This is a genomic window from Mesorhizobium sp. BR1-1-2 (assembly GCF_020165435.1).
Taxonomy (GTDB): Bacteria; Pseudomonadota; Alphaproteobacteria; order Rhizobiales; family Rhizobiaceae; genus Mesorhizobium.
Genome location: NZ_JAIUID010000001.1, coordinates 1 through 55728, shown reverse-complemented (window position 1 = coordinate 55728; position 55728 = coordinate 1). Strand labels below are relative to the sequence as shown.

Genomic DNA, 55728 nt, shown 5'->3' with positions numbered 1-55728 from the left:
CTGAGCTTGAACTCGCCCTTCAGCACCGTCACCACGAATTCACGCGGCGTGAAATCGTCATTGAGCAGGATGACCTTGTAGAGCTTCGGCCGCTCGGTCTTGGGTAGGGTCTGCGTACGGGGCTTTGTCGTGATTTCAGGCATGGGAACCGGCAATTGCGCGAGCCTCGGCTACGCCCCTATTTTCGCACGGGCGAAAGCGAGCGTCCAATCACAGAGCTATGTGGGAACTGTGGCCCGCGGTTCAACGGTCCTGGCGGCCGAAGCCGCGCCGGGAGGGCAAATTTCCGGCCGCATCCGACCGGCGTTCCATCCAGGACGCGACCGGCCAGGCGGCGACGCAGATCAGCGTCACGCTGGCAAGTGCGATGAGCAGCCAGGCCTGCGCGGGCGTGATGTAATCCCAGTCGGTGGAAATCACAGGCGCGAACAGTGACGGCTCGGTGCGGCCGCTGGCCGGATCCGGCACGGGACTGGCGGTAAACAGGATCAGCAGCCGGGCGGCGCCGGTGGCGATCAGGCCACCGAACACGATCGAGCGCAGAATGGACGAAAGCCGCCTCTTCATGCGGATTGTCCTACGGCGCCGGCTTTGCAATCGGGTTACGGGCCGATCGAGGCGGAAGCCGCCGGCACCGGCTTAGGCCACATCTTTCGGACCTGTCCGTTCGCTTCATTGCCGGTACACGGCCTTCGGCTTTTCCGGGCAGGAAGAAGGCCGCTCCAGTAAAACGCGACTGGAGCGGCCTTGTCATAAGGCAGGCAGTTGTGCCCGACCTGGATCAAGCCTTCGGAGCGACCTTCTTGTCGGTCTTCTTGACGATCTTCTTCGCCTTCTTGTGCTTCTTGGCAACGACCTTCTTCACCGGAGGCTTGGCGGTCGTGGTCGCCGGAGCGGTGGTCGTCGAGGAAGCAGCCGGAGCCGTCGTGGTGGCAGCGGCGTTGCCGAGAGCCGGCATGGCGAAGGCGAGAGCAACGGCGAGACCGGTGGCGGAGAGGATGGACTTTTTCATGACTTCATTTCCCTTTTCATGCGGGTCGGGTTTCGAGTGTCACTGAACCGGGTCGTTCGGTGTCACCCCCAGCAGCTTCAAAGCGTTGGCGAGCATCCGGATGCCCTGTGCCTGTTTCTTGGCGGCGCAGTACCGGTTGCCCTTTCTCTGAAGTGCCTTTGCCGCGGTGACCTGCGTTGCCGTGGCATGGGTTTCGAGGGCTTCGTCGAATTGGTGGCTGAGATTGGCACACCGCTCGGTCCGGGTGGTGAGCGTCACTTTTGCATCCGATTGTCCAGCAGCGGCTGTGACGAGCGAAATGCCCATCAACGCACCCAACAAACTGATCGACAACCTCGGCATCGGTTAATCCGTGAACCCGGAGACTTGCGTCGCGGCCAAATGACCTGACCGCCACGGTACCGTTATGCCGGCCTAGTTTTTCAGGAGTTTTTCCCGATTATAGAATTTTGTTTCTGGATTGTGTCTGGCCACCCCGGCGCAAGGCCGCCAGCGCATTCGGTGTTGAGAATGCTGGATTTGCCTTGCCTTGAAATCCAAGGCACTGGCCAACATATGGCCCGAATTCTATCGTGTGGGTGGCCGCCTGCCGGCTTGGCAAGTCAACAAAGACAGGATTCCCGTGAAATCCGACGCACACATACTGATCGTCGACGACGACAAGGGCATTCGCGACCTGCTGCAGGAGTTCTTCCAGAAGCGCGGCCTGCACACCTCCGTTGCCGCGGACGGCACCGAGATGGAGACGATCCTGCGCCGCGCGCAGGTCGATCTCATCGTGCTCGACGTCATGCTGCCCGGCAGGAGCGGGCTGGAACTGTGCCGTGACATCCGGGCCCAGTATTCGACGCCTATCATCATGCTGACCGCCGTCACCGAGACGACGGACCGCGTGGTTGGCCTCGAGATGGGCGCCGACGATTATGTGCCCAAACCTTTCGATCCGCGCGAATTGCTGGCCCGCATACGCGCCGTGCTGCGGCGCAACGGCGCCCCCGAGCCCAAGCGCGCCACATCGAAGCAGATCTACCGCTTCGCCGGCTGGACGATGGATTGTTCGCGGCGCCGGCTGACCGCGCCCGACGATGTCAGGGTCGAACTGACCATGGCGGAGTTCAACCTGTTGCAGACCTTCGTCAAGAGCGCCCAGCGCGTGCTGACCCGCGATCAGCTCATCGAACTCTCCGGCGGCGACAGCGATTATTCCTTCGACCGCAGCATCGACATCCTGGTCAGCCGGCTGCGGCGCAAGATGGAAGACGACCCCAAGACGCCCAAGCTGATCCTGACGGTGCGCAGCGGCGGCTATCAATTCCTTCCCGAAACGACCTCCGAATGAGACGTTTCCTGCCGCAGACCCTGCCTGTGTGGGTACTGCTGATCGTCATTGCCGGCCTGCTGATCAGCCAGGTCGCGACGCTCTACATCGTGTCGCGCGACCGCGCCGCCGCCAATGACGTGGTCGATCTCTACCGCCTCAACGACCGGGCCTATTCGCTAGTGCAGTTGATGCATGCCGCCACGCCCGAGGAACGCAAGGCGACCGCATCCGGCCTGTTCAACGCCACCTATGCTCTCACCGTTTCAGATACCCCCGCGGTCACCTCGTCGATCGCCGGCGACGATGAACTCGCCGAATTGGAAGACATTCTCGTTGGACGGCTGTCGAAGTTCGGCGTCACCGACGCGCGCGTCCGGCGCGATCCGGCGACGCAGGAATCCGACACCCCCGGCGGCGAGGTCATGAACAGGGACGTCGGCCAGGTGGAGCGCGACCTTCTGGTACTGGCGGCGAACTTCGCCCAGAGCGACAAACTGACGGCCTCGCTGCGCTTCGCCGACGGCCAGTGGCTGAACTTCACCGAGCCGATCACGCCTGTCGGCCCGATCCTGAGCTTCGACAGCCTGCCGCTTTATTCGCTGATCGCGGGGCTGGTGGTGATCATGTCGATCTGGTCGCTGCGCCGGCTGACCGCGCCCTACCGGATGATGGAAACCGCCGTGAACCGGATCGGCAATGACCTCAAGAGCCCGCCGATCGCCGAAAGCGGCAGCCGCGAGGTGCGCGCCGCCGCCAAGGCGATCAACGCCATGCAGGCAAGGCTGCGCGAATATGTCGAGGACCGTGAGCACCTGGCCGCGGCGCTGGCGCACGACCTGCGCACGCCGATGACCAGGATGCGGCTGCGTCTGGAGCTGTTGCGCAAATCCGCGGTTCGCGAGGCGCTGGCGCACGATCTCGCCGATGTCGAGAGCATCGCCAGCTCGGTGATCGACTTCGCCACCTTCGAGGTGACCGAGGAAAAGAGCGAACGCATCGATTTCTGGTCGCTGGTGGAATCGATCGCCGACGCCTATCCGGACGTGTCGTTCGACAATGACGACACACGCTCGCGGGGATTGATTTGCATGGCACGACCGGTGGCGCTCAAGCGCTGCGTCACCAATCTGGTGCAGAACGCCGTCACTTACGGCAAGAAGGCGCATCTCAGCCTGTACCGGTCGGGCGACACGATCACGCTGGCCATACGTGACGAGGGGCCGGGCATTCCGCAAGCCCAGATCGATGCCGTGTTCGGATCTTTCGTGCGCCTGGAACAGTCCCGCAACCGCCAGACCGGCGGCCTTGGCCTCGGCCTCACCATCGCCCGCAACATCGCGCGTGCCGCCGGCGGCGAGATCCGCCTGTCCAACCATCCGGACGGCGGCCTGCTGACGGAGCTGCGCCTGCCGCTGGCCGCTTGAGACGCGACTGCGGGATTACCGTCGCAGCACCGCGCTCAGCACGTCCCTGATGCCGATCGCGCCGACGAAGCGCGACTGGTCGTCGAACAGCGCCACGGGCGCGGTCTGCGACCGGTGCATGGCGAGCATCACCGTCTTCAGCGACGTTCCGGGATTGGCCCAGAACACCTGTGCCGCTTCCTCGGACTGGCCTTCGACATCGGCGCACGACACCCATACCGCCGGCTTGCCGTCACGCTCGGCCGCCGCCACGAGGCCATGATCGTCGATCTTGAAGCGCGTCGTCTTGCGCCGGTCGAGCCACACCCAGCCGTCCTTGCCTTGTTCGAGGTCGCGGCGGTCGCGCATCACGTTCCAGGCGGTGAGCACCGACAGCGGATTCACATTGGCGATAAAGTCGCGGACATAGTCGTTGGCGGGCTTGAGCACGATGTCCTCCGCCGCGCCAGTCTGCACGATGCGTCCGCCCTCCATGATTGTGATGTGGCTGCCGATCTTCAGCGCTTCCTCGAGGTCGTGGCTGACGAAGATGATGGTCTTCTTCAGTTCGGCCTGCAGCTGAAGCAATTCGTCTTGCAGCTTGGTGCGGATCAGCGGATCGAGCGCGGAGAACGGCTCGTCCATCAAAAGGATCGGCGCCTCGGTAGCGAAGGCGCGCGCCAGCCCGACGCGCTGCTGCATGCCACCCGAAAGCTCATGCGCGTATTTCTTCGACCACTGCTCGAGATTGACCAGCTTGAGTTGCCTGTGCACGCGCTCCTTGCGCTCGGCGTCCGGGACGCCGGCAAGTTCGAGGCCAAGGCCGACATTTTCTTCCACCGTCCGCCACGGCAGCAGTCCGAACTGCTGGAACACCATGGCAACCTGCTTCTGCCGCAGGCGCCGCAAGGTCGACTCGTCGCAGGTCACGACATCGACGGTGCGGTCGCCATCCTTGACCAGAACCTGGCCACGCGAGACGACGTTCAGGCGATTGACCGCTCTCAGCAGTGTCGACTTGCCCGAGCCGGACAGACCCATGAGGACGGAAATCTCCCCCTCATGCACGGTGAGGCTGGCGCCGGCACAGCCGAGCACATTGCCGGTCTGCTCGAGGATCTCGGCACGCGTCGCACCCTTGTCGATGAGCGCCAGCGAACCCGCCTGGTCGGCGCCGAAGACGATATCGACATTCCTGAAATCGACGGCGACGGTCATTTCTTGCCTCCAACGCCAATGCGGGTCATGCGGTCGAGCACGATGGCGAGCACGACGATGGCGAGCCCGGCCTCGAGGCCGAGATCGATGCGGCGCGAACCGAGCGCGCGGTTGATCTCGGTGCCGAGCCCGCCGGCGCCGATCAGCGCCGCAAACACCACCATCGACAGCGACAGCATGATCGACTGGGTCAGGCCCGCCATGATGGTGGGCAGCGCCGAGGGGAGTTCGACCTTCCACAACAGCTGGCTCTTGGTGGCGCCGAAGGCCTCGCCGGCCTCGATGATCGACTTGGGCACCGAGACGACGCCGAGATGCGTGAGCCGGACCGCGGTCGGAATGACGAAGATGATGGTGACGATGAGGCCGGGCGCATTGCCGAGGCCGAACAGGGTCAGCACCGGGATCAGGTAGACGAACGTCGGCAGCGTCTGCATCAGGTCGAGTACTGGCAGCATGAAGCGGTAGATCTTCGGCTTGTGCGCCGCCCAGATGCCGAGCGGCACCCCGATGGCCATCGCCATGGCGGCGGCGGCCACGACCAGCACCAGCGTCTGCACCGTCTGCTTCCACAGGTTCTGGTTGATGATGAAGATGAGGCCGAGGAAGACGCCGATGGCGAGCGGGCGCGAACGCTGCAGCAGCCAGGCGATGATGGCGATGATGAGCGCCAGCAGCACCGGCGGCACCACCAGCAGGAGGTCGACTAGGCCGTCGAGGATGAAGTTCAGGCCGTTGGAAAAGGCCCTGAAGACGGTGTCGAAATTGTCGGTGAGGAACCCGAAGAACGCCTTGCCCCATGGGCCGATGGGAATCTTGTAGCTGACTAGGAATTTGGAAATCGGATCCATCTTGCCCCCTCTCCTACCGGCATCGCCCTGCCACGGTGTCCGCTGTCGTCAAATCATCTTCTCACAGCATATGAAAAAGGGCAGCCTTTTCCAGTGGCTGCCCTTTGTTCTCACGCGCGCATGCCGAAGTCGGTCGGCTCAGCTTCCCAGTGCGGTCTTGATGGCCGCTGCCGCATCGCCGCCGTCGAAGGTTGTCACGCCGGCGATCCAGGGTGTCACGGCATCCGGATTTTTCTTCAGCCAGTCGGTGGCGACGGTCTGGGCGTCGCCGCCCTTGAGGATGGCGTCCATCAACTGGCCTTCCATGTCCAGGTTGAACTTGAGGTTGGCAATGAGCTTGCCAGCGTTCGGGCACTCGGTGGTGTAGCCCTTGCGCACATTAGTGTGGACGGTGGCGGCACCGAAGCCGCTGTCGCCCATGCCGTCGAGATAGGTGATCTTCATGGCGCCCATCACCGGGTGCGGCGTCCAGCCGAGGAAGGCGATCCACTCATTGTTCTTCATCGACTGCTCGGCCTGCGTCAGCATGCCGGCCTCCGAGGATTCGACCAGTTCGAAGCCTTCGAGATTGTCCTTCGGGTTCTTGATCATGTCGAGGATGATGCGGTTGCCGTCATTGCCGGCCTCGATGCCGTAGATCTTGCCGTCGAACTTGTCCTTGAACTTGCCGAGGTCGGTGAGTGTCTTGACGCCGGCATCCGCCACATAGGTCGGCACGACGATGCCGTAGCCGGCGCCGGTCAGGTTCGTGCTGATGGTCTCCACCGAACCGTCGGCCGTGTAGTCCTTGATGTCGTTGGTCATCGACGGCATCCAGTTGCCCAGGAAGACATCGAGATCCTTGTTCTTCAGCGACGCCATCGTCACCGGCACCGACAGCTGGATTACCTGCGGCTCGTAGCCGAGCGCCGTGAGCAGCACCGAGGCTATGCCGGTCGTCGCCTGGATATCGGTCCAGCCGACATCGGAAAGGCGTACCGTCTTGCAGCTTGCCGGATCCCCGGCGAAGGCGGCACCCGTCGACAAGAAAGCCGCAAGGCCGAGGCCTGCGACGAAGGAATTCATACGCGACATGAACTTTCTCCCATTTCGATTCTGTGGCGAAGCGAAGTTACGGCTTTTGTGCCCGCCTTGTTTCGTCAGCCAAACACCATTCTCGTGCGGTTTCAAGCACTAAGGCAATCACGATCAACGGCGCCGGCTGGCCGATCAGCGACACGTCTGCCGCTTTTTCCATGCAAGCCGGCTTTTTTGGTGGAAGGCCTGCCGTGGCCCCTCCCCGCGCCCGGCCAAGTGGGCTTAAAAGGGCGCCATGGCCAAACTGTATTTCCACTACGCGACGATGAATGCGGGCAAGACGACGATGCTCCTGCAGGCGTCGTACAATTACCGCGAGCGCGGCATGACGACGATGCTGTTCGTCGCCGGCCACTACCGCAAGGGCGACACCGGCCTGATTTCGTCACGCATCGGGCTGGAAACGGAAGCCGAGATGTTTCGTGACGGCGACGACCTGTTCGCCCGCGTCGCCGAACATCATCAGCACGGTGCCGTGCATTGCGTCTTCGTCGACGAGGCGCAGTTTCTCGAGGAGGAGCAGGTCTGGCAGCTCGCCCGGATCGCCGACCGGCTCGACATCCCGGTCATGTGCTATGGCCTGCGCACGGATTTCCAGGGCAAGCTGTTTTCCGGCTCGCGCGCGTTGCTGGCCATAGCCGATGAGCTGCGCGAAGTGCGCACCATCTGCCGCTGTGGCCGCAAGGCGACAATGGTGGTGCGCCTCGGCCCCGACGGCAAGGTCGCTCGGCAGGGCGAACAGGTGGCGATCGGCAAGGACGTCTATGTCTCGCTCTGCCGTCGCCATTGGGAAGAAGAAATGGGTCGCGCCGCCCCCGACGATTTCATCGGCTTTGTCGCGCCTTGACCGGGCTGTGGCATCACGGCCGCCGCTCTTGCCGCCATGGGCGGTGCAGTCTTCCGCGATCCGCCACGATGCAGCGTTTGTTAAGGCCTCGGCCCTATTTTGCGTCCTCTCGGTCCAGCCAGAACTCGTCGGGGTCAGCCATGTTTCGAGCCGCTTCCTCTGCCGCAGCCTTTCTGCTTGCCGGCGTCCTTGCCGCCCATGCCGGCGGCGATCCGGCACTGGGCAAGAGGGTCTTCAACCGATGCATGGCCTGCCATGAAGCAGCGAGCGACCGCGACAAGGTCGGCCCGCATCTGATGGGTGTCGTCGGCCGCGCCGCCGGCAGTGCCGAGAGCTTCCTCGGCCATTACTCCGAAGCGATGAAGAATGCAGGCGCCGCCGGTCTCGTCTGGGACGAGGCCAACCTCGCCGAGTATCTGAAGGCGCCGCGGCAAAAAGTGCCCGGTAACAAGATGGCCTTTGCCGGCCTGAGCAACGACGACGATATCGCCAATGTCATCGCTTATCTGAAGGCCGATCCCAAGCCCTGAGCCAGGATTATTCCGTCCCCGCAACGGACGCCGAGCTGCCACCGTCCTCACCGCGCTCAATGCTCCGTCGGATTCAGGCATTCGTGGCAGCGGGGATTGAATGCCTGGCCGACATCCGCCGACGTTGAAGTTCAATGACAGTTGAACCACGCGCGTTCCAAACGATCCTTTCGCCATGATCGCGGATCGATTGCGTTTCAAGGGCGTGGGCAAGGTTTTTGTTTTCGAAGCGCGCCTGTCTTCACGTCTTTCAATCCCCTGAAGCCCCACATATATTCGCCGCTGTTCGCAATCAGCGACCTGATGCCGGAGCGGGAGGCCCTTATGGCGACGTTGCAGAATTTTGATGCCGAAATTGCCAGGACCAAGCAGGTCGTCCAGGACATGCGCACCAAGATAGACCAGTCCGGCACCGTGCTCGACAAACTTGCCACCGCCGACAAGAAGATCGGCGATGCCAATTTCGATATCGAGAACGCCCGCATCGAAGACGTGCTGAAGCAGCAGAAGGTGATGGAAGGCAACATCGCCGACCTGATCATCGGGCTGGAGGACGCCACCAACGTTTTCGGCGCCGAGTTCGAGAGCATGAAGAACTACACCGGCTGGGAAAACTTCATCGGCATCTTCTCCAGCCAACGCAAGCAGCGTCTGCGCACCGACCGCGTCCGCAACATGTCACTGGCCGGCAACCTGCAGGAACTGTTGGCCAAGTCCGACACCATCGTCGGCATATTGAAGGCGCAGAAAGAAGTCCTCGACCAGCGCTACAAGACCTCCGAGACCAGCCTGTCGCAGGTCATCGAGCGCCGCAAGGCCACCATGTCCAACCTGGAAACCGTGCAGAAGCGTATCGAGGAGCTCAATCCGATGCTGCTCGACATCGAAAACAAGATCGCCGCCTCCACCAGCCAGAAGGAACGGACGCAACTCGAGGGCGAACGTTCCAAGCTCGCCACGGAATACAATGAGAAGCAGGCCAAGGAACAGGAATTGCTGGCCGAGAGCCAGACGCTGGAGCGCTACACCTCGATGTTCCAGACCTTCGTCGATTCGCTCAACAACCAGATCGCCGCGCAGTCGACCCTGATCAACAAGCTGACCATCGACACCGAGCAGCGCATCGTCCTCTACAAGGCACTGGAGGATTCGCTGAAGACCGCCGCCCAGCAGGATGTGGCCCACAAGATCAACACGCTGGGCAGCCAGGTCGACAACACCGCCGAGGAGACCATGGCCGGCATCGGCGCCGCCTCGCAGAAGCACATTGGCGACCTGCTCGAGATGCACGAGAAGAACATGGTTGCCACCGCCGACATCCAGCGCCGCAAGAAACTGGCCGACGACGCCTTCGCCCGCCGTTTCGACGAGGTGCTGAAGAAGCACAATTCGGCCAATTACGTGCAGTCGTAATTGCCGCCCGCACCGGTGCGACAATGCCAAGGCCAATAGCATGACCTCCGAAAACGACGCGGCGGCGCGGTATTTCTCGGCAATCACGGCAGCACTCGGCGGGCTGGAAGTGTTCATGCGCGACGATCGCTCGCCGCTCTACCGGCACGGCATCGTCGCCAAGATCGTCGCCGAATACATCGCCCGGCTCGACAAGTCATTCTCCTGCTGGCGCAACCGGCTGGGCTTCATGGACACGTTCCGCATTTCGCGCGCCGAAAGCGGATTCCCGGTGTTCCAGAACCTGCTCGAGCTCGAAAACGACCGCCGCCAGGCTGACACGCGGCTCGCCAACATCCCGCTGGCCGACGAATTGCGCGAGGAGATGGCTGACTTCATCCTGCGCCACAAGGAATTCCCCCAAGCGCTGCAGAAGTCGATGGCCGAGAGGCTTTATCTCGAGGACGTCAAGAGCGAGCAGACCTTCGGCCCCTTCACCCTGGCGCAGACGGCCAAGGTTTCCGTCAATCCGAAGACGGCGCGGCCCTACTACCTCGTCCATTGGGCGACCTTCGACGGCAGCGCCAACCTGCCGCTGGTCTACATGGTGACGGTGGAAGATTCCTCCGAAGACATGATCCGCCAGCTCGTCGACCGCAATGGCAAGCTTAACGACCAGATCGACATTCCATTGCCAGTCGATGGCCTGCTCAATCCCGAGCTTGCCCATCGCTTCGACGATTTCACCGAGAAGAACTCGGCCTATACGCTGTCGCCGGCAACGATCGCCGTCAATCTCGACAAGGACTTCGAGCCGCTGCACCCCAAGCAGCTTCGGCGCGTCGTGCTCGGCCCCTTCTATTCGGCCGGGATCACCGACAACAATTCTACGGTGACCGAGGTTCTGGCCAAGGTGCGCAAGCCGGAGAACGCCTGGCTGCTGACCTGGACCATCCAGGAGGTCTACTCCAAGGGCGAAAAACCCGGCCGCAGGGGGCTGTTTTCGAGCGAGAAGACGACGCAGGAGTTCTTCATCAACACCGACGACCTCGAGGCCGCGCGCCAAGGCGTGTCGAGCTATGAGAACCACGCGCTGATCCCGCACGAGGCCTACCAGGCGCTCTATGCCGCGGGCGAAGCGCAGAAGATCTTTTCCGGATACAAGGTCCACATCCTGTCCAACGGACAGGTCATCTCGAACGTCTGACCGTCACACCACGGAGCAACCTTCATGGATACCGGCCTGACCACCATCCCGGAAGCGGCGATCGAGAAGCACCGCGCCACGGCGCAGAGCTTCATCACCCGCATCGTCGTGCTGGAAGACCCGTCTAGTTCCTCAGGCACCGCGCTTGCCGGCACCAACCGCCGCTTCGTCTCCACCGTCTCGGTCGGTTCGGTGCGCCGCACACGCGAGGTCGAGCTGGCGAAGACCGTCGGCGCCGTTCACCCCGACGACCAGTTGCTGACCATCCCGCAGCACACACTTTTGTTTCGCGCCCGGCGCGGCACGGCGCTCGCGCTCGCCATATCGGATGTTTTCGCCGAAGGCTCGGATCTCGAAAGCCTGCAGGCCAGGAACACCCGCGCTCCTCTCGAAGGCGAGGAGGCCGCCACGTTCAAGAAGCTTCTGTCGGCCTCGGCTTACATTGCCGCCTTCAGCCTGTCCTCCTATCTGTTCCAGCTCATCGACAGCGACGGCGAGGCGCCCAACGACATTCCCGAGCCGGATTTCCTCTTCGACACGCCGCAGGACGCGGTGAAGTCGATCCTGGCCGGCCTCGACAAGGCGATTTCGGGCCCATCCGACGATGCCGACCTGATGACCAGGGCGCGCGCCTTCGCCCGCGTCGCCATCGACGGCCTGCTGGCACGAAAAGGCCGCTTCGACGGCATCGGCCCGTTCGAGAACGCCCATATCCGCATCGATGCCGACGATTTCACGCTCGACGGCTTCGACGTCGCGCCGGGCAAACGTTCCAAGCCGCTGGTGATGACCTTCAAGAAACCGGAAGAGGTCGTCGGCAACCACATCGCCAAATATCAGTCGGTCAAGCTTGCCAAGATGCTGATGGCCTATGATTTCGAACGCGAGCTGAACCCGTTCGTCGAGCTCGGCGGCTTCCTGTTCACCTTCATCGGCGACGGTGCGCCCGGCACCGGCAAGACGACGCTGATCCAGATGATCGCCGGTCTCGTCAATGGTTACTGCCAGGTCGCCGGCTATCCCTTCGCCTATGAGAATTTCGGCGTCGACCAGATCTCGTCCTATCAGGGCAAGTCCGGCCAGAACTGCCGCCAGTTCATCAACAATGTGTTGAACCCGCGCGTCATCGGCTTCGGCACCATCGACGACATCGACCAGGTTGCGGCGCGCCGCTCCGACGACCGCGCCTCGGCCGGCCAGCAGGAGATCACCGGCGTCCTGATGGATGCCTTCGCCGGTGCCGCCACCGTGGTGCGCGGCAACTGCTCGTTCGGCATGTTCTCCAACTATCCCGAGAATGTCGATGACGCGCTGCGCCAGCGCGCCGGCGCCCGCTGGCTGGTCGACGGGCCGCAGACCCGTGACGATTACATCGACATCTTCGTGCTGCTCGCCGGCAAGAACCACAAGATCCCGCTGGGCGACCACGAACTCTACGCCGCGCAAGAGATCCAGCGCGCCGTGGCCGAAGCCTATGAGGAGCACGAGAAGCCGCAGGAGGACGGGCTGATGCGGGTCCATGAGCGCTACATGAAGGAGAATGGCACGCCCAAGACCATGGCCGACATCGGCACCTATCTGCACCTGATCAAGCAGGCCGAGCCGCGCTTCACCGGCCGCGCCATCAAGAACGTCACCGACGCCATCAAGATGCGCGCCATGGACATCGAGCTTCCCGACGACTGGTTCGAGAAGCCGGAAGCCTTCATGCACAAGAGCTATGACGAGAAGAAAGCGATGATCGAGGAACTGCGCGGGCCGTTCTCGATGGACATGGTCATGCAGGAGATCAACCGCTACGCCGATTCCGAATTCCGCTACTCCGACAAGTCCGACGACTCCGCCGTGGAAAAGCTGCTGCGTGACGCGCGGCTGCGCGAACGGGCGGCGCGTGAGATGGAGGAGATGAAGAAGAAGGGGCTGTGGAATGCGTGATGCGCTCCGGCCTTTCCTTCTCCCCTTGTGGGAGAAGGTGTCGCCGAAGGCGACGGATGAGGGGCGTTCCAGGGAACGCCAAGGTCTCACTCCGCTGGAACACCCCTCATCCGTCTCGGCGCTAGCGCGCCGATCCACCTTCTCCCGCAAGGGGAGAAGGAAAGGTCGTGCCCCTCATCGGCCCTTCGGGCACCTTCTCCCCATAAACGGGGAGAAGGAATAATGGCCCGCAAACCCGACCTTCTGCGCGACAACGAACTCATCTACGGCCGGCTGCTCATCGTCGACGAGCCGCACCTCATCCAGCGTTACAACAAGGCGCTTGCCGCCTTCGGCCTCAAGCCCACCAAGCTGAACAGCTTCCAGATCGACCGCACCGGCTTTTCGCCCGAAGTGGCGGAGGAATGCGGCGACTACGGCTATCTCGATCCCAATGAGGTCAATCGCCGCTTCATCATCCTGACACCGTCGCAGATCGATCTGCCGGTGGTGCACACCGCCTTCTCCAACACCTCGCAGCTGATGTTCGAGTTCATGTCCAGGAACCAGCGCGCCATCGACGCGCTGACCATCAAGGACGTCATCTACGGCGAGATCGAGGATTCCATCCCCAAGGTCAACGACATCGAGGATCTGCTGTCGATCAATCAGGTCGAATTCAAGGTGCTGTCGGCCGAGGATGTGCTGGGCAAGGCCGCCGAGCTCGGCAAGCTCGTCGACCGCCTGAAACAGGAGCCCGACGCCTGGCGCGACAACGCCATGCTCAGCCGCATGGTGGAACTGGCCAAGATCTGCGGCGACATCCGCGAGAACGCGCTGGTGCCCGACCAGGTGATCTTCCGCCACAACGCCTACTGGACCAGTCATTTCGGCGGGCTCTACGTGTTCGTCGACCCCGACATGACGACCGTCATCAGCGATCCAGCGGCCCCCGGTTTCCGCCGCTCGCGGCCGTGGCAGGTAAGCTATCTTTCGATCAAGGACGCCGACAAGGTGTTCAAGTTCCTCGCCGCCACCGGCCGCATCGAACTGCCGCGCGCCTCCTGGGTCGAGGCCTCGGGCTATCTCGAGCACCGCGCCGAGATGGTGGTGCGCGCGCTGATCCGCGACGCCGAGCCGGATCGCAATCTGACCGACGTCGACAAGGTCTGGCTGCAGACCTGGATCCAGGGCCATGCCGACCTGATCGCCAAGGAGGGCAATTTTCCCTTCCTCAACGCCGCCAAGCGCGAGATTGCCCAGCTCGGTCATCTCAAGATCGAGGATGTGTTCCCGCAGCAACGCTTCCTGGTGGTCCGCGCCAAGCCCGACCATCCGGACGCCTGGCTGACCAATCGGCTGATCTCGGATTTCGTGCCGTCGGACTTCGTCTCGCGCTACGTCTTCAACAAGCAGGGCTTCTACAAGGATTATGAGGGCTTTAGCGACGCCTGGCGATCGCATGTTGTGGACGTTCTGAAAACCACATATCTGAAGGACAAGGTGGCGTTCCGCACGCGCCTCTACGGCCTGACTGACTAGAACGAAACCGGCCGTCATTTCGTTCTAACTTGTTGTTTTGGCGCATGATGTTATCCAAAAAGTCCGCAACTTTTTGACACTATGCTTTGAGGGGTGACACAGCCATGCTCGACCCGATCGTGAACTTCTTCGTCAGGATTTTCCAATGGATCGGCCGCGGCATCGGCCTCCTGATCGGCGTCATCTTGTGGCCGTTCATGTGGGCCGGCCGCTGGTATGCGCAGCGCGGTTGGATCCTCAAGGCCGTGCTCGGCCTCGCCCTGTTGGTGCTGCTCGGCCTCTACGCCAATTTCTTCTACGCCACCCAGTGGTGGAACAATTTCAACCCGAGCTATCCCGACACCTACACGTTCGAGAAGCGCAACATCTCGGCGGGCGAACAGGTAGCCGCCGGTGCCGGTGCCGACACTGCCAGGACCTGTGGCAACTCCGGCATCGCCCAGATTGCCGCCGATTTGACCGACTTCAACGTCAACCAGAATGCCTGGATCTCGTCGATGATCCTCTACAAGCTCGGCCTGTTCGGCATCAGCTGGGACAACACGCCGTGGATGGACAACAAGGCCTCATTCCAGCGCGGCATCAACCAGGCGGTGCGCCGCACCGCGACCGAGCTCGCCGACAATCTCGGCCGTGTGCGCACGACATCGCAGATCGATGCCGACCTGCAGGATGCGCGCGGCAATCTGCAATTCGACGAGTACACCTGGTATTTCGGTGTAAGCCCGTTCGGCCCGAAGACGCCGACCCCGAGCTATTATAGAGACGCCGTGCGCAAGCTGCGCTCCTTCAACGCCCGCCTCGCCACCTGCCAGGCCACCTTCGATGCCCGCGCCGACAATCTGAAGCAATATATCGACCGTATCGCCAGCGATATCGGCTCGACCTCGGCCATCCTCAAGGAACGTGCCGAAAACCATAATAATGGCTGGTTCGATTTCCGCGCCGACGACCGCTACTGGTTCGCCTATGGCCAGCTCTACGCCTATTACGGACTGATGAAGGGCGCGCAGGCCGACTTCGAGGACGTCATCAAGGAAAAACACCTGCAGAGCCTGTGGGATACGATGGACGCGCAGTTCGTCTCGGCGCTGCGCATCCAGCCCTTCATCATCGCCAATGGCCGCGAGGACGGCTGGCTCCTGCCCACGCATCTGACGACCATGGGTTTCTATGTGCTCAGGGTGCGTTCCAACATGGTCGAAATCAGCAACGTGCTGACGCAGTAAGGCTGGTCGGCCCAATGCATGTGGCCCAAAAGTGGCCCGGCCTGGGGAGAACGGCATGCATGGAAACAAATGCCTGAAGCGCGATGCGCTTTAGGCCGACGATGGCGGATTCGCGCCGCCTTGTCTGTCGCATTCCGTGCATTGCGCGGCTGTTTTGAGACGGCGGACGCGTCCCCGCTCTGGCTTCTATACGGCGCGGCAAGCGGAGCCAGAAAGAACCGGAGGCAGGTCGGCCCGCCGCAGAGGAATTTTCTTCATAGGAAACATAGTTGCATGAAAGTTGACGCCACGGCAGCGAGAGGGCTAGAACATGCCCTTGCCCGCGCGGCGTATCGAACATGCACCAGTGATCAACCCGTCCCCTCCACCGTCCAATCCAGAGGAAAGCCGTCATGGCAGAAGTGAAGTCCGACATCGAGATCGCCCGCGGTGCGAAGAAAAAACAGATCCAGGAGATCGGCGCCAAGATCGGCATCCCGACCGAACACCTTTTGCCCTATGGCCATGACAAGGCGAAGGTCTCCGCCGAATTCATCAAATCGGTGAAGGGCAACAAGGACGGCAAGTTGATCCTCGTCACCGCCATCAACCCGACCCCGGCAGGCGAAGGCAAGACGACCACCACCGTCGGCCTCGGCGACGGCCTGAACCGCATCGGCAAGAAAGCGATCATCTGCATCCGCGAAGCCTCGCTCGGTCCGAATTTCGGCGTCAAGGGCGGGGCCGCCGGCGGCGGTTATGCGCAGGTGGTGCCGATGGAGGACATGAACCTCCATTTCACCGGTGACTTCCATGCCATCACGACGGCGCACAACCTCCTGTCGGCGTTGATCGACAATCACATCTACTGGGGCAATGAGCTCGGCATCGACACCCGCCGCGTTGCCTGGCGCCGCGTCATGGACATGAACGACCGGGCGCTGCGCGAGATCATCTGCTCGCTCGGCGGCGTCGCCAACGGCTATCCGCGCGAGGCCGGGTTCGACATCACCGTCGCGTCGGAGGTCATGGCCATCCTGTGCCTCGCCACCGACCTGAAGGACCTGGAGAAGCGTCTGGGCGACATCATCGTCGCCTATCGCCGCGACAAGTCGCCGGTCTATGCCCGCGACCTCAAGGCCGACGGCGCCATGGCCGTGCTGCTCAAGGACGCCATGCAGCCGAACCTGGTGCAGACGCTGGAGAACAATCCGGCCTTCGTGCATGGCGGCCCGTTCGCCAACATCGCGCATGGCTGCAACTCGGTGGTCGCCACCACGACGGCGCTCAAACTTGCTGACTACGTCGTCACGGAAGCCGGCTTCGGCGCCGACCTCGGCGCGGAAAAATTCTTCGACATCAAGTGCCGCAAGGCCGGGCTGAAGCCGGCGGCGGCGGTCATCGTCGCCACCGTACGCGCCATGAAAATGAATGGCGGCGTCAAGAAGGAAGACCTCGGCAAGGAAAACATCGAGGCGGTGAAGAAGGGCTGCGCCAACCTCGGCCGCCACATCGAGAACATCAGGCAGTTCGGCGTGCCGGCGGTAGTTGCCATCAACCACTTCTACTCCGACACAGATGGCGAAATCCAGGCGATGAAGGATTATGTCGCCTCGATGGGCGAAGAGGCGATCCTGTGCAAGCACTGGGCCAACGGCTCGGCCGGCATCGAGGATCTCGCCAAGAAAGTGGTGGCGCTGGCCGAATCCGGTGCCTCACAGTTCGCGCCGCTCTATCCCGACGCCATGCCGCTGTTCGAGAAGGTCAACACCATCGTCCAGCGCATCTATCGCGGCTCGGAAGCGATCGCCGACAAGTCGGTGCGCGACCAGTTGCACGCCTGGGAGCAGGCCGGCTACGGCCACTTGCCGGTCTGCATGGCCAAGACGCAGTATTCCTTCTCGACCGACCCGAACCTGCGCGGCGCGCCGACCGGCCACACCGTGCCGGTGCGCGAGGTCAGGCTTTCGGCGGGTGCCGGCTTCGTCGTCATTATCTGCGGCGAGGTCATGACCATGCCCGGCCTGCCCAGGGCGCCGTCGTCGGAAAAGATTTTCCTCAACGAAGCCGGCCAGATCGAAGGCCTGTTCTAGAAATCCTCAATTCCAAAAAGTGCGAAGGGCGCCGCAGCGAGGCGGCGCCCTTTCTGTTTCCGGAAATCCTACGCAGCGTTGCGCGACAGCGCCCGCTGGTTGGAGCCGAAGATCGTGTCGCGTTCCGGCAAGGTGCCGGTCTTCAGGCACTCGATCCATTCGGCGGTCTTGAGCACGGCGGCGAAGCGCGACTGCAGGATGATTGTCACCACGCGGTGAATCTCCTCGGCCGAGGCATAGCCGGCGCTGTTGGCGTAAGGCACCGACCCGGTCGCGTCGGACAGGAACTCGACGGCAAAGCCCATATGCACGGCGTGGATGATGGTCGACAGGTCGCAATTATGCGTCATGTAGCCGACCACCACGATCGTATCGACAGCGTTGGCGCGCAGCCACTCTTCGAGATCGGTGCCGGTGAAGGCGGAAGGCAGCGTCTTCTCGACATAGTAGTCGCGTGGCCGCCTCGATATCTCGGGATGCAACTCCGCGCCTTGGCTGCCCTTGGCGAAGATCGGTGACGTCTCCGGCGCCATCTGCTTGACGACCACCACCTTGATGCCGGCCGCGGCTGCCGCGTCCATGGCGCGCGCCACGTTGACGACGCTGTCGCGGAACGGCGGATGTTGGATGGCGAGATTGCCGCCGTCATAGTCATTCTGGACGTCCACGACGACGAGCGCGCGGCGCGGCGTCTTGCTGGCTGGTTGGGACATGATGCATTCCTTTCAGGCTTGATGTGATGCCCGAGCATAGGTCCGCCACCATCGGACGAAAGTGGCCCGATTGACATCACTCGAAAGAATTGGGACAATCCGCCATAATCCCGCGCAGAAATCCCTGGCACAGATATGACCCACCCGATCGTCGCCGTCCTCGCCTTCGACGGCATCAGCCCGTTCCATCTCTCCGTGCCTTGCCTGGTGTTCGGCGAAGATCGCACATCGTTCGGCCTGCCGCGCTTCGACTTCCGCATCTGCGCGATCGAGGCCGGTCCGGTCCACACCGAGGCCGGGCTGAGCGTCGCCGCGCCGCATGGGCTTGAGGGCCTCGATGGCGCCGACATCGTCATCGTGCCGAGCTGGCGGGATCTCGAAGACCCGCTGCCGGAACCGCTGACGCAGGCACTGCGGCGGGCCCACCGCAATGGTGCCCTGATCGTCGGCCTTTGCCTGGGAACATTCGCAGTCGCTGCTGCCGGACTGCTTGGCGGTCGGCGTGCGGCCACGCATTGGGCCTATGCCGAGCGGCTGCAGAAGCTTCATCCCGACATCGTGGTGGATGCCGAGGTGCTCTATGTCGACAATGGCGACGTGGTGACGTCGGCCGGCGTCGCGGCCGGGCTCGACTGCTGCCTTCATATCGTCCGCGCCCGCTACGGCGCCGAGGCAGCACTGCGGCTCGCGCGGCAGATCGTGCTCTCCCCGCACCGGCAAGGCGGACAGGCGCAGTTCATCGAGCGTCCGCTGGCGAGGAGCGCCGATACCGACAGGTTCGCACAAGCGCTCGACGCCGTGCGTGCGACGCTCTGCGAAGCGCACAGCCTGGACCGCGTCGCCGAAGCCGCCGGCATGACACGGCGCACCTTCACCCGCCGCTTCCAGAAATCGATCGGCACCAGTTTCGGCGATTGGCTGATCGAGCAACGGCTTGAACGGGCGCAGCGCCTGCTCGAGGCGACGGAAAAATCGATGGACGTCGTGGCCTTCGAGGCCGGCTTCGGCAGCGCCGCCTCGCTACGCCAGCATTTTTCGGCCCGTCTCAGGACCTCACCGGCGCAATACCGGCGTGAATTTTCCAGGCGGACCGACCTGGGCGAGCGGTCACCGCACGCGCTTTCGCACTGAGCGTCCGCCGGGTATTCAATCGCGCTTGATCGCCCGCGCCGGATTGCCGATCACCGTTGTGTTCCCGGGTACGTCGCGCGTCACCACCGCACCAGCGCCGACGACGGCGCCCTCGCCGATGCTGATCCCACCGAGGATGACCGCACTGCCGCCGATCCAGGCATTGGCGCCGATCTCGACCGGCCGCGCGACTTCCAGTCCGGCTTGCCGCCCGGCGACCTCCCTGTGATGCTCGGCGCAATAGATCTGCACATTGGGGCCGAGCAGCGTTCCCTCGCCGATGCGCACGCTTGCCGTGTCGAGAATGATGCAGCCGGCATTGAGAAAGACGCCGTCGCCGAGAAAGATGTTGAAGCCATAGGCACAGTGGAACGGCGCCTCGATGCGGGCGCCCTCGCCCGCGCCGCCGAGCAGATCCCGCAAGGCCGGCCCGATATTGCCGCGCTGGAGAGGCGCAAGCGAGTTGTGCTCGAACACGGCGCCTGCGGCCACGCCGCGCAGCGCCTCCAGTTCGTCATCCATGCACGTATACCACTCGCCTGCCGCCATTTTTGCGCGTTCGGTCTCAGCCATGCGGTGTCTCCGTCATCATTGCCACGCACGGTTACGGCGCATGAAAACGCCGATGCAAGTGCTGGCCAAATACCGGACCTATGGTAGCCTGCCGTTTCAGGGCTGTCCCGGCCCGGGATCGAGGGGGATCGACATGCTTTACATTCTTGCACTTCTGATCGGGGTCATTGCCGGCTTGCGCGCCATGACGGCTCCGGCCGCCGTCGCCTGGGGCGCCTGGCTAGGCTGGCTGCCGGTTGCCGGCACCTGGGCAAGCTTCATGAGCCACTGGGCCGCTGTCGGCATTTTCACGATCCTGGCCATCGTCGAGCTGGTCACCGACCAGTTGCCGTCGACACCGAGCCGCAAGGTGCCGCAGCAGTTCGGCGCCCGCATCCTGCTCGGCGCCTTCAGCGGCGCGGTCATCGGTGCGACCGGCGGCGCCACGGTCGTCTGCCTGATCGCCGGCGCCATTGGTGCCGTCCTCGGCACGCTGGGTGGCGCTGAAGCGCGGGGCCGGCTGGCGGCCGCTTTCGGCAAGGACCAGCCAGCGGCCTTCATCGAGGACGCGGTCGCGATCGTCGGCGGCCTCTTGATCGTGGCGGCTGTGGCATGACGGCGAAAACCTACGATGCCATCGTCATCGGCGCCGGCCAGGCCGGCCCTTCGCTGGCCGGCCGGCTGACCTCGGCCGGCATGAGCGTGGCGCTGATCGAGCGCAAGCTCGTCGGCGGCACCTGTGTCAACACCGGCTGCATGCCGACCAAGGCCATGGTCGCCAGTGCCTATGCCGCGCATCTGGCGCGGCGCGCCACAGACTATGGCGTGACCCTTTCCGGCCCGGTCGGCGTCGACTATGCCAGGGTCAAGGCGCGCAAGGACAAGGTGTCGAACGACGCCCGCGGCAATCTGGAGACCTGGATCGCCGGCATGGACAAATGCACGCTCTATCGCGGCCATGCGCGTTTCGAATCTGCCAACACGGTGCGCGTCGGCGATGAGCTCCTGACCGCCGGCAAGATCTTCCTCAACACCGGCGGCCGCGCCTCGGTGCCGGACCTGCCCGGCATCCACGACATCGACTATCTCACCAACTCCTCGATGATGGAGCTCGACGTGCTGCCGCGCCACCTCGTGGTGGTCGGCGGCAGCTACATCTCGCTCGAATTCGCGCAGATGTTCCGGCGCTTCGGCGCGGAGGTCACGATTGTCGAAAAGGGTTCGCGCCTGATCGGCCGCGAGGACGAGGATGTGTCCGACGCCATCCTGTCGATCCTGGAAAACGAAGGCATCATGGTCCATCTCGGCGCCGACGCCATAAGCTTCGCCAGGCAGGGCGAGGATATTGCCGTGGCCTTCTCCGCCGGCAAGCCGCCGGCCGTCGGCTCACATGTGCTCTTGGCGCTGGGGCGAACGCCCAATACCGACGATCTCGGTCTCGACAAGGCCGGCATCGAGGTCGACAAACGCGGCTTCATCACCGTCGACGACCAGTTGCGCACCAGCGTGCCCGGCATCTGGGCGATGGGCGACTGCAATGGCAAGGGCGCCTTCACCCACACGTCCTACAACGATTACGAGATCGTCGCGGCCAATTTGCTCGACAATGATCCGCGCAAGGTCAGCGACCGCATCGAGGCCTATGCGCTCTACATCGATCCGCCGCTCGGTCGCTGCGGCATGACCGAGGCGGCGGTGAAGAGATCGGGACGCCGCGCGCTGGTCGGCCAGCGGCCGATGACCCGTGTCGGCCGCGCCGTCGAGAAAGGCGAGACGCAAGGCTTCATGAAGATCCTCGTCGACGCCGACACCAGGGAAATCCTCGGCTGCTGCGTGCTTGGCCCCGGCGGCGATGAAGCCGTGCATTGCGTGCTTGACCTGATGTACGCCAAGGCGCCTGTCGACACGCTGGCGCGCGCCATGCACATCCACCCCAATGTCTCGGAACTGCTGCCCACCATCGCCCAGGAGTTGAAGCCGCTGGTCTGAACTTCGGCTTCAGCCGGTCGGTTCGGCCGCTCGGCCGGGTTCGGTCAGGGTCGTTTAGGCGGCACGGCACGGCACAAGCACCGCTGCCAGTGCCTCTTTGCTCTCCGCTTTCTGCATTGCTGCATTGCGGCAATGGCGCTTGTGCGCCATGGAGCGCTCGCGCAGTTTCCATTTGAACCGATTCAGCCTGGACCTCCCATGCCTTTGCCGATCCTTGCGCTTGCCATTGCGTCCTTCTGCATCGGCACCACCGAATTCGTCATCATGGGCCTGCTGCCTGAGGTCGCCGCCGACCTTGGCGTGACTATTCCCGCTGCCGGGCTGCTGGTCACGGGCTATGCGCTGGGCGTGGTCTTCGGCGCGCCAATCGTGGCGATGGCCACCGCGCATCTGCCGCGCAAGCCGGTGCTGGTCGGACTGGCCGCGCTGTTCGTCGTCGGCAACCTGCTCTGCGCCATCGCGCCCAACTACTGGATGCTGATGGGCGCACGCGTCTTCACCGCCTTTGGCCACGGCGCCTTCTTCGGCATCGGCTCGGTCGTCGCCGCCAGCCTGGTACCCCGCAACAAGCGCGCCAGCGCAATCGCGCTGATGTTCGCCGGCCTGACGCTGGCCAACATCCTCGGCGTTCCCGCCGGAACGGCGCTTGGCGAAGCCTTCGGCTGGCGCGCCACCTTCCTGGCGGTGGTCGGCATCGGGCTGATCTCGGTTGCTTCCATCGCGTGGCTGGTGCCGTCGGATGTCACCGAGCCAAGCGGCGGCGGCCTGCGCGGCGAATTGCGCGTGCTGGGCAAGCTGCAGGTGTGGCTGGCCATGCTGATCGCGGCGCTCGCCTCAGCCAGCCTGTTTGCCGTCTTCACCTACATCAAACCCTATCTCACCGACGTGTCCGGCCTCTCGACTTCAGCGGTCACCTGGGTGCTCTTGCTGTTCGGCGCCGGCATGACCATCGGCAACATCATCGGCGGCCGGCTGGCCGACTGGAAGCTGATGCCGACGGTCATCGGCACGCTGCTGCTGCTGGCGGTCCTGTTTGTCGGCTTCATGCAGTTCGGCGCTATCGCCAGTGTGGCCATCGGCATTGTCTTCCTCTGGGGCATGCTCGTCTTCGTCGTCGTGCCGCCGCTGCAGATCCGCGTCGTGGAGGCCGCTTCCGAGGGACCAAACCTTGCCGCCACGTTGAACCAGGGCGCCTTCAACGTCGGCAACGCCAGCGGCGCCTGGATCGGCGGCGTGGCGCTCTCCTGGGGCGTTTCCTATGCCAACCTGCCGCTGGTAGGCGCTGCACTCGCTCTGCTGGCGGTTGCCGTGGCCATAGCCTCGCGGGCACTGGACCGGCGTGCTCCGGCCGTCGCTTTTCAGCCTGCCGCGCAGTAGCTGCTTGCGCCCATAGCGCGACAGTCTGGACCAATCGACAAGCGCACCGTCGAAGAGGCATGTCCTTCTCGCCTCTCGACGGAGAAAGACCCATGCAGAAATCGATCGAACGCATAGCCGGCGACAGCGAAGGAGTTTCCTACGAATTCCCCCTGTTTCGCTTCGCTGGAACGGACGAATCCGCGCCCTCGGCCTATCTGCAGGCGGCACTCCATGCCGGCGAACTGCCTGGAGTCGTCGCCATTGACGCGCTGATGCCGATGCTGGCCAGGGCCGAGGCGGAGGGGCGCATCAAGGGCGACATCACCATCGTGCCTTGGGCCAATCCGATCGGCCGCGCCCAGTATCATTTCGGCGAACATCAAGGCCGTTTTCATCTGGGCACGCGCACCAACTTCAACCGCGGTTTTCCGCTGCTCGCCGCGCCCGACGCGGCACTCTTGCCCGACACCGCGCATGGCACGCCCGACCAAAGGCTGAAGACGAGACTGGTGCAGCTTTCGCTCGGCCACGACATCGTGCTCGACCTGCACTGCGACGACGAAGGCCTTGCCTATCTCTACATCCACACCAGCCTGTGGCCGGCAATGGCCGATTGCGCCGCCGCCATGGGCGTCGGGGCGGTGGTGCTGTGGAGTGAAGACACGGACGGCACTTTCGAGGGCGCCTCGATCATGCCCTACCAGAACGTTCCCGCCGATGTGGCGAAGCTCGACCGGCGCGTCGTCACCACGGTCGAATATCGCGGCATCCTCGATGTCGATGGCGCGTTCGCGGCGTCGGACGCCGCGGGGCTCTACCGGCTGCTGGTGGCGCGCGGCGTGGTCGCCGACCCGGCCCTGCCCTCACCCGGTGCCTTCACCGGGGTTGTCGCACCGCTCGAAAACATCGACATGATGCCGGCGCCCCGGGCGGGTGCCGTGCTTTACGACGTGGAGCCCGGCGACCGCGTGGCCAAGGACACGCGGCTTGCCGTCATCGTCCACGCACCGGGCGAAGCCGATGGCCGCACCGAGGTGTTCGCGCCGCAGGCCGGCATCGTCCTGACCCGGCGCTCGCGCCGCATCATCCGCGCCGGCGAGGATCTGTTGAAACTGGTGGGCGACAGGAAGAGCGCCGACGCAAGGTCCGGCACCCTGGAAGATTGAGCCTCCATCGAATCCAGTTGCGTGGTCGCTCAATCGCCGCTATGGGAATCGCCATGAACATGCGTTCGATCAAGACCGTTTGGTGGTGGGCCTGCTGACAGCGGCCTGTTCGAACGCGTGCGCGTGAAAAGAGAGGGTGGCCGCAGCGGAATGTCCGGGCGGCCATTTGTTTTTTCCAAAGCCATTCCCGGGTCCGTTGCCCAAGAAGCTGATGGAGACGGCAATGACGATGAAGGTTCTGGACAACGGCGCCGAGAGCTTTGTGACAGGGGGTGGCATCACCATCACCCGCGAACGCCACGACCGGCCCTATGAAGGCGCCATCGACGCTTATGTCGACGGGCTGAATGCGCGCCGGGGCGCGGTGTTCTCTTCGAACTATGAATATCCCGGCCGCTATACGCGTTGGGACACCGCCATCATCGACCCGCCCCTGGTGATCTCGGCGCGTGGACGGTCCATGCGCATCGAGGCGCTGAACCGGCGGGGCGAGGTGCTTCTGCCGGTCATCGTCAAGACGCTCGGCGATATCGCCGAGATCGCGATCGCCGAGGCGTCGAAAAAGCTGATCCGCCTCGACGTCGCCAAGCCCGGCCGTGTCTTCACCGAGGAAGAGCGCAGCCGCGTTCCTTCCGTTTTCACGGTGCTGCGCGCCATCACCGCCTTGTTCAAGACCGCCGAAGACGCCAATCTCGGCCTTTACGGCGCCTTCGGCTACGACCTCGCCTTCCAGTTCGATCCGGTCGACTACAAGCTCGAACGCAAGCCAAGCCAGCGCGATCTCGTGCTGTTCCTGCCCGACGAGATCCTGGTCGTCGATCATTATTCGGCCAAGGCCTGGACCGATCGATATGACTACGCCGGCAAGGGTTTTTCGACCGAAGGCCTGCCGCGCGACGAGATCACCGAGCCGTTCAAGACCGCCGACCGCATCCCGCCGCGCGGCGACCATGAACCCGGCGAATACGCCAATCTTGTGCGCCGCGCGATGGACAGCTTCAAGCGCGGTGACCTGTTCGAGGTCGTACCCGGGCAGATGTTCTACGAACGCTGCGAGACCCAACCCTCCGAGATTTCGCGCAAGCTGAAGTCGATCAACCCCTCGCCCTATTCCTTCTTCATCAATCTGGGCGAAGGCGAATACCTGATCGGCGCTTCGCCCGAAATGTTCGTGCGCGTCAACGGCCGTCGTGTCGAGACCTGCCCGATCTCGGGCACGATCAAGCGTGGCGACGACGCCATTTCCGACTCAGAGCAGATCCTGAAACTGCTCAATTCGAAGAAGGACGAGTCCGAGCTGACCATGTGCTCGGATGTCGATCGCAACGACAAGTCGCGCGTCTGCGAGCCGGGTTCGGTGCGCGTCATCGGCCGCCGCCAGATCGAGATGTATTCGCGGCTTATCCACACGGTTGACCATATCGAGGGCAGGCTGCGCGAAGGCATGGACGCCTTCGACGCGTTTCTCTCGCACGCCTGGGCGGTGACCGTTACCGGCGCGCCGAAACTATGGGCCATGCGCTTCATCGAGCAGAACGAGAAGAGCCCGCGCGCCTGGTATGGCGGCGCCATCGGCATGGTCAACTTCAACGGCGACATGAACACCGGCCTGACACTGCGCACCATCCGCATCAAGGACGGCATTGCCGAGGTGCGTGCCGGCGCCACATTATTGTTCGACAGCATTCCCGAGGAAGAAGAAGCCGAAACCGAACTGAAGGCATCCGCCATGCTCTCCGCCATCCGCGACGCCAAGACGGGCAATGCCGCCAGCACCGAGCGCACCACCGCGCGCGTCGGCGACGGCGTCAACATCCTGCTCGTCGACCATGAAGACAGCTTCGTCCACACGCTGGCCAATTACTTCCGCCAGACCGGCGCCAATGTCTCGACCGTGCGCACCCCGGTGCCGGAAGAAGTTTTCGACCGGCTGAAGCCGGATCTCGTCGTGCTGTCGCCCGGTCCCGGCACGCCGAAGGATTTCGACTGCGCCGCCACCATCGCACGAGCGCGCGCCCACGAGCTGCCGATCTTCGGCGTCTGCCTCGGCCTGCAGGCGCTGGCCGAGGCCTATGGCGGCGAATTGCGCCAATTGCACATTCCCATGCACGGCAAGCCGTCGCGCATTCGCGTCTCCAAGCCCGGCATCATCTTCTCCGGCCTGCCCAAGGAAGTCACCGTCGGCCGTTACCATTCGATCTTCGCCGATCCGGTGCGGCTACCCGACGATTTCGTGGTCACCGCCGAGACCGAAGACGGCGTCATCATGGCCTTCGAGCACCGCAAGGAGCCGATCGCCGCGGTGCAATTTCATCCGGAATCGATCATGACGCTCGGCCACAATGCCGGCATGCGCATCATCGAGAACATCGTCGCCCACCTGCCGCGCAAGGCCAAGGACAAGGCCGCCTAGAGACGATGGTCGAAACGCGGGACACGATGGCGGTCGCGGCGAAGGCCGCGACCAGGCGCAAGGTCGCAAAACTTGCCTTCTGGTCGATCGTCGTCGCTTGTGTGGTGCTCGCACTCAAGCTTGCCGCCTGGTACATCACCGGTTCCGTCGCACTCTATTCGGACGCGCTGGAATCGATCGTCAACGTCATCGCCTCGGCCGCCGCGTTCTGGGCGATCCAGGTGAGCTACAAGCCAGCCGACCAGGACCATCCGTTCGGCCACCACAAGGCCGAGTATTTCTCGGCCGTTCTGGAGGGTGTGCTGATCGTGGTGGCGGCACTCCTGATCCTGAACGAGGTCTGGCAATCCTGGCTCAATCCCGTCCCGCTCGAGCAGCCGTGGAAAGGCCTTGCCGTCAACGGTGTGGCGACGGTCATAAACGCCTTCTGGGCCTGGGCGCTGATTCATACAGGGCGCAACGCAAGATCGCCGGCACTGGTCGCCGACGGCCAGCACATCATGACCGACGTCGTGACCTCGGTCGGCGTCTTCGCCGGCCTAGTCGGCGCGGTGCTGACCGGATGGCAGATCCTCGATCCGGCGCTGGCCGTGATCGTCGCGCTGAACATTCTTTGGCAGGGCTGGCATGTTATCGGCTCGTCGATGAACGGGCTGATGGACCGCGCCGTCGATACCCAGGAGCACATGCGCATCCGCGACATCATTTCGGCCAATTGCAAAGGTGCGCTCGAGGTGCACGACCTCAAGACGCGCATCGCCGGCCGCGCCACCTTCATCGAATTCCATCTGGTCGTCGATGCCGACATGTCGGTCGGCGCCAGCCATGTCATCTGCGACCGCATCGAGGATGCGCTGCAGGCGGAAATCCCTTCCGTGCGCGTCACCATCCATGTCGAGCCCGATGATGAAGCCAAGCTGCCCAAGGGCACGACGGCGGTACCGTTCGCGTGAGGTGGTTTCCCGTCACGTCCTTGGAAAATTAGCCGAAGCTTCTCGACTTCGCGGGCGCTTACGGCGCGCAGGCTGATTGCGGCATCGGCTGCAGCCGGTAGACCTTGTCGTCGGACGTCGTCTTGCCGTTGGCCGCGGTCGAACACAGGTCAAGGATGGGCAGGCTGTTGTTGGGATTGGCCAGCATCATCGTGCCGTTGGCGCCGCGCTTGACGAAGATTTCCTTCTGCGCGATGTCGCAGGCAAAATCGCTCGCCTTCGAGCTCGCCGCGCAGCGCCACTGGTCGGCCTCGCCCTGGCAGGAATAGGCCTGCGTGACCTTGCCCGACTTTTGTCGCGTCGTGACCGAAACGGCGATGTCGGCGCCGTCAGGCCAATTGGGAAGGTCGCCGCCCGCCGCGAAGGAAGCCAGTTCGACCGGCCCACGGAACACGCGGATCGACTGCGTCACCTGGTCAGGATGCGAGCCGAAATGCGCGGCATCGTAGTCGCGGCCGTAGCAGAAAGCCTGGTCCGGCTTCAGCCGCTCGCGCAGCGGGGGCCCGAGCGCCGGATCGATCGGGTCGATGCGGGCGAATTCCGCCTTGCAGGTCGCGGCCGGCATGGGGTCGAGGCGGAACTTGTCGTCCTGCGAGCCGAGCGCCTGCCTGTTGTATTCAGTGGTGCCGAGTTCCTCTTCCGAACCGGCATCGAGATAGATATCGGGCTGCAGGTCCGACAGGATCAGCCGGCCTTCGTCGTCGACCTTCAGCGACGCCAGCGTGCGGTCGCATTCCATGCCGCAGTGGATCAGGCCTGGCGTGCCCTCCTCGGATTGGTGATTGCACCAGCCGCCTGCCCATTCCGGAGCCTTGGCGCCACGCACCGTGGTGGTGACGAAGCCATTGTAGGACGTGTCGGCATTCGCGGCCGGTTCCTCGTTCGGCCTGCTGACCGGATCATGGCCATAGTAGAAGAAGATCCGGGCCACCTTCTGCTCCGGATGCGCCTTGAGGTGCTTGGCATCGTAGATGCGGCCGAAACAGGCGTCCTGACCGTTGGGACTGAGTTCGATGAGCTTGGCCGCTTCGTCGGCGAAAGCCGTCGCGCCCAGCAGAGTCAACAAAGCCGCTCCGGACAGGATGCTTGCCAGTCTCTGTTCGAACGCCATGTGACCCCTCCGCATCGGCAGGACGCAACGTCAATTCATGCTACACTCGGGGTCGCGGCCACGCAATTCGCGGCCATCTGTCAACCGGGAGACTATTGTCATGCGCCGACGCGACATGTTCCGCGCGATTCTCGCCGGAGCCGGCACGCTGATTGGGCTCCGGACCGCGCAAGCCGCGACCACCAGGCCTCCGAGATTGAAGGTCGCCTACCATCTCAGCGACCTCGACAAGGTCAATTTTGTCCTCGGCAACATCAAGAACCATTACGAAGGCACTGGCGGCAATGTCGATATCGCGCTGGTCGTCCATGGTCCGGCTCTTGCCGGTTTCAAGTCGAAGGGGGTATCGGCGGCGATCTCCGGTCGTTTCACCGGTCTCGTCCAGCAAGGGCTCGATCCGCATGCCTGCGCCAACACCATGCACGGCATGGACATTTCCCTCGCCGACCTGCTCGACGGGTTTCATGCGGCTGACAGTGGCGGCGTCGTCAAGCTCGCCGAACTGCAAAGCCGGGGCTATGCCTATCTCAGGCCTTGAAGCTGCATGGACTTGAATGCAAGGGTGGCAAGACCCACGAAGAACCCGGAGGAACGACAGTGCCAGCGACGACCATTCCCCTTGGGCTTGTCATTCCCGATCTCGCCGGCAAGGCGGTGCTGGTCACCGGTGCCTCGACCGGCATTGGCGCGGCACTCGCCTTGGCCTATGCGGCGCAGAAATGTCTCGTCGCACTGCACTACAATTCCAGCCGTGACGCCGCCGAGAAACTTGGCAGGGCCATCCGCGACAATGGCGGCGAGGTGTTTCTCGTCCAGGGCGATTTTTCCCTGGCCGCCGACGTCGAGCGTGTCGTCGAGGACAGCGCGCAGCATTTCGGCCGTCTCGACGGGCTGGTCAACAATGCCGGCGGCATGCTCGGCCGCGTGCCCTACGCCGAACAGACAGAGGCGCATTACGACGCGGTGATGGATCTCAACGCGCGTTCGGTGCTGACCGCCTCACGCAAGGCGATGCCGTGGCTGAAGAGACAGGGCGGCTTCATCGTCAACACCTCCTCGATCGCAGCGCGCAACGGCGCCGGCGGCGGCGCCGGGCTCTACGGCTCGGCCAAGGCCTTCGTCTCCAACGTCACGCGCGGCATGGCCAAGGAACTGATCGGCTTCGGCATCCGCGTCAACGCGGTGGCACCCGGCACCATCCTCACGCCGTTCCACGAACGCTATTCCACCGAAGAGCAGATCAGGGGTATGGTTGCCACCATTCCGCAAGGACGCGCCGGCACGGCTGAAGATTGCGTCGGTGCTTATCTGTTCCTCTCTTCCGATCTGTTGAGCGGCTACATTACCGGCCAGGTGATCGAGGTGAATGGTGGCCAGTTGATGCCTTGAGCCGCGACCTGCATACTGGCGAACGGCATACTCTTGTCGAAAACGCTGAAGGGAGACGAAGGGATGTACGGTCTGATCGGCAAGATGCGAGCGGCCCGCGGCCAGCGCGACGCTGTCATGGACGTCCTGCGCGCCAGCACCGGCGCCCTGCCCGGCTGCCTGAGCTATATCGTTGCCACCGACCCGGCCGATGCCGATGCCATCTGGGTCACAGAAGTGTGGACTGACCAGGCAAGCCACAAAGCCTCACTGCAGCTTCCCGAAGTCCAGGCGGCCATCGCCAAGGCGCGGCCTTTCATCGCCGGCTTCGAGTTCCAGGTGGAAACCAATCCCGTCGGCGGCTTCGGATTGGCCGACGCCACAACCGGCTGACCGGATGGGCGACCCGATAACGACAATCGGAGCCATGGCCCAAAGATTCCTTTGATCGAATCCTGATCGCCCAGGCAATGGTGGACGGCATTACCTTCCTGACGATGGACGATCTTGTCGCCAGCTGTCCAGGTCCTGTTCGAAGGCTTTGACTGGGACGCCCCAGTAAAACCAGCCACGAGTGTCACAGCTTTTGGCGTCGCAGGGTTGCATCGTGCCGCTTCGAGTCTAAGACCAGAACATGGATTCCTCGCCCAAGCAGCCATCTCCGGGCCAAGCCGCCGTCGAGCGCATGGCGCGCATGCCCAAGCCTTGGCAATGGCTGGCCCTCCTCGTCATTTCCGTGCTGTTTGCCGGTGCGCTCGAACTGGCCGCCTTGCCGGCAGCGCTGCTGATCGGGCCGATGCTGGCGGCCATCGTCGCCGGCACCAACGGCGCCACGGTGCGCGTGCCGCGGCTTCTGTTCGGCTCCGCCCAGGCAATCGTCGGCTGCCTCATCGCCGCTTCGATCTCGGCCGACATTTTTCGCGTCTTCTACGCCGAATGGCCGCTGTTCCTCGGTGCCGTGACAGCCACTGTCGCGGCGTCCAGCCTGCTCGGCTGGCTGATCAGCCGCTGGCGCATCCTGCCCGGCACGACCGCCGTCTGGGGATCCTCCGCAGGCGCGGCCACCGCAATGGTGCTGATGGCCGGCGCTTTCGGCGCCGACCAGCGCCTCGTCGCCTTCATGCAGTATCTGCGCGTCATCTTCGTCTCGATGACGGCGGCGCTCGTGGCCAAGATGTGGGTTGACACGTCGGGCATCGAGGTGCCGCCCATCGTCTGGTTTCCGCCGCTCGACGCCCAGGCCTTCGCCGCAACCATCGGCATCGCGCTGGTCGGCGGGCTGGCGGGAAAGCTTTGCCGGCTGCCTTCGCCCTTCTTTCTGGGCACCTTCATCTTCGGCGCTGTCATCCACCTTGGCCTCGGCGTACCGATGCAATTGCCGCCATGGCTGCTGGCTGTCAGTTACGCTATGGTCGGATGGTCGATCGGGCTGAACTTCACCAGGCCGATCCTGCGCCATGCGACACGGGCCCTGCCGCAGATCGTCGCTTCGATCGTGGCTCTGATCGCCTTTTGCGGCGGCCTCGCCTTCATGATCAGCCATCTGCTCGGCATCGATCCGCTGACCGCCTATCTCGCCACCAGTCCCGGCGGCATGGACAGCGTCGCCATCATCGCCGCCGCCGCCCAGAACGTCGACATCTCCTTCATCATGGCGCTCCAGTCGGCGCGTTTCCTGATCGTGCTGCTTGTCGGCCCGAGCATCGCGCGGCTGGTGGCGCGCACGGTGAAGGAATAGGTTGCTCCGCTCCGGCTGCCGGCACACTTATGGATTGTTCCTAATCTTCGTCGTCGCCCTCGGCCCGCGCGTCGCGACGCCAATAGGCCGTTACCAGGTGCCGATCGCGGCCCAGGCCCCACTCCTTGCGCACGATCTTGCGTATCTCCCGGAAGTCGGTGAACTCGCATCCGGCCCAGACGTAGAGGCTATCGGCAAGCGTCATGTGGCTGCGCTCGCGCAGGGCGGCCGGCAGCAGGCCGGCGGTGCCGGCCGGGCGGTCGTGCCGGTAAAGCCAGGTGATGTCGATGTTGTCGCCTTGCGCCAGCGCGATGCGGTCTTCAGGGCCGTCGACCTCGATGAGCGCCTCGACGCGGGTTGACGGCCGCAGTTCCTCCAGAATCCGGCCAATTGCCGGCAGCGCGGTGTCGTCGCCGACCAGCAGCAGGGTTTGCGCCGTCGGCGTCTCGCCGCCGCTTGGTCCGACCACGCCGATGACGTCTCCCGCCACCGCGTTCTGCGCGAATGTGGCGGCGGGCGTGTCATGGCCGGGGTGCAGCACGAAGTCGACATCGAGCCAACCGCTTGTCGGATCCACCGCCCGGATCGTGTAGATGCGCACGGTGAGCGCATCCTCACCGGCAGGCCACACAAGCAGGCCGTCGGCGCCCATCGAGGGCCAAACGGGCGGCCTGCCCCGCGGCGGCAGCAGCAGCCGGATGTGCAGGCCGCCATGGGTAAACCGGCCAAGATCATCACCTGCAAAGCGCAGGCGCTGCATGTGCGGAGAAATCCGCGTTGAGGAGACCACCGTGATTTCGCGGAAGAAGATCGGGGTGCCGGTGTCGCGGCCATCGCCTTGCCAGCGCAGTCCGCTCGTCGTTCCGAGATGCTGCGCGACGTGGCCGGCGACCGTCATCTTCATGTAGGAGAGGCAGGTTTCGTCTATAGCCGAGACGCGGATCAGCATGGAGTCGCCCTCGAGTGCCGCGCTCAGCGAACCGTAGTACAGGCGAAGTTCCCATCGATCGGCAACACCGGTCTCGACCTCGAATTCGCTGTGCTCGGTGCGCAGCCGGTCCATCACCGACCTGATCGCCGCATCGCTGATCCGGGTTTGCGCTCGCAGTTGGTCCATCGTTCGCGTCCTTCGAAACGGTTTGAAGCAATAGGCCGCGAGACGGCCGCGCCGGCAGCGGCATGCCATAGACGTTCCGAAGTTTCCACAGAAACTTGAATCGCTAAGTCATGTTATATGCTGAACCGCTACGTCCCGTTGGCGGCCAGGTCCGGCCTTCGGCCTGTTGGAAGGTCACGCACGTCGGCGACGACGTCAGGCGGAACGTGGTCCGGAACGCCCGCTGTCGGCATGGCTCTCGGTACTGCTTGCCTCCGGCTGGCCGCTCCTGTATGAAAACCGCCATGAACACGCGCGCCACCACCGCTTCCCGTCGGACCGGCTTTGCCGGCGAGACCGTGCGCGCGCTTGCCTCGACGCTGCTTCTTCTCGGCCTTATCGGCGATCGCCGGGTTCGCTGAAGGAGCGCCCGGCGGTCGAGCCGCCGCGCAAGCGCATGCTCCTTGGCAGTCACATCAAGCGAACGAAAAACTGGTAAAAGGCGCCACTCGCCACCCATCCGCCTGAGGGCGGATTCGAGGGTCGCCGGGAGAAACGACGATGAACGCACGAGAAGAAATCCGCGTAAGCGAGGCCCCGGCGGGCCAGCAGAACGGCGGCATGCCGGATGCCGCCCGCAAGTACCAACCCTACCCAATCGTCGGCCTCACCGACCGGACCTGGCCCTCGAAAGTGATCGACAAGGCGCCCATCTGGTGCTCGGTCGACCTGCGTGACGGCAACCAGGCGCTGATCGACCCGATGGGCCACGAACGCAAGGCGCGCATGTTCGCGCTGCTGCTCGACATGGGTTTCAAGGAGATCGAGATCGGCTTCCCTTCGGCCTCGCAGACCGATTTCGACTTCGCCCGCTGGTGTATCGAAGAGGGCAGCGTACCGGCCGACGTTTCGCTTCAGGTTCTGGTGCAGTGCCGGCCCGAACTGATCACCCGCACCTTCGAAGCGCTCAGAGGCGCCACCAACCCGATCGTGCATTTCTACAATTCGACCAGCGAGCTGCAGCGCCGCGTCGTCTTCGAGAAGGACGTCGCCGGCATCAAGCGCATCGCCACCGATGCCGCCAAGATGATCACCGACATGGCAGCCAATGCCGGCGGCGGCTACCGTTTCGAATACTCGCCCGAAAGCTTCACCGGCACCGAGCTCGAAGTGGCGCTGGAGATCTGCAACGCGGTCACCGAGATCGTGAAGCCGACGCCTGACAACAAGCTCATCATCAACCTGCCGTCGACCGTCGAGATGTCGACGCCCAATATCTATGCCGACCGCATCGAGTGGATGTGCCGCAATCTCGACAGACGCGAGAACCTGATCATTTCGCTGCACCCGCATAATGACCGTGGCACCGGCATCGCCACCACCGAGCTCGGCCTGATGGCCGGAGCCGATCGCGTCGAAGGCACGCTGTTCGGCAATGGCGAGCGCACCGGCAATGTCGACATCGTCACGCTGGCGCTCAACATGTACACGCAAGGCGTCGATCCGGAGCTGGACTGCTCCGATATCAACCGGATGAAGGATGTCTACGAATATTCGAACCAGCTGAAGATTCCCGAGCGCCATCCCTATGTGGGCGAACTCGTCTACACCGCCTTTTCCGGCTCGCACCAGGATGCCATCAACAAGGGTATGAAGGCGCTGAAGAAGGCCAACACGCCAGTGTGGGAGGTTCCCTATCTGCCGATCGACCCGGCCGACGTCGGCCGCAGCTACGAAGCCATCATCCGCATCAACTCGCAGTCCGGCAAGGGCGGCATCGCCTATGTGCTGCAGGCGGATTACGGGCTCAACCTGCCGCGCAACTTGCAGATCGAGTTCAGCCAGGCAATCCAGGCGATCACCGATGCCGAAGGCAAGGAAGTGCCGGCCAGGCGCATCTATGAGAGCTTCCTCGATACCTACGTCGACCAGCCCGGCGCCAGGCTGAAATTCCTCGATCACCACACCTATCCGGACACCGAGGTAAAGGGCCGACGCGTTATCGAGGCGGTCATTCTCGACAACGGCAAGGAGAGGACGATATCAGGCACAGGCACAGGCCCGATCGACGGCTTCGTCGATGCGCTGTCGCGCCATGTCGGCGTCGATATGTCGGTGCTCGACTATTCCGAGCACTCAATGCAGCGCGGTTCGAACGCCTCGGCCATTTCCTATGTCGAAATGGAATATCCCGACGGCAAGCTGTTCGGCGCCGGCATCAACACCAATATCGTCGCTGCCTCGCTGGAGGCCGTGGTGTCCGCCGCAAACCGGATCATCGGCAAAAGAGCCGGTTGATACGGGGCCTGGAACGACATCGGGACCATCGTCATTTGGCGATTGGTTCCGACCTTTGTGTCATTAACCACCGGGAAATTATCCGGTGGGGTACGCGATCGCATAATACGTGTATCCTTGTACGGTGGTGCGGTAACGATATGATCGCGCCTCAACCTGTGCCGACTTCGAGAGGATCGACACTTGCAGCATGCCACGCCTGCCGCCCCCGCAGTGCGCGAGACACTGGAGCGACTGCTTGCCAGCGAAACGTTCGGAAGATCCGAGCGCGCGCGCAAACTGCTTCGCTATCTCGTCGAGCGAGAGCAGGCCGGGGAGGCCGACAGGCTCAAGGGCTTTTCCATCGCCATGGATGTTTTCGGCAAGGACGGCGATTTCGATCCGTCCACCGATGCCGTCGTGCGGGTGCAGGCAGGCCGGCTGCGCGAACTGCTGCAACATTATTTCGCCAATGAAGGCATCGCCGAGCCGGTCCGCATAGCCATTCCGCGCGGCGGCTACGTCCCGGCCTACGAACTCAATGCGATCCGCTTGCCGCAAGCAGCGGAAGCCGTCAGCCACGCAGGGCCGACAGCCGCCCTGCCCGAACAGTCCGGTGCCGCCGATGACGCCGCACCCATGGCGGCCTTGCCCGGCCAGGTTCCCGCAGTTGGGCTCTCAGTGACGCGCCATCTCAGGTTCTTCTGGATGGCGATCGCGGTGGTCATCGCCATGTTGGGCGTTCTGATCCTGCGCCAGGGCGGCGACGCCTTGGTGGCGGGAGGCGACATCCCGGCAACGATCGAGACCGGCGGCGAAACCGGCAGCATCACGCCGTCGCCCATGGTCGAAGCGCTGCCACTCGTCTACATCGCCCTCAAGGCCAACACCCCCAATGCCAGCCGTGTCGCCGCATCGCTGCGTGCCGGCCTGAGCGGCTTCGATACGATCGACTTCATCGGTCGCAGCAGCGTCAACAAGGCCAGTCCGGTCGCCGATGCGACGAGTTTCATTTTCGATATCCTGCCTGGACCAGACGCGGGTGACATTACAATCGAACTGCAAAGCTTGGCGTCCGGACGGGTGCTGTTGTCGCGCAACCTCACTGCCGCCGACAGCGCGCCAACCGTGGTCGAGGATCGCATAGCCAGCATTCTCAGCGCGGCACTTCCCGCTTCCGGAACCATCTACAATTACATCGAGCAGACCGGCGCGGAGACCGGCCTGACGCAGTGCCTGCTGCTCAACGACAAATACTATCTCGACCAGAACGCCAGGACTCACGAGACAGCCTATCGTTGCCTCGAAGCCCTTGCCAACAGCGGCGCGAAATCGTCGCTGGTTTATTCGGAACTCGCCTCACTGCATTTGGAGGCCGTGACCGACCATTATGCCTACCCGCCGGACGCAACGATCGAGAAGGCGATGACGTTTGCCCATCGCGCCGTGCAGATGGGGCCGACCAGCCCGTACGCACATCGCTCCTACGGCTACATCAATTCGCGTCTCGGCAATGCCGACGAGGCCTTGCGATGGATGCGCAAGGCCCATGATCTTAACCCCTACGATCTCGCCATGGCCGCCGCCTATGGCTATGGGCTGGTTTTCGCCGGCCGGTACGCCGAGGGAACACCTCTTCTGGCGCATGCCGTGGATGCCTCGAGCGGCCACCCGACCTGGTGGGACTTTGGGCTTTTCGCCGGGGAATTCATGCTGGGCGATACCAGCAAGGCCGCGATAGCCAGCACCGCTCTGAGAACCACCGCGGCGAAATCGCACTATCTCGCCGCCCGCCTGATCGGCGCCAAGATCGCCGGTCGGGACAACCAGGCACGCAGGCTGCTCGACGAACTGATAACCGAGTTTCCGAAATTCGCCGCCAATCCGCGCGCAACCTTCATCGACAGAAAATACCCCGCCGATCTGACCGAGCGGCTGGTCGACGCCTTACGTGCCGCGGGGCTCGTCAACGCGAGCTAGATGCGACACGCCTTAGGTCTTTGGCCTGCGCGTGCCGTTCTTCCAAACCGCGGTCACTTTTGGGCGGCATGCATCAACAGCACAAGCCGGCTTTGCTGTTGGGCCAATCGTCTAATCGCGAAAATTTTACTGGCGAATGCTCTGGACTAGGAGCAATCCAGCCACATTTCCATCGCGCCTTCCTGAATAAAGCCTCGAGCTTTCATGACTTCATCACTTTATGCCGACGAACGGGGTGTGGGTTCGAAGACCATCGTCCTGCTGCATGGTTTTGGCGGCAGCCACGATGTCTGGCGCGAGGTCATCTCCTTGCTGCCGTCTTCCGTACACACTCTGGCCTATGATCTGCCGGGGCACGGCCTGTCGCTCGACTTTCCGTCGGCCGGACCGGCCAAGGTCGCGGCAAACGCCATCCTTGCCGACCTCTCCGCACGCGCCATCAAGCGCGTCCATCTCGTCGGCCATTCGATGGGCGGAGCGGTTGCAGCGCTGATGGCGCTGGCGGAGCCGGCGAAAGTCGCCTCGCTAACGCTCCTGGCGCCAGGCGGTTTTGGCCCCGAAATCAATGGCCCCTTGTTGCGCCGCTTCGCCCGCGCACAGGACCTGGCCGAAGTCCAGGCCTGCCTCGCCGCCATGTCCGGCCCTGGAGCAACACCCCCGCTGCGCATCGCAGAAGTGTTGTGCGAAATGCGCGGCCGCCCCGGACAAAAGGAAAAGCTCGTCGAGATCGCGGCCGCCATGACCAGGGGCGATCGACAGAGCGTCATCCCACGCGAGCGGCTCGATACGCTGAACATGCCGGTCATGGTGGCGTGGGGATCGGATGACGCCGTGCTGCCCTTTACCCAGGTGGATGACCCGCCGGAGCGCTTCCATGTGCACCATGTGCTGGAGGCCGGCCATATGTTGGCCGAGGAAGCGCCCGATCTGATCGCCGAAATCATTCGCCGCAGCACCAATCGCCGCGTCAGCCCGCATCGCGTAAGGTTGTCCGCCGCGGCCAGCTGACATCTTCCCGGCCTGCGCCACCCGCGGCGGTACCCGGATGCCTTGATCTCGCCAGTGCATTTTGCCGGCGGCTGTGTTAACTCCATGTTAACCAAACCCGCGAGGCCACGCCCATGAAGGATGCAGGCGAAAAGATCATCGACCCGTCGAGAAAATTGTCCGATGCCATTCGCGATGTAAAGAATGCCTTTGCCGATCGCGACGACGTCGTCGTCGACATGCGCGAGGCGCATCGCATGCGGCTCGACCTTCTTGCCGCCGAACTCGCGCCCGTTTTTGCCGACGTTCCCGCCGACATGGACAGTTTCGACTTCGTGGTCTCGTCCGGCCTGCAGCCACGCCTGTGGATCGACGCCGTCAGCCATGTCGCCATGGGACGCGACCGCCGCACCTACAGGTTCCTGAAGGACACCCGCATCGGTCGCGTGGTGCTGGCTGAATCGAGCGAGATGAAGCCGGTGGCCGATTCCGTGACGCGCTATGTCGCCGAGCGGATCGTCGAACGCCAGAGAATGATGGAAGGTGGCGTCGAGGCTGCCGTTCCCGGCATGAAGCGGCACGTGGTGCCGGAAGCCGAGCCTCCTTTGCGATCGCCGCCGCGCAACAAGGGCTGGTCGGCCGTCCTGTCCGGCCTTGGCCTGATCGCCGCAGGCGCGCTGGTGGGACTGGCGGTTTCGATCGTTCTGTTCTGGGACCGTATCGTGGCGCTGGGGCTCAGCTTGCGGCCATAGCCGCTTGCGCCCCGAGCTCCAGCGTCTGCAGATCTGAAGGTGGTATCGCCGGCCCGGTCAGGCCGCGCCGCGTCAGGCGGATGCGCCAATCGCCTTTTTCACCGTCTATGTCGAACAGATTGTACTGCGCCGCCGGAGCCTTGCCGCCGGGGGCCTGGCCGGCCGCGGCGACGCCGACCACCGGGACCTTGGCGTCGCGCGGGCCGATCTGAAACAGCGACGGCAGATGTGAATGGCCATGCAGGACGAGCTCGGCACCGTGCCGGCGAATGATTTTATGGAAGCGGGCGATGCCGAACAGCCGCTTGTGCTGCGGGACGGCGCCCCGCACCGGCGGATGATGGATCATGATCGCACGGAACAATCCTTGCTTCGCCGTCGCATCAAGCATTTTGCGCAGCCGCTCGGCCTGGCCTTCCATGAAGAAGCCGTTGGCCATGAAGGGTGCCGTGGCACGCGCCGTGGTGATGCCGATCAACGCGACATTGCCGCGCACGCGCAGATAGGGAAACGAATTGCGATCGACCGGACTGTTGACGCCGTCGCCCGTCATCCATGCCGCCCAGGACCGGCACACCTTGTCGAAGGCGCCAGGCACATAGGCGTCATGATTTCCCGGGACCACCGACACGTCATGCGGCGAGCCGAGCGTCTCCAGCCAGTGCTTGGCCATCTCGATCTCGCCGTCGAGTGCCAGGTTGACGAGGTCCCCGGTGACCGCGAGGTGATCGGGCGCGCTGGCCTTGATATCGGCCACGATGGTGTCGATGACGGCGTCGTGCATGTGCCGGCGGCGGTTGCGCTGCCAGTTGACGTAGCCCAGCACCCGCTTGGAGGCGAGATCGCGATAGGTTACTTCAGGGAGTGGCCCCAAATGGATATCGGAAATATGCGCGAGCCTGAACATTTCTCCTTCATAGGCGACGCGCACGCGGCTTTCCACCCACGGTTTCGCGACTGATGACGACCGATCCCGAGAGCACTTTGCGCCAGACCGGCTGGCCGGGACTGCGAGCCAGGCTGTTCCATCTCTACTTCGTGCTGCGGCGGCCAATGACGCTTGGCGTGCGCGGGCTCATCCACGAAACGGCATCCAACTCCCTCTTCCTCATCCGCCACACCTATGTGCCGGGCTGGCAGCTTCCCGGTGGCGGAGTCGAGATCGGCGAGACGATGGCCGAAGCGCTGACGCGCGAACTGGCGGAAGAGGGCAATATCACGCTGACCGCTCCGCCGGTGCTGCGCTCGATGCATTTCAACCGCCGCGCCAGCCGCCGCGACCATGTCGGCTTGTATTTGATCGAAAAATTCAGCCAGACGGCCCCGAAACTGCCGGACCGCGAGATCGCCGAGGCCGGTTTCTTTCCCCTCGACCGTTTGCCGCAGGGCACGACGCCGGCAACGCTCCGGCGCATCGCCGAGGTTTTGGGCGGGAAGCCGCCGTCACCCTACTGGTAGTTCAGGCAGCCGCCTTGGCGAACCGTGCCCTGTCATGCCGCGCGCCGTAATCAAGTTCCGGTCCCACAGGCACGATGCGCGTCGGGTTGATCATTTCGTGGCTGCCGTAATAGTGCGACTTGATATGATTGAGGTTCACCGTGCCGGCTACGCCCGGCACCTGGTAAAGATCGCGTAGATAGTTCGATAGGTTCGGATAGTCGGCGATGCGGCGCCGATTGCATTTGAAATGGCCGACATAGACCGGATCGAAGCGCACCAGCGTGGTGAACAGCCGCCAGTCGGCTTCGGTGATTCGCCCGCCGACGAGATAGCGCTGGTTCGACAGCCGATGCTCCAGCGTGTCGAGCGCGGCGAACAACTCCCCGAACGCTTGCTCGTAGGCGGCCTGCGTGGTGGCGAAGCCAGCGCGATAGACACCGTTGTTGATGGCGGGATAAACCAGCGCATTGACCGCGTCGATCTCGCCGCGTAGCGCCTGCGGATAGAAGTCGAGATTGGGGTCACCCCAAGCGTCGAAAGCTGAATTCAGCATCCGGATGATTTCAGAGGATTCGTTGGAGACGATGGTCTCATCCTTTTTATCCCACAGCACCGGTACTGTAACCCGGCCGGAATAGTTGGGGTCGGCTCTGGTGTAGATCTGGTGCAGGAAATCCAGGCCGTAGAGCGTGTCACCTGTGGCTCCGTCCTGCGCCAGGAACGTCCAGCCATCGGCGCCCATGAAATGATGGACGACGGACACGGAGATGATGCCTTCAAGCTTCTTCAGCGCTCGGAAGATCAGCGTTCGGTGCGCCCAGGGGCAGGCAAGCGAGACATAGAGGTGATAGCGACCGGGCTCCGCCTTGAAGCCGCGGCCGCGGCCTTCGGCAGGCGCCCCGTCACGAGTGATCCAGTCGCGCCATTGCGACTGCGCCCGCACGAATTTGCCGCCGCTGCCTTTGGTGTCGTACCAGCGGTCCTGCCATTTACCTTCGACCAGCAATCCCATCGCTTGTCCTTTCCTGTCTGAGACATGATGTAGGGCTTCAAGCCGTTGCGTGGAATCATCGGGCGCTGAACAGATCGTCAAGCACGTCGCGGCGCCCGTTGCTCTCTACTTGCAAACCGCCGATTGCAGCGGCGGGAAATTGATGCTAGCGGACACTCCGCATGTTCGATTTTGCTTTGATCCGGTTCGACCGACGACGAAAGGGCGCCCACGCTTGATAAAGCGCTGATTGGCGGATGCTGCCGTTTGCAGCAAACCTTTCCTCCTGTACCGGATGCAAAGACCATGAGCCTTGCCGACGTAGAATACCTGCCGGAAACTCCGGCGCATGACCCTCAGATCGAAGCCATCAATGACGAAGCCTTCGGGCCAGGCCGTTTTGTGCTGGCCGCCTACAAGATCCGCGAGGCCGGCGGGCATGAACGCGCGCTGTCCTTCGTGGCCATGGACGGCGATCTCGTGGTCGCATCGGTTCGCATGACCCGCATCGCCGCAGGCGCCGGACGCGCGCTGATGCTTGGGCCGCTCGCGGTGCGGCCGGCCTTCAAGAATCTCGGCATCGGCCGCCGGCTGGTGGCGATCGCGCTGGAAGCTGCCGCCAAGGCCCGCGCGCCCGCCGTCATGCTGGTCGGCGACGAGCCTTATTATGGACCGCTCGGCTTCAAGCGGATCCCGCGCGGCCAGATATCGATGCCACGTCCCGTCGATCTCGACAGGCTGCTGTCGCACGAGATCATGCCGGGCGCGGTTGCAAGGCTCACGGGCGAGGTCTGCCATGCCGACCAGGCCAGGGTCGCCGAGCACTTCGCCGCGATGGCTTGACCATTCGCGCCGATTGCGCGCCTGATCCATGCCTGACTCTCATGTGAAAGGATGACGCCATGAATCCGAGCGGCGAGGTCGCGGTTGTTACCGGCGGCGGCTCCGGCCTTGGCGAGGCGACGGCGCGCGCGCTGGCCGCCAGGGGCGCCCGCGTCGCCATCTTGGATGTCGGTTTCGATCGGGCGGCCAAGGTGGCGGCCGAGATCGGCGGCATCGCTGTCCAATGCGATGTCGGCAGCGCCGACAGCGGTGTTGCCGCGCTTGCCGAGGTCACGGCCAGGCTTGGCGAACCGCGCATCCTGGTCAATTGCGCCGGCATTGCCATCGGGGTGAAGACGATCGGCAAGGATGGTCCCCATCCGCTCGATCAGTACCGCAAGGTGATCGAAGTCAATCTGATCGGCACTTTCAACATGATCCGCCTCGTCGCCGACCGCGCCGCAAAGCTCGAGCCGTTGCAGGGCGGCGAGCGCGGCGTCATCGTCAACACCGCATCCGTCGCCGCCTATGACGGCCAGATCGGTCAGGCCGCCTATTCGGCATCCAAGGGCGGGGTCGTCGGCATGACGCTGCCGGTGGCGCGCGATCTTGCCCGTTCCGGCATCCGGGTCTGCACCATCGCACCCGGCATATTCAGGACGCCGATGATGGCCGGCATGCCGCAGGAGGTGCAGGATTCGCTGGGTGGCGCGGTGCCCTTCCCCTCGCGCCTCGGCGAGCCGTCGGAATATGCGGCCCTTGCCTTGCACATCATCGAGAACCAGATGCTCAACGGCGAGACCATTCGTCTCGATGGCGCCATTCGCATGGCTCCGAAGTAGCACTTGCCAGCCTGGCGCCATCGTCTGATAAGTGGAATGGATAAATCAACTTAGCAGGGCGAGCATTTGGCCGATCGAACGAAGGACGTGATCCGCGAGACCGACGCCGAGGCGATCCAGCTGGCCAAGACGCTCATGCGCTGTGCCCGCTTCGGCGCCCTGGCGGTGCTGGAGCCGCAAACGGGTTCGCCGCTGGCCAGCCGGGTCGGTGTCGCCACCGACATCGACGGCACGCCGCTGATCCTGGTGTCGGATCTTTCGGCCCATACGCCTGCCATTCTTGCGGACCCGCGCTGTTCGCTGCTGCTCGGCGAGCCGGGCAAGGGCGACCCGCTCGCGCATCCCCGGTTGACGCTGATCTGCCGGGCAGCGCGGATCGAGCGTGGATCGGACGCGCATGCACGCGCCGAACGCCGCTATCTCAACCACAACCCGAAGGCCCGCCTCTATGCCGGCCTCGGCGACTTCTCGATCTTCCGTCTCGAACCGCAGCGCGCCAGCCTGAACGGCGGCTTCGGCAAGGCCTACCTGCTCGATCGCAGCGATCTCATCACCGACGGGCCGATCGTCGAGGAACTGGCAGCCAGCGAGCAATCCGCGATCGACCACATGAATGCGGACCATCTCGATGCCGTCGCCCTCTACGCGCATCATTTTGCCAGGGCATCCGGTGACGGCTGGATCATCGCCGGATTCGATGCCGACGGCATGGATCTGGCATCTGGCGACGATGCCAGCAGGGTCTTCTTTCCGCAGCCCTTGGTGACGGCGCACGAGTTGAGGCACGTCTTGGTCGACATGGCCAAGAGCGGCCGGGCGGCAACGTCGGCAAATAACCGCACTTAAATTACGTTTGATCAAAAGCAACGCTTGAGATTTGAACGAAATGTTCTACCCTTTGGCTGTGGCGCTGACTCGTGGCGACCATTCACAACTGAATTTATGGATTCAGGCACCATTGCCCCCATGGTGCCTCGATGAGCAAAGAGCATGGGGGATCGATGATCTCGACAAAGCTAATCGCCAACGCCGGATCGGCGGCCGAATTTCTGATGCTGATGGGCAACGAAAAACGGCTTTTGATCATGAGTTATCTGATCGACGGTGAAATGTCGGTCGGAGCCATCGCCGAGAAGGTGATGCTCAGCCAGTCCGCCCTGTCGCAGCATTTGGCAAAGTTGCGGGCGCTGGACCTTGTGGACACCCGCCGCGACCGCCAGATGATCTACTACTCCTGCAAATCCGACGCTGTGCGCGAACTGCTTGCCACGCTCGACGGCATTTTCGGCAGCGGCAAGGATGATCTGTCCCAGATGGCACAAAGGCTGCGCCGCGCCGGAACTTGAACGGCTGGTCGCGTAAACGTTTACGCCACCAGCGGCCTTCGGCAATGTGCGTCCATCCTGGGCGCGCAAAATACACTTTGACACTGCATCCGCGCATCGTGTTCTTGGCAACCGATTCCGATTGTCAGCCGAGGCTCAGATGATCCTTGTCCACATCGACGATCCGCGGGACCCGCGCGTCGCCGCCTATCTCGACATCCGCGAGCGTGACCTCGCCGGTCGACAGGGCCGCTTCATTGCCGAGGGCAAGGTCGTGCTCGACATGCTGCTGTCGGCCGCGCGCTTCCGCGCCGAATCGGTGCTGGTTCTGGAGAACCGGTTGGCCGGCCTCGAAGAAATCCTGCACAAGGCATCTCCTGACCTGCCGGTCTATGTCGCCGCCGGAGCTGTGATGGATGCCATTGCCGGGTTTCACATGCATCGCGGCATTCTTGCCATTGGTCGCAAGGAGGCGCCCCAGCCGGCCGAGGCCCTGCTGGACGGCTTGCCTGCCCAAGCATTGATCGTGGTGCTCGTGGGCATCGCCAACCATGACAACATGGGCTCGATTTTCCGCAACGCCGCCGCGTTCGGCGCCAACGCGATCCTTTTGGATGCGACCTGCTGCGATCCGCTCTATCGCAAGGCGATCCGCGTTTCGGTCGGCGCGGCCTTGAAGGTTCCGTTCGCCTCGTTCAGCGACACCGCGCGGTTCGCCGCGACGCTCGACCGGCGTGGCTTTACCCAATTTGCGCTGTCGCCACGCGGGACATCAGACATACGCGATGCAAAGCCGGCCGAACGCCTGGCACTCTACCTCGGGACTGAGGGCCAAGGTCTGCCCGAAAGCCTGCTCGCCCGTCTCAATACTGTTCGGATCAACATGTCGGAAGGCTTCGACAGCCTGAACGTAGCGGCGGCGTCCGCCATCGCCCTGCATCATTTCTGCGCCGGCGGTGCCTGAATTCAATCTGCCGCAGCCGCCTTCTGTAACGCCCGCACGCGGTCGGCAAGGCTGCGGCCGCCGCTGTTCGGACGCGCATCCTGCGGCGCCTCTAGCGCCTTGGCGATCGGCGACCCCGGCCCTTCGAGCTTGGCTGTCAAGTGGACGACCTCCGCCGCCAGGTCATTCATCTGTTCGCGCAACATGGAACTTGCGTGGCGTGTATCGCCCTGCGGGCTGGCGGCCTCGGCGGCGGACAGATCCGCCTTCAGCCGCTTGTTCTCGCGTGCCAGTGCCGTAAGTCTGGCCTCCAGTCGCTCACGGTCGGCGTCGAGCCTGGCGATCGCCTTTTCGACGTCGTCGCGCCTGTCCGCCTGTACCTGCCCGCCGATCAACCGCAAGGCCGACGCGCCGTCCTCGGCCTTCGCTTTTTCGCGCTGCCGCGCCAGATCTTTCTCGCGGCGTTCGAGCTTCTCCTCTCGGTCGGCAAGCGTGGCGAGCAGCCGCTCGACTTTCTTGTCCAGTTCGGCGGTTTTTTTCTTCTCGGCCTTCAGCGCCTCACGCGCGGCCTTGCTTTCGGCCGCGATCTCCTGGTTGCGCCTGTCCGCCTCCTTGCGCTGGCCGCGCAGCAGCGCGATATCGCTGGCGAGCTTCTGCAACTCGGATTCGCGCGCCACGAGTTCGATCTGGCGGCTGCTGGAGGAGAAGCTGGCGTCGTCATACATGCGTTCCAGCTTCTCAAGCTCAAGCGCGCGTTTCTCCAGTTGGCGTTCGGTCTCCTTGAGCCGCTCGGACAGCCGGTGCAGTTCATCCTCGCGCTGGTGCAGCGCCGCGTTCTTGGCGGCCAGTTCATCGAGCACCTGGTTCTTGTCCATGCGCTCCACTGCCAGCCCCTTCAGGGCCTCGCGGCCGCGATTGATCTCGATGAGCTGCTCGGTCGACTTCTCGCGCAACGCCTTGACGTTCATCTCGAGGCGGCGCGTCGCCATGGCGAACTCCGCCCGGATCCGGTCCTTGTCGGCCCCGATTTCGGCTTGCGTCAGCGGGATCGAGGCTTCGATGCGTTTGCGCGTCAGGGCGACCGCCCGCCGCCAGATGGCCGGAGCCACCATCAGCGCCAGAAAGCCGGCGCAGAGAAAGCCGAGAGCAAAGAACAGGACCGACTGAACCAAGTGACTATCCGTTATCGCGCGCCGACATGCAACAATGCGATGATCAAAAGCCGGTCGCGACCTTTGATCGTTACTCTGTTGGCATGACGGAAATCCGGCGCTGCGGCAAGGGCTCGCCGCGGCGCATGTAGGTCATCGGATCTGGATTCTCATCGAAAGCGTATACACATTCCGGTCGTGACCTCGGGTCAGAACGGATTCCACGTCGCCCGTTCGGTAAGCTTCAGGTAGCCGAGATTGACGCCAAGCCGGGCGCCGACGCCGGTGCGGATCGGCACCAGCAGCACATTGTTGTTCTTCAGCACGTTGAATCCGACGCCCGCCACCACATAGGCCGAGCCGGCGACGCCGCCATAACGGTTGTAGAGATTGCCGACGTCATCGAGATTATAGACGAGCATCATCACCCGCGACCCCTCGCCGCCGAAATCCCAGCCAAGCGACGGGCCTTGCCAGAACACTTTATGGTCGCCGGCATTCTTGGTGTAGAGCGTGCCTTCGCCATAGGTCAGGCCGCCGATGAGCGCGCCGGATCCCTCCTCGCCAAGCAGATAGCCATTGGGCAAACCATAGGAAGCAAAAATCTTCTCCACGACTGTGGCAAGGCCGCCCGATGTCGCGCCGAAGAACTTGTGACCGGAATCGACAATCTCCTGAGCGGTGTACTCCTGGGCCCGCAGGGCCGATGTCGAGAAGACGAGAACGCCCATGAGCGTGATCGCCATTGAGAGGACACGGAGAAAACTCCGGCCGTAGAATCGGGAAAACATGCTTCCAATCTCCGTCAGGGAGCACTTTCGCCGACGCCTCGCACCCGTACGGCTCTTTAGGCGGCCGTTAAGGATGGCTGTTAGGGGCAAACTATGCCGTAATCCTTTTTCAACCATTAAACTCGCACATGAAGATGGCGGTTCGAAGGCTGTTGGGGTCGTTCATACAGGCAAGCAGCCTGCGTGAACGCGCCATAGGCCCCAACGGCGATTTTGGGTTTGTTGCTGCACGCACGGGCGCTGTGTATTCAGAAAGCTAGGGAAGAGAGCGTGATTCGTGTGGGCAGGCGACGATCGATCGCGCGGCCATGATTTATGGGATTTTGCAGGGATTTTCGCCGATGTCCGATCTTTTCACCCTTTCCGCACCCGATCTGGCGGCACTTTTGTGCAGCCGGGTCTGCCACGACATCATCTCGCCTGTCGGCGCGATCAACAACGGGCTTGAACTGCTCGATGAAGGCGGAGCCGACGAGGACGCCATGAAGCTGATCCGCCAGAGCGCCCGCAACGCCTCGGCGCGCCTGCAGTTCGCCCGCATCGCCTTCGGCGCGGCTGGTTCCGCCGGCATGCTGATCGACACCGGCGATGCCGAAGCCGTCGCTATCGCCTTCCTCAAGAACGAGAAGCCGGAACTCACCTGGAATGGAACCCGTGCACTGTTGCCCAAGAACAAGGTCAAGCTGCTGCTCAACCTGATACTGGTCGCCAACGCCGCCATTCCACGCGGCGGCAAGCTTTCGGTGACGCTGGAGAATCTCGAGACCGAGCCTCGCTTCGCGCTTTCGGCGAGCGGCCCCATGTTGCGGGTGCCACCGAAATTCCTCGAACTGCATTCCGGCCACAAGCCGGACGAACCGATCGACGCGCATTCGGTGCAGCCTTACTATACGCTGCTTCTGGCGCGGGAGGCCAATATGACCATATCGATCCATGCGACCGCGGAAGAGATTGTGCTTTCGGCGGCCTGAGATTCACGCAAACCAGCAGCAAAGTATTTCAGCGCTGTAATATTGGTTGAATGGACCAGCGGCGAAAGATGAACTTCGCCTGACGGCGCGGGCCAAAGCATCTGCAAGAAAAAGCTTGCAAACCGGCATCTTTGCAAAAATTTTACCTAATGGCTTTTCGGCTTCTTTACCAGATCGGCCTATGCTGTGCCGCAGATACCCGACGCGACCGGATTGCCACAAGGCAAAGAGGACCCGGAAATGAAACGCTGCATGTTCGTCGACGATTCCAGCGTCATCAGGAAAGTTGCGAAGCGCATCCTGGGCGGCTCCGACATGATGGTCATCGAAGCCGCCAGCGGGCTTGACGCACTGGAAATGTGCGCCGCCGATATGCCTGATATCATCGTCGTCGACGGTGCACTGCCGGATGTACAGGCGGTCGACCTGATCCGGCGCGTGCGCGCCATGGAAAGCCCGACCAAGCCGCAGATCCTGATCTCGCTGGTCGAACTGGACATCGCCTCGATCATGCGAGCCAAGCGCGCCGGCGCCCAAGGGTATCTGTTGAAGCCGTTCAACCGCCCGCAGCTACTCGAGCGCTTTCGCACCCTGAAGATCGCTGCCTGATCCATTGGATCACGGTTACCACTGGTCTGTGACGCAAAAACCCGGCTGTCGCCGGGTTTTTGTCTGGAATTTCGATCGGCCGTCGCTCAGGCGCTGACGCGGATGTCTTCCGGTTCGCGCAGCACATAGCCGCGGCCCCAGACCGTCTCGATATAATTCTGGCCGCCGGACGCAGCATCGAGCTTCTTGCGCAGCTTGCAGATGAAGACGTCGATGATCTTCAGTTCCGGCTCGTCCATGCCGCCATAGAGGTGGTTAAGGAACATTTCCTTGGTGAGCGTGGTGCCCTTGCGCAGCGAGAGCAGCTCCAGCATCTGGTATTCCTTGCCGGTAAGGTGCACGCGCTGGCCGCCGACTTCGACGGTCTTGGCATCGAGATTGACCACCAGGTCGCCGGTGGTGATGACCGATTGGGCATGTCCCTTCGAACGGCGCACGATGGCATGGATGCGCGCCACCAGCTCGTCCTTGTGGAAGGGCTTGGTCATGTAATCGTCTGCGCCGAAGCCGAGGCCGCGCACCTTGTCCTCGATGCCGGCCATGCCGGAAAGGATGAGGATCGGCGTCTTGACCTTGGAAAGACGAAGCGTTCTCAAGACCTCGTAGCCGGACATATCGGGCAGGTTGAGGTCGAGAAGGATGATGTCGTAGTCGTAGAGCTTGCCCAGATCGACACCCTCTTCGCCGAGGTCGGTCGTATAGACATTGAAGCTTTCCGATTTCAGCATCAGCTCGATGCTTTGTGCGGTTGCACTGTCATCTTCTATCAGCAGAACACGCATTTCATTCCCCTTTTCTGCTGCCGGACCATCTTGCGACCCGTCCGGGACCGGAGCAGTGATTGCCTGGTGCAGAGGCTGCCATGGAATGGTTAACAAAACCTAATTCCGCGTCGATGACGGTACCAGATTTTTTAACCACTTTCTACACCCTCTTGAATTTAATAATGAATCACAGGACCAAACCGCTAAGGCAACACATTAAAAACCTGGACTAAGTGACTCCAGGGACTCATCGACATCGCTTCCATGTCGCCCGCCGGATTTTTACCCGGCCTTAAGTCCTGACCCGTATGATTAACAATGCCCGTAAACGAATGGTTACCGCCGGCAAAAAACTTTAGGGTTTTGTTTCCCATAGGGCGGGGAAAGCCGGTGGACACGGGCAGCGCTTGGGCCTTTCCAAGTGGGTTGGACGATATGTGCAGGTGTGCGTTTCCGGGAGTACCGAATCATGAAGTCACGTGAAAACCTCGTTCGGCTGAAACAGTTTCAGGTGAATGAGAAGCGGCGGCAACTGCTGCAGCTCGACATGATGATCGCCGAATTCGAACGCATGGCCGCCGAGCTGGAGCTTCAGATCAGCGCCGAGGAAAAGAAGGCCGGTATCACCGACATCAATCATTTCGCCTATCCGACCTTCGCCAAGGCGGCCCGTTTGCGCCGCGACAACCTCAGAAATTCGCAAGGCGACCTCGCCCAGCAGCGAAGCGCCGCCGAATCATTACTCGGCGAAGCTGAAGCGGAGCTTTCCAAGGCGGAGATGCTCGAATCGCGCGACACCAAGATTCGCGAGGCCGAAACAGGCGGTCGCAGCGCGATGATCGGCTGAATCGCCCGATATCCGCGTCTTTGAGCACGTCCAAGCGGGCGCGCAACGCGTTGGACGAGCGCTAAGCGGCCCACTTCCCTTCATTCACGGCCGCAGCCCGCGCCCGGGCCTCCTTGATGTCGGGAACGTGTTGTTCCGACCAGGACCTGATCTGGTTGAGCAATCCCGCCAGACTCTGGCCAAGTTCGGTCAACTCATATTCCACCCGAGGCGGGACGACCGCAAACACCTCGCGCCGCACCAGGCCGTCGCGCTCGAGCACGCGCAACGTCTGCGTCAGCATCTTCGGCGTGACGCCTTCGAGCTTGCGGGCAAGCTCGCCATTACGCTGCCGGCCTTTGCGCAGCGCACAGACAACTAGGTAAACCCACTTGCTGGCCAGCGTCTCCAGCACCGTGTGCGAAGGACAGGTCCGCCGGAACGCATCATAGCCGAAGGGGGAGTCGAGATCGCTATCCATACGGAGAGTATATATCAAAAAGGTACATACTAGACAAGAGACTATTACTCTCCAAATGATAGTGAGGCCGGTCAATCAGGAGAAATCTTATGCGTGCCATTATCCAGAATTCCGTCGGCGGACCCGATGTCCTCGTCATCGCCGAGCGCCCGGCGCCCTCGCCCAACGCCGGCGAAGTGCTGGTCCGCATCAAGGCGGCCGGCATCAATCCGGTCGATGGCGCCGTGCGCGCCGGCTATTACCCGCTGCTCGGCGAACCACCCTTCATCCTCGGCTGGGACCTTTCGGGAACCGTCGAGGCGCTGGGGCCTGGTGTCAGCGGCCTCAATCCGGGTGACGCGGTGTTCGGCATGCCGCGCTTCCCAAAGCAGGCGGCAGCCTATGCTGAACTGGCCGCCGTGCCCGCCGATGAAATCGCGCGCAAGCCCGGGCACGCCGATTACATCCAGGCAGGCGCATTGCCGCTGGCCGGCCTCACCGCCTGGCAAGGCCTCGTGCGTCATGGCGCGCTGAAAGCCGGCCAGCGGGTGCTGGTCCACGCCGCGGCCGGCGGCGTCGGCCATCTGGCGGTGCAGGTCGCCAAGGCGGGCGGCGCTTGGGTTGCCGCCACCGCCAGCATGGAAAAGTTGGATTTCGTCCGCAAGCTCGGCGCCGACGAAGTCATCGACTACACCAAGGATGATTTTACCGACAAGGCGAAGGACATCGACCTGGTGCTCGAGACGGTGGGCGGCGAGCACGCCCATCAATCGTTGAAGGTGCTCAGGGACGGCGGCGTGCTTGTGTCACTGCTCGACGTCAGCGACAAGACCAGGGCGGACGCCAAGGCGCGAAGCATCCGCGTCGAACGCATGTCCGTTGTTCCCGACCGCGAAGGCCTTCTGGAACTTGGCAGGCTCGTCGATGCGGGAAAGCTTACCGTGCATGTGGCAAAGACCTTCCCGCTCGAACAGGCCGGCGCCGCCCACGCTTTTCTCGCCAGCAAGCCGGTCGGCAAGGTGGTGCTGACGGTCTGAAACGGATGCAAATACTGTTAAAAAACCAAAAAGGCGCGAACTTCGCGCCTTTTTGCAGATCCTCGACCGTCAGTGCCGGTATTGCTGGATGCGCGTCGTGCGCAGCCCGGCGAGGCCGTATTCGTCGATCGAGGCCTGCCAGGACAGGAACTCCTCGGTGGTCAGCTTGTAGCGCTGGCATGCCTCCTCGAGGCTCAAAAGCCCGCCGCGCACCGCCGCAACCACTTCCGCCTTGCGCCGGATAACCCAGCGACGTGTATTCGTCGGCGGCAGATCGGCAATTGTGAGAGGGCTGCCGTCAGGCCCGATAACATATTTGACTCGCGGTCTAACCAGATCGGTCATCGTACTCTCTACAAAAAACTCAAAGACCCAATCCCCGCCACGTTACCGCCACAGCTTTAAAAATTGCCTAAGCAGACCCTAACAGCTAGGTAATGATCATGAACGCCGCGTTAGTCTTTTCGCAAGCATTTGAATTATCTGCCGGGAAGCCCCGGAATCGGTCGAAAAATCTGCGTGTGCACTGCACCGGCAGCCGCCCGCAGATCGGTGTCCTAAGCTGGCGCAGTCGCCAAGCTTGACCTATATTCGCGTCATTGGCATGCAAGCGCCGCGCAGAACGAAAGAACCATGAACAGCCTCGATCTCCCCGGACGTCCCGAAAACACCCGTATCGTCGTCGCCATGTCGGGTGGCGTGGATTCGTCCGTTGTCGCGGGTCTCTTGAAGCGCGAAGGCTATGATGTCGTCGGCGTCACCTTGCAGCTTTACGATCATGGCGCCGCGACGCACCGGGCCGGGTCCTGCTGTGCCGGACAGGATATCGACGACGCCCGCCGCGTTTCCGAGACGCTCGGCATCCCGCATTATGTGCTCGACTACGAAGAGCGCTTCCGCAAGGCGGTCATCGATCCCTTCGCTGAGAGCTATGTCGCCGGCGAGACGCCGATCCCTTGCGTTTCCTGCAACCAGACGGTGAAGTTCGCTGACCTGCTGGCCACCGCCAAGGATCTCGGCGCCGATGCGCTGGCCACAGGCCACTACATCCGCTCTGGCGCCAATGGCGACCATCGCGCGCTCTACAGGCCGGTCGACGCCGATCGCGACCAGAGCTATTTCCTCTTCGCCACCACGCAGGCGCAGATCGACTATCTGCGCTTTCCGCTCGGCGGCCTGTCGAAGCCGCAGGTTCGCGCCATTGCCGAGGAGATGGGCCTGACAGTGGCCGCCAAGCAGGACAGCCAGGACATCTGCTTCGTGCCGCAGGGCAAATATTCCGACATCATTGCCAAGCTGAAGCCGACGGCCGCGAATCCGGGTGACATCGTTCATATCGACGGCCGGGTGCTCGGCCGCCATGAAGGCATTCTGCGCTACACGATCGGCCAGCGCCGTGGCATCGGCGTGGCCTCCGGCGAGCCGCTTTATGTCGTCCATCTCGACGCTGAGCGCGCCCGCGTCGTGGTCGGGCCGCGCGAAGCGCTGGAAACGCACAAGATCTACCTGCGCAACATGAACTGGCTGGGTGATGGCGCGCTGGCCGACATGCCCGCCGGCGGGCTGGAACTGTTCGCCAAGGTGCGCTCGACCAGGCCGCCGCGCCCGGCGGTACTGCGTCACGAGGCGGGCGTCACGTCGGTCGAATTGGCCGATGGCGAGTCCGGCATCGCGCCCGGACAGGCATGCGTGCTCTATTCCGACGATGGCAACGAGGCCCGCGTCTTCGGCGGCGGCTTCATCGAACGCTCCGAGCGCGGCGCCGAGGCCGAGGCGATGTTGAGCCGGCTTGCCGTCTTACCGGAGCAGGTCCCCGCCGAATAGGCAAGGACCTCGCCGCCGCAGCGACGCGGCCCGGCTTCTTCAGGAATTGGATTTGGTGTGCGTGACCGTGCCCGCGGTGAGGATGCGCAGGACCCGGATTGCCTCCTCGCCGCTGGTGCGCGGTTCGGCCCGCGTTTCGATGCAATGGATGAAGTGCTCGAGTTCGCGCGTCAGCGGCATGCCTTGGCCAACCGCGACATAGGAGGGCTCATTGGTGGTGAACGCCCATTGGCCGCTGTCCTGCCAGACCGCGTGGCGATAGACGGCGAGCTTGCGCTCCCACGGTTCGACATCGTCGAAGACAGCCATTGCCTTGGTGCCCACCACCGTCAGCCGACGCTCGCGGTAAGGGTTCAGTCGCGAGGCAAAGAGATGGCTGCGCAAGCCGTTGGGAAAGCGCATGTGCAGATGGGCGAAGTCGCTGAGATTGTCGAGCAGCGCCGCTCCTTCGCCGCGCACCTCGATCGGCTCGGTGCCGGTGATGGCCAGGATCATCGACAGGTCATGCGGCGCCAGATCCCATAGCGCATCGTTCTCGGTGTGGAATTTGCCGAGACCGAGCCGGTGCGAATGGATGTAGCGGACCTCGCCGAGCTCGCCCTTGTCGATCAGCCCCTTCAGCGTCTCGAACGCGGGATGGAAGCGCAAGACGTGGCCGACCATGAAGACGCGGCCCTTGTCCTTCGCCGCCTGCACCGAGCGCTCGGCATCGGCAACCGTCAACGCGATCGGCTTCTCCACCAGCACGTCCTTGCCGCTTTCGGTGGCGCGCACCGCCATCTCGGCATGAAATTGCGGCGGCAGCGCCATGACGATGGCGTCGATGTCATTGCGGACGAACAACTGGTCCGGTTCGATCGCGAGGCAGTCCTGTTCGCTGGCAAAGCCCTCGGCGCGGGCACGGTTGGTATCGGAGACCGCGTGCAGCGCGCCGAGCGCCTTGAGGGTGCGGATGTGGTTGGAGCCCCAGTATCCGCAACCGAGGACTGCAATGCGCGGCTTCATCTGTTCTCAAACTCTAAAAACTCGTGGCCGAGACATAGCGACGTGCCTCTTCGAACTCAACCCCGGCGGCTGCAACCAATTATCGGCGCGGCAAAGCTTTTCAGCCGAGAGAATAAGCGCTCTGGCCGAGCGGTTCGAAGCTTGACAGGCTCACCCTCCCAACCTTATATCCGCGCGACCTTGGCGAACGCCTCGAAATGCCTTGCGATTTAAGGCGGATTTCGGGCCTTTCGCCGCCCTGGCGGGGTAGCTCAGTTGGTTAGAGCACGGGAATCATAATCCTGGGGTCGGGGGTTCAAGTCCCTCTCCCGCTACCACCTTTCACCATGTACAACCCGGAGACATAGGTAACGTATTGTACCTAAGACATGGGTGACAATCTCGTGCCGAACGGATTGTCGATGGTCTGCAAGGTCCTCTGTTCCAGATCGATATAGCCGAGATCATAGTGCATGAAGGAGACGAGCCAAATGCCTTCGTCCACTTCCTTGATGCCGAGCTTTTGGCCTGCCAGCACATGCGAGATATTGATGCGCTTGCGATGCATGCAGATGCGACCGCAGTGGGTAACGAGAACATCGCGGTCATGGAATGGGTAGTGCACCTCGTGCAGGCAAAAGGCAGGCCGTTGTCGGAGCGTATGGCGGTGGGCAGGCCGCGCTCCTTGAACAGTCGCGCGAAGACCTGG

General features: G+C 63.1%; 55 protein-coding genes, 1 tRNA gene and 1 pseudogene (1 of these 57 only partly in view). 37 read left to right on the top strand and 20 right to left on the bottom strand.

Annotated elements, in window-relative coordinates:
• The 4 genes from clpS to LB551_RS00270 form a co-directional block, all read right to left on the bottom strand.
• Positions 1 to 143 carry the 5' portion of an ATP-dependent Clp protease adapter ClpS gene (clpS, locus tag LB551_RS00285; protein ID WP_140496053.1) on the bottom strand. It extends 163 nt beyond the left edge of the window, so only the first 143 of its 306 coding nucleotides appear in the window; the start codon lies at positions 141 to 143; its stop codon lies beyond the left edge, outside the window.
• Positions 144 to 243: 100 nt separating this feature from the next.
• Positions 244 to 567 (bottom strand): hypothetical protein, encoded by a 324-nt coding sequence (locus LB551_RS00280; protein ID WP_224657812.1) that lies wholly within the window; start codon positions 565 to 567, stop codon positions 244 to 246.
• 214 nt (positions 568 to 781) lie between these two features.
• A complete protein-coding gene (locus LB551_RS00275; protein WP_140549837.1) occupies positions 782 to 1012 on the bottom strand; it encodes a hypothetical protein in 231 nt (76 codons plus the stop codon).
• Positions 1013 to 1051: 39 nt separating this feature from the next.
• Positions 1052 to 1354 carry a hypothetical protein gene (locus tag LB551_RS00270; protein ID WP_140549836.1) on the bottom strand — a complete coding sequence of 101 codons (303 nt, stop codon included), beginning with the start codon at positions 1352 to 1354 and terminating at the stop codon, positions 1052 to 1054.
• Between the two features lie 280 nt (positions 1355 to 1634).
• Here LB551_RS00270 and LB551_RS00265 point away from each other — a divergent pair, with 280 nt between their 5' ends.
• Together LB551_RS00265 and LB551_RS00260 are read left to right on the top strand one after the other, a co-directional pair.
• Positions 1635 to 2351, top strand: a complete 717-nt coding sequence (locus LB551_RS00265) for a response regulator (protein WP_140556209.1) — start codon at positions 1635 to 1637, stop codon at positions 2349 to 2351.
• Positions 2348 to 3757 carry an ATP-binding protein gene (locus LB551_RS00260; RefSeq protein WP_140549834.1) on the top strand — a complete coding sequence of 470 codons (1410 nt, stop codon included), beginning with the start codon at positions 2348 to 2350 and terminating at the stop codon, positions 3755 to 3757. The genes LB551_RS00265 and LB551_RS00260 overlap by 4 nt, the downstream gene beginning before the upstream one ends.
• A 15-nt stretch (positions 3758 to 3772) precedes the next feature.
• Here the strand turns inward: LB551_RS00260 and choV are convergent, their stop codons facing one another.
• From choV to LB551_RS00245, 3 genes are all read right to left on the bottom strand, one after another.
• Complete coding sequence (gene choV / locus LB551_RS00255) at positions 3773 to 4954, bottom strand: choline ABC transporter ATP-binding protein (protein ID WP_224623786.1); 1182 nt, start codon at positions 4952 to 4954, stop codon at positions 3773 to 3775.
• Positions 4951 to 5805 carry a choline ABC transporter permease subunit gene (choW, locus tag LB551_RS00250; protein ID WP_224657811.1) on the bottom strand — a complete coding sequence of 285 codons (855 nt, stop codon included), beginning with the start codon at positions 5803 to 5805 and terminating at the stop codon, positions 4951 to 4953. The genes choV and choW overlap by 4 nt, the downstream gene beginning before the upstream one ends.
• Positions 5806 to 5943: 138 nt before the next feature.
• Positions 5944 to 6879 (bottom strand): choline ABC transporter substrate-binding protein, encoded by a 936-nt coding sequence (locus LB551_RS00245; protein WP_224623788.1) that lies wholly within the window; start codon positions 6877 to 6879, stop codon positions 5944 to 5946.
• 238 nt (positions 6880 to 7117) lie between these two features.
• On the opposite strand from LB551_RS00245, the gene LB551_RS00240 reads away from it, so the two are divergent.
• From LB551_RS00240 to LB551_RS00205, 8 genes are all read left to right on the top strand, one after another.
• Positions 7118 to 7729 carry a thymidine kinase gene (locus LB551_RS00240; RefSeq protein WP_140516940.1) on the top strand — a complete coding sequence of 204 codons (612 nt, stop codon included), beginning with the start codon at positions 7118 to 7120 and terminating at the stop codon, positions 7727 to 7729.
• Positions 7730 to 7869: 140 nt separating this feature from the next.
• Entirely contained in the window at positions 7870 to 8259 is a 390-nt protein-coding gene (locus LB551_RS00235; RefSeq protein WP_224657810.1) for a c-type cytochrome, read from the top strand.
• A 324-nt stretch (positions 8260 to 8583) separates the two neighbouring features.
• Positions 8584 to 9672, top strand: a complete 1089-nt coding sequence (locus LB551_RS00230) for a hypothetical protein (protein WP_140549830.1) — start codon at positions 8584 to 8586, stop codon at positions 9670 to 9672.
• Positions 9673 to 9712: 40 nt separating this feature from the next.
• On the top strand, positions 9713 to 10858 hold the full coding sequence (locus tag LB551_RS00225) for a hypothetical protein (RefSeq protein WP_224657809.1): 1146 nt from the start codon (positions 9713 to 9715) through the stop codon (positions 10856 to 10858).
• Between the two features lie 24 nt (positions 10859 to 10882).
• Positions 10883 to 12793: an AAA family ATPase gene (locus LB551_RS00220; protein WP_224657808.1), complete on the top strand. Its 1911-nt coding sequence runs from the start codon at positions 10883 to 10885 to the stop codon at positions 12791 to 12793.
• A gap of 222 nt (positions 12794 to 13015) precedes the next feature.
• Positions 13016 to 14314, top strand: coding sequence for a DUF6638 family protein (locus LB551_RS00215; protein ID WP_140549827.1), 1299 nt, complete (start codon positions 13016 to 13018; stop codon positions 14312 to 14314).
• Positions 14315 to 14418: 104 nt separating this feature from the next.
• Positions 14419 to 15543 (top strand): DUF2333 family protein, encoded by a 1125-nt coding sequence (locus LB551_RS00210; RefSeq protein ID WP_140516950.1) that lies wholly within the window; start codon positions 14419 to 14421, stop codon positions 15541 to 15543.
• 392 nt (positions 15544 to 15935) lie between these two features.
• On the top strand, positions 15936 to 17615 hold the full coding sequence (locus LB551_RS00205) for a formate--tetrahydrofolate ligase (RefSeq protein WP_140549826.1): 1680 nt from the start codon (positions 15936 to 15938) through the stop codon (positions 17613 to 17615).
• Positions 17616 to 17683: 68 nt separating this feature from the next.
• On the opposite strand, the gene LB551_RS00200 is transcribed toward LB551_RS00205, so the two are convergent.
• The gene (locus LB551_RS00200; RefSeq protein WP_224657807.1) at positions 17684 to 18328 is read right to left on the bottom strand and encodes a cysteine hydrolase family protein; all 645 of its coding nucleotides are present in this window, start codon (positions 18326 to 18328) and stop codon (positions 17684 to 17686) included.
• Between the two features lie 135 nt (positions 18329 to 18463).
• Between LB551_RS00200 and LB551_RS00195 the strand changes: the two genes are divergently transcribed.
• Entirely contained in the window at positions 18464 to 19459 is a 996-nt protein-coding gene (locus LB551_RS00195) for a helix-turn-helix domain-containing protein (protein ID WP_224657806.1), read from the top strand.
• Positions 19460 to 19474: 15 nt separating this feature from the next.
• On the opposite strand, the gene LB551_RS00190 is transcribed toward LB551_RS00195, so the two are convergent.
• Positions 19475 to 20032, bottom strand: a complete 558-nt coding sequence (locus tag LB551_RS00190; RefSeq protein WP_224657805.1) for a sugar O-acetyltransferase — start codon at positions 20030 to 20032, stop codon at positions 19475 to 19477.
• 133 nt (positions 20033 to 20165) lie between these two features.
• On the opposite strand from LB551_RS00190, the gene LB551_RS00185 reads away from it, so the two are divergent.
• From LB551_RS00185 to LB551_RS00160, 6 genes are all read left to right on the top strand, one after another.
• Positions 20166 to 20627 (top strand): DUF4126 domain-containing protein, encoded by a 462-nt coding sequence (locus tag LB551_RS00185; protein WP_224657804.1) that lies wholly within the window; start codon positions 20166 to 20168, stop codon positions 20625 to 20627.
• Complete coding sequence (locus tag LB551_RS00180) at positions 20624 to 22000, top strand: FAD-containing oxidoreductase (RefSeq protein ID WP_224657803.1); 1377 nt, start codon at positions 20624 to 20626, stop codon at positions 21998 to 22000. The genes LB551_RS00185 and LB551_RS00180 overlap by 4 nt, the downstream gene beginning before the upstream one ends.
• Positions 22001 to 22198: 198 nt before the next feature.
• Complete coding sequence (locus LB551_RS00175; RefSeq protein ID WP_224657802.1) at positions 22199 to 23377, top strand: MFS transporter; 1179 nt, start codon at positions 22199 to 22201, stop codon at positions 23375 to 23377.
• Positions 23378 to 23469: 92 nt separating this feature from the next.
• Complete coding sequence (locus tag LB551_RS00170; RefSeq protein WP_224657801.1) at positions 23470 to 24525, top strand: succinylglutamate desuccinylase/aspartoacylase family protein; 1056 nt, start codon at positions 23470 to 23472, stop codon at positions 24523 to 24525.
• Positions 24526 to 24748: 223 nt separating this feature from the next.
• Positions 24749 to 26938, top strand: a complete 2190-nt coding sequence (locus LB551_RS00165) for an anthranilate synthase (protein ID WP_224657800.1) — start codon at positions 24749 to 24751, stop codon at positions 26936 to 26938.
• A 26-nt stretch (positions 26939 to 26964) separates the two neighbouring features.
• The gene (locus LB551_RS00160) at positions 26965 to 27891 is read left to right on the top strand and encodes a cation diffusion facilitator family transporter (RefSeq protein ID WP_411970926.1); all 927 of its coding nucleotides are present in this window, start codon (positions 26965 to 26967) and stop codon (positions 27889 to 27891) included.
• Positions 27892 to 27949: 58 nt separating this feature from the next.
• Here LB551_RS00160 and LB551_RS00155 read toward each other — a convergent pair whose 3' ends face one another.
• Entirely contained in the window at positions 27950 to 29041 is a 1092-nt protein-coding gene (locus LB551_RS00155; protein WP_224657798.1) for a hypothetical protein, read from the bottom strand.
• A gap of 100 nt (positions 29042 to 29141) precedes the next feature.
• Here LB551_RS00155 and LB551_RS00150 point away from each other — a divergent pair, with 100 nt between their 5' ends.
• The 4 genes from LB551_RS00150 (at position 29142) to LB551_RS00135 (ending at position 32147) form a co-directional block, all read left to right on the top strand.
• Positions 29142 to 29579: a DsrE family protein gene (locus LB551_RS00150; RefSeq protein WP_224657797.1), complete on the top strand. Its 438-nt coding sequence runs from the start codon at positions 29142 to 29144 to the stop codon at positions 29577 to 29579.
• A gap of 59 nt (positions 29580 to 29638) precedes the next feature.
• Complete coding sequence (locus tag LB551_RS00145) at positions 29639 to 30430, top strand: SDR family NAD(P)-dependent oxidoreductase (RefSeq protein WP_224657796.1); 792 nt, start codon at positions 29639 to 29641, stop codon at positions 30428 to 30430.
• Between the two features lie 63 nt (positions 30431 to 30493).
• The gene (locus LB551_RS00140; RefSeq protein ID WP_224657795.1) at positions 30494 to 30802 is read left to right on the top strand and encodes a putative quinol monooxygenase; all 309 of its coding nucleotides are present in this window, start codon (positions 30494 to 30496) and stop codon (positions 30800 to 30802) included.
• A 241-nt stretch (positions 30803 to 31043) separates the two neighbouring features.
• Positions 31044 to 32147, top strand: a complete 1104-nt coding sequence (locus LB551_RS00135; protein ID WP_224657794.1) for an AbrB family transcriptional regulator — start codon at positions 31044 to 31046, stop codon at positions 32145 to 32147.
• 40 nt (positions 32148 to 32187) lie between these two features.
• Here the strand turns inward: LB551_RS00135 and LB551_RS00130 are convergent, their stop codons facing one another.
• Positions 32188 to 33264: a siderophore-interacting protein gene (locus LB551_RS00130; protein ID WP_224657793.1), complete on the bottom strand. Its 1077-nt coding sequence runs from the start codon at positions 33262 to 33264 to the stop codon at positions 32188 to 32190.
• Positions 33265 to 33804: 540 nt separating this feature from the next.
• Between LB551_RS00130 and leuA the strand changes: the two genes are divergently transcribed.
• The 4 genes from leuA (at position 33805) to LB551_RS00110 (ending at position 39239) form a co-directional block, all read left to right on the top strand.
• Complete coding sequence (leuA, locus tag LB551_RS00125; RefSeq protein WP_224657792.1) at positions 33805 to 35541, top strand: 2-isopropylmalate synthase; 1737 nt, start codon at positions 33805 to 33807, stop codon at positions 35539 to 35541.
• Positions 35542 to 35724: 183 nt separating this feature from the next.
• Positions 35725 to 37500 (top strand): tetratricopeptide repeat protein, encoded by a 1776-nt coding sequence (locus LB551_RS00120; RefSeq protein ID WP_224657791.1) that lies wholly within the window; start codon positions 35725 to 35727, stop codon positions 37498 to 37500.
• Positions 37501 to 37704: 204 nt separating this feature from the next.
• Positions 37705 to 38508, top strand: a complete 804-nt coding sequence (locus LB551_RS00115; RefSeq protein WP_224657790.1) for an alpha/beta fold hydrolase — start codon at positions 37705 to 37707, stop codon at positions 38506 to 38508.
• Positions 38509 to 38621: 113 nt separating this feature from the next.
• The gene (locus tag LB551_RS00110; RefSeq protein WP_224657789.1) at positions 38622 to 39239 is read left to right on the top strand and encodes a hypothetical protein; all 618 of its coding nucleotides are present in this window, start codon (positions 38622 to 38624) and stop codon (positions 39237 to 39239) included.
• On the opposite strand, the gene LB551_RS00105 is transcribed toward LB551_RS00110, so the two are convergent.
• A complete protein-coding gene (locus tag LB551_RS00105) occupies positions 39223 to 40146 on the bottom strand; it encodes a metallophosphoesterase family protein (protein WP_224658171.1) in 924 nt (307 codons plus the stop codon). The genes LB551_RS00110 and LB551_RS00105 overlap by 17 nt on opposite strands.
• A gap of 53 nt (positions 40147 to 40199) precedes the next feature.
• Between LB551_RS00105 and LB551_RS00100 the strand changes: the two genes are divergently transcribed.
• Positions 40200 to 40697 carry an NUDIX domain-containing protein gene (locus LB551_RS00100; protein WP_140549806.1) on the top strand — a complete coding sequence of 166 codons (498 nt, stop codon included), beginning with the start codon at positions 40200 to 40202 and terminating at the stop codon, positions 40695 to 40697.
• A gap of 1 nt (position 40698) precedes the next feature.
• On the opposite strand, the gene LB551_RS00095 is transcribed toward LB551_RS00100, so the two are convergent.
• Entirely contained in the window at positions 40699 to 41691 is a 993-nt protein-coding gene (locus tag LB551_RS00095) for a glutathione S-transferase family protein (protein WP_140549805.1), read from the bottom strand.
• 285 nt (positions 41692 to 41976) lie between these two features.
• On the opposite strand from LB551_RS00095, the gene LB551_RS00090 reads away from it, so the two are divergent.
• The 5 genes from LB551_RS00090 to LB551_RS00070 all read left to right on the top strand — a co-directional run bounded on the left by LB551_RS00090 (position 41977) and on the right by LB551_RS00070 (position 45623).
• Positions 41977 to 42513, top strand: coding sequence for a GNAT family N-acetyltransferase (locus LB551_RS00090; protein WP_140496094.1), 537 nt, complete (start codon positions 41977 to 41979; stop codon positions 42511 to 42513).
• Positions 42514 to 42572: 59 nt separating this feature from the next.
• Positions 42573 to 43334: a 3-hydroxyacyl-CoA dehydrogenase gene (locus LB551_RS00085; protein WP_224657788.1), complete on the top strand. Its 762-nt coding sequence runs from the start codon at positions 42573 to 42575 to the stop codon at positions 43332 to 43334.
• Positions 43335 to 43400: 66 nt separating this feature from the next.
• Complete coding sequence (locus LB551_RS00080; protein ID WP_224657787.1) at positions 43401 to 44180, top strand: HugZ family protein; 780 nt, start codon at positions 43401 to 43403, stop codon at positions 44178 to 44180.
• A 155-nt stretch (positions 44181 to 44335) separates the two neighbouring features.
• Positions 44336 to 44680 (top strand): ArsR/SmtB family transcription factor, encoded by a 345-nt coding sequence (locus LB551_RS00075; RefSeq protein ID WP_140496438.1) that lies wholly within the window; start codon positions 44336 to 44338, stop codon positions 44678 to 44680.
• A 139-nt stretch (positions 44681 to 44819) separates the two neighbouring features.
• Positions 44820 to 45623: a TrmH family RNA methyltransferase gene (locus LB551_RS00070; RefSeq protein WP_224657786.1), complete on the top strand. Its 804-nt coding sequence runs from the start codon at positions 44820 to 44822 to the stop codon at positions 45621 to 45623.
• A 2-nt stretch (positions 45624 to 45625) separates the two neighbouring features.
• Here the strand turns inward: LB551_RS00070 and LB551_RS00065 are convergent, their stop codons facing one another.
• Together LB551_RS00065 and LB551_RS00060 are read right to left on the bottom strand one after the other, a co-directional pair.
• Entirely contained in the window at positions 45626 to 46774 is a 1149-nt protein-coding gene (locus tag LB551_RS00065; protein WP_224657785.1) for a hypothetical protein, read from the bottom strand.
• Between the two features lie 188 nt (positions 46775 to 46962).
• The gene (locus tag LB551_RS00060) at positions 46963 to 47499 is read right to left on the bottom strand and encodes a DUF1134 domain-containing protein (RefSeq protein WP_224518884.1); all 537 of its coding nucleotides are present in this window, start codon (positions 47497 to 47499) and stop codon (positions 46963 to 46965) included.
• 386 nt (positions 47500 to 47885) lie between these two features.
• On the opposite strand from LB551_RS00060, the gene chpT reads away from it, so the two are divergent.
• Positions 47886 to 48515, top strand: coding sequence for a histidine phosphotransferase ChpT (chpT, locus tag LB551_RS00055; protein ID WP_140549798.1), 630 nt, complete (start codon positions 47886 to 47888; stop codon positions 48513 to 48515).
• Between the two features lie 240 nt (positions 48516 to 48755).
• Positions 48756 to 49124, top strand: coding sequence for a PleD family two-component system response regulator (locus tag LB551_RS00050; protein WP_140496100.1), 369 nt, complete (start codon positions 48756 to 48758; stop codon positions 49122 to 49124).
• 86 nt (positions 49125 to 49210) lie between these two features.
• On the opposite strand, the gene ctrA is transcribed toward LB551_RS00050, so the two are convergent.
• Positions 49211 to 49906: a response regulator transcription factor CtrA gene (ctrA, locus tag LB551_RS00045; RefSeq protein WP_006203583.1), complete on the bottom strand. Its 696-nt coding sequence runs from the start codon at positions 49904 to 49906 to the stop codon at positions 49211 to 49213.
• Between the two features lie 451 nt (positions 49907 to 50357).
• On the opposite strand from ctrA, the gene LB551_RS00040 reads away from it, so the two are divergent.
• Positions 50358 to 50735 (top strand): flagellar export protein FliJ, encoded by a 378-nt coding sequence (locus LB551_RS00040; RefSeq protein ID WP_140496101.1) that lies wholly within the window; start codon positions 50358 to 50360, stop codon positions 50733 to 50735.
• A 61-nt stretch (positions 50736 to 50796) separates the two neighbouring features.
• On the opposite strand, the gene LB551_RS00035 is transcribed toward LB551_RS00040, so the two are convergent.
• Positions 50797 to 51195, bottom strand: a complete 399-nt coding sequence (locus LB551_RS00035) for a winged helix-turn-helix transcriptional regulator (RefSeq protein WP_224657784.1) — start codon at positions 51193 to 51195, stop codon at positions 50797 to 50799.
• 89 nt (positions 51196 to 51284) lie between these two features.
• Here LB551_RS00035 and LB551_RS00030 point away from each other — a divergent pair, with 89 nt between their 5' ends.
• Positions 51285 to 52211 carry an NADP-dependent oxidoreductase gene (locus LB551_RS00030; protein ID WP_224657783.1) on the top strand — a complete coding sequence of 309 codons (927 nt, stop codon included), beginning with the start codon at positions 51285 to 51287 and terminating at the stop codon, positions 52209 to 52211.
• A 69-nt stretch (positions 52212 to 52280) separates the two neighbouring features.
• On the opposite strand, the gene LB551_RS00025 is transcribed toward LB551_RS00030, so the two are convergent.
• Positions 52281 to 52556: a DUF1153 domain-containing protein gene (locus LB551_RS00025; protein WP_006203587.1), complete on the bottom strand. Its 276-nt coding sequence runs from the start codon at positions 52554 to 52556 to the stop codon at positions 52281 to 52283.
• A 288-nt stretch (positions 52557 to 52844) separates the two neighbouring features.
• Here LB551_RS00025 and mnmA point away from each other — a divergent pair, with 288 nt between their 5' ends.
• Positions 52845 to 54035, top strand: coding sequence for a tRNA 2-thiouridine(34) synthase MnmA (mnmA, locus tag LB551_RS00020; protein WP_224657782.1), 1191 nt, complete (start codon positions 52845 to 52847; stop codon positions 54033 to 54035).
• Positions 54036 to 54074: 39 nt separating this feature from the next.
• Here the strand turns inward: mnmA and LB551_RS00015 are convergent, their stop codons facing one another.
• A complete protein-coding gene (locus LB551_RS00015) occupies positions 54075 to 55040 on the bottom strand; it encodes a Gfo/Idh/MocA family protein (protein WP_224657781.1) in 966 nt (321 codons plus the stop codon).
• A gap of 240 nt (positions 55041 to 55280) precedes the next feature.
• Between LB551_RS00015 and LB551_RS00010 the strand changes: the two genes are divergently transcribed.
• Positions 55281 to 55357 (top strand) — tRNA-Met (locus LB551_RS00010).
• A 44-nt stretch (positions 55358 to 55401) separates the two neighbouring features.
• Here LB551_RS00010 and LB551_RS00005 read toward each other — a convergent pair.
• A pseudogene (locus LB551_RS00005) lies at positions 55402 to 55728 on the bottom strand (integrase); the annotation flags it as partial.

What these genes read in the sequence shown, in the direction of transcription:
- LB551_RS00280 (WP_224657812.1), bottom strand. Translation starts at nt 567, where the DNA reads ATGAAGAGGCGGCTTTCGTCCATTCTGCGCTCGATCGTGTTCGGTGGC.
- LB551_RS00275 (WP_140549837.1), bottom strand. Translation starts at nt 1,012, where the DNA reads ATGAAAAAGTCCATCCTCTCCGCCACCGGTCTCGCCGTTGCTCTCGCC.
- LB551_RS00270 (WP_140549836.1), bottom strand. Translation starts at nt 1,354, where the DNA reads ATGCCGAGGTTGTCGATCAGTTTGTTGGGTGCGTTGATGGGCATTTCG.
- LB551_RS00260 (WP_140549834.1), top strand. Translation starts at nt 2,348, where the DNA reads ATGAGACGTTTCCTGCCGCAGACCCTGCCTGTGTGGGTACTGCTGATC.
- choV (WP_224623786.1), bottom strand. Translation starts at nt 4,954, where the DNA reads ATGACCGTCGCCGTCGATTTCAGGAATGTCGATATCGTCTTCGGCGCC.
- choW (WP_224657811.1), bottom strand. Translation starts at nt 5,805, where the DNA reads ATGGATCCGATTTCCAAATTCCTAGTCAGCTACAAGATTCCCATCGGC.
- LB551_RS00245 (WP_224623788.1), bottom strand. Translation starts at nt 6,879, where the DNA reads ATGTCGCGTATGAATTCCTTCGTCGCAGGCCTCGGCCTTGCGGCTTTC.
- LB551_RS00240 (WP_140516940.1), top strand. Translation starts at nt 7,118, where the DNA reads ATGGCCAAACTGTATTTCCACTACGCGACGATGAATGCGGGCAAGACG.
- LB551_RS00235 (WP_224657810.1), top strand. Translation starts at nt 7,870, where the DNA reads ATGTTTCGAGCCGCTTCCTCTGCCGCAGCCTTTCTGCTTGCCGGCGTC.
- LB551_RS00230 (WP_140549830.1), top strand. Translation starts at nt 8,584, where the DNA reads ATGGCGACGTTGCAGAATTTTGATGCCGAAATTGCCAGGACCAAGCAG.
- LB551_RS00225 (WP_224657809.1), top strand. Translation starts at nt 9,713, where the DNA reads ATGACCTCCGAAAACGACGCGGCGGCGCGGTATTTCTCGGCAATCACG.
- LB551_RS00220 (WP_224657808.1), top strand. Translation starts at nt 10,883, where the DNA reads ATGGATACCGGCCTGACCACCATCCCGGAAGCGGCGATCGAGAAGCAC.
- LB551_RS00215 (WP_140549827.1), top strand. Translation starts at nt 13,016, where the DNA reads ATGGCCCGCAAACCCGACCTTCTGCGCGACAACGAACTCATCTACGGC.
- LB551_RS00210 (WP_140516950.1), top strand. Translation starts at nt 14,419, where the DNA reads ATGCTCGACCCGATCGTGAACTTCTTCGTCAGGATTTTCCAATGGATC.
- LB551_RS00205 (WP_140549826.1), top strand. Translation starts at nt 15,936, where the DNA reads ATGGCAGAAGTGAAGTCCGACATCGAGATCGCCCGCGGTGCGAAGAAA.
- LB551_RS00200 (WP_224657807.1), bottom strand. Translation starts at nt 18,328, where the DNA reads ATGTCCCAACCAGCCAGCAAGACGCCGCGCCGCGCGCTCGTCGTCGTG.
- LB551_RS00195 (WP_224657806.1), top strand. Translation starts at nt 18,464, where the DNA reads ATGACCCACCCGATCGTCGCCGTCCTCGCCTTCGACGGCATCAGCCCG.
- LB551_RS00190 (WP_224657805.1), bottom strand. Translation starts at nt 20,032, where the DNA reads ATGGCTGAGACCGAACGCGCAAAAATGGCGGCAGGCGAGTGGTATACG.
- LB551_RS00185 (WP_224657804.1), top strand. Translation starts at nt 20,166, where the DNA reads ATGCTTTACATTCTTGCACTTCTGATCGGGGTCATTGCCGGCTTGCGC.
- LB551_RS00180 (WP_224657803.1), top strand. Translation starts at nt 20,624, where the DNA reads ATGACGGCGAAAACCTACGATGCCATCGTCATCGGCGCCGGCCAGGCC.
- LB551_RS00175 (WP_224657802.1), top strand. Translation starts at nt 22,199, where the DNA reads ATGCCTTTGCCGATCCTTGCGCTTGCCATTGCGTCCTTCTGCATCGGC.
- LB551_RS00170 (WP_224657801.1), top strand. Translation starts at nt 23,470, where the DNA reads ATGCAGAAATCGATCGAACGCATAGCCGGCGACAGCGAAGGAGTTTCC.
- LB551_RS00165 (WP_224657800.1), top strand. Translation starts at nt 24,749, where the DNA reads ATGACGATGAAGGTTCTGGACAACGGCGCCGAGAGCTTTGTGACAGGG.
- LB551_RS00160 (WP_411970926.1), top strand. Translation starts at nt 26,965, where the DNA reads ATGGCGGTCGCGGCGAAGGCCGCGACCAGGCGCAAGGTCGCAAAACTT.
- LB551_RS00155 (WP_224657798.1), bottom strand. Translation starts at nt 29,041, where the DNA reads ATGGCGTTCGAACAGAGACTGGCAAGCATCCTGTCCGGAGCGGCTTTG.
- LB551_RS00150 (WP_224657797.1), top strand. Translation starts at nt 29,142, where the DNA reads ATGCGCCGACGCGACATGTTCCGCGCGATTCTCGCCGGAGCCGGCACG.
- LB551_RS00140 (WP_224657795.1), top strand. Translation starts at nt 30,494, where the DNA reads ATGTACGGTCTGATCGGCAAGATGCGAGCGGCCCGCGGCCAGCGCGAC.
- LB551_RS00135 (WP_224657794.1), top strand. Translation starts at nt 31,044, where the DNA reads ATGGATTCCTCGCCCAAGCAGCCATCTCCGGGCCAAGCCGCCGTCGAG.
- LB551_RS00130 (WP_224657793.1), bottom strand. Translation starts at nt 33,264, where the DNA reads ATGGACCAACTGCGAGCGCAAACCCGGATCAGCGATGCGGCGATCAGG.
- leuA (WP_224657792.1), top strand. Translation starts at nt 33,805, where the DNA reads ATGAACGCACGAGAAGAAATCCGCGTAAGCGAGGCCCCGGCGGGCCAG.
- LB551_RS00115 (WP_224657790.1), top strand. Translation starts at nt 37,705, where the DNA reads ATGACTTCATCACTTTATGCCGACGAACGGGGTGTGGGTTCGAAGACC.
- LB551_RS00110 (WP_224657789.1), top strand. Translation starts at nt 38,622, where the DNA reads ATGAAGGATGCAGGCGAAAAGATCATCGACCCGTCGAGAAAATTGTCC.
- LB551_RS00105 (WP_224658171.1), bottom strand. Translation starts at nt 40,146, where the DNA reads ATGTTCAGGCTCGCGCATATTTCCGATATCCATTTGGGGCCACTCCCT.
- LB551_RS00100 (WP_140549806.1), top strand. Translation starts at nt 40,200, where the DNA reads ATGACGACCGATCCCGAGAGCACTTTGCGCCAGACCGGCTGGCCGGGA.
- LB551_RS00095 (WP_140549805.1), bottom strand. Translation starts at nt 41,691, where the DNA reads ATGGGATTGCTGGTCGAAGGTAAATGGCAGGACCGCTGGTACGACACC.
- LB551_RS00090 (WP_140496094.1), top strand. Translation starts at nt 41,977, where the DNA reads ATGAGCCTTGCCGACGTAGAATACCTGCCGGAAACTCCGGCGCATGAC.
- LB551_RS00085 (WP_224657788.1), top strand. Translation starts at nt 42,573, where the DNA reads ATGAATCCGAGCGGCGAGGTCGCGGTTGTTACCGGCGGCGGCTCCGGC.
- LB551_RS00075 (WP_140496438.1), top strand. Translation starts at nt 44,336, where the DNA reads ATGATCTCGACAAAGCTAATCGCCAACGCCGGATCGGCGGCCGAATTT.
- LB551_RS00070 (WP_224657786.1), top strand. Translation starts at nt 44,820, where the DNA reads ATGATCCTTGTCCACATCGACGATCCGCGGGACCCGCGCGTCGCCGCC.
- LB551_RS00060 (WP_224518884.1), bottom strand. Translation starts at nt 47,499, where the DNA reads ATGGCGATCACGCTCATGGGCGTTCTCGTCTTCTCGACATCGGCCCTG.
- chpT (WP_140549798.1), top strand. Translation starts at nt 47,886, where the DNA reads ATGTCCGATCTTTTCACCCTTTCCGCACCCGATCTGGCGGCACTTTTG.
- LB551_RS00050 (WP_140496100.1), top strand. Translation starts at nt 48,756, where the DNA reads ATGAAACGCTGCATGTTCGTCGACGATTCCAGCGTCATCAGGAAAGTT.
- ctrA (WP_006203583.1), bottom strand. Translation starts at nt 49,906, where the DNA reads ATGCGTGTTCTGCTGATAGAAGATGACAGTGCAACCGCACAAAGCATC.
- LB551_RS00040 (WP_140496101.1), top strand. Translation starts at nt 50,358, where the DNA reads ATGAAGTCACGTGAAAACCTCGTTCGGCTGAAACAGTTTCAGGTGAAT.
- LB551_RS00035 (WP_224657784.1), bottom strand. Translation starts at nt 51,195, where the DNA reads ATGGATAGCGATCTCGACTCCCCCTTCGGCTATGATGCGTTCCGGCGG.
- LB551_RS00030 (WP_224657783.1), top strand. Translation starts at nt 51,285, where the DNA reads ATGCGTGCCATTATCCAGAATTCCGTCGGCGGACCCGATGTCCTCGTC.
- LB551_RS00025 (WP_006203587.1), bottom strand. Translation starts at nt 52,556, where the DNA reads ATGACCGATCTGGTTAGACCGCGAGTCAAATATGTTATCGGGCCTGAC.
- mnmA (WP_224657782.1), top strand. Translation starts at nt 52,845, where the DNA reads ATGAACAGCCTCGATCTCCCCGGACGTCCCGAAAACACCCGTATCGTC.
- LB551_RS00015 (WP_224657781.1), bottom strand. Translation starts at nt 55,040, where the DNA reads ATGAAGCCGCGCATTGCAGTCCTCGGTTGCGGATACTGGGGCTCCAAC.